At 72.5% G+C, this 42,515-nt stretch carries 39 protein-coding genes and 1 pseudogene; 25 read left to right on the forward strand and 15 right to left on the reverse strand.

What is annotated here, in order from left to right:
- Nucleotides 1–66 precede the first annotated feature (66 nt).
- Nucleotides 67–3,894: a M12 family metallo-peptidase gene (locus tag AAG827_RS11720; RefSeq protein WP_341926166.1), complete on the forward strand. Its 3,828-nt coding sequence runs from the start codon at nucleotides 67–69 to the stop codon at nucleotides 3,892–3,894.
- Here the strand turns inward: AAG827_RS11720 and AAG827_RS11725 are convergent.
- The 7 genes from AAG827_RS11725 to AAG827_RS11755 all read right to left on the reverse strand — a co-directional run bounded on the left by AAG827_RS11725 (nucleotide 3,884) and on the right by AAG827_RS11755 (nucleotide 12,866).
- Nucleotides 3,884–4,675, reverse strand: coding sequence for a DNA-formamidopyrimidine glycosylase family protein (locus AAG827_RS11725; RefSeq protein WP_341926167.1), 792 nt, complete (start codon nucleotides 4,673–4,675; stop codon nucleotides 3,884–3,886). The genes AAG827_RS11720 and AAG827_RS11725 overlap by 11 nt on opposite strands.
- On the reverse strand, nucleotides 4,668–9,284 hold the full coding sequence (locus tag AAG827_RS11730; RefSeq protein WP_341926169.1) for an ATP-dependent helicase: 4,617 nt from the start codon (nucleotides 9,282–9,284) through the stop codon (nucleotides 4,668–4,670). The genes AAG827_RS11725 and AAG827_RS11730 overlap by 8 nt, the downstream gene beginning before the upstream one ends.
- A gap of 78 nt (nucleotides 9,285–9,362) precedes the next feature.
- Nucleotides 9,363–10,049 carry an NUDIX hydrolase gene (locus tag AAG827_RS11735; protein WP_341926170.1) on the reverse strand — a complete coding sequence of 229 codons (687 nt, stop codon included), beginning with the start codon at nucleotides 10,047–10,049 and terminating at the stop codon, nucleotides 9,363–9,365.
- Nucleotides 10,046–10,648 carry an isochorismatase family protein gene (locus AAG827_RS11740; protein ID WP_341926171.1) on the reverse strand — a complete coding sequence of 201 codons (603 nt, stop codon included), beginning with the start codon at nucleotides 10,646–10,648 and terminating at the stop codon, nucleotides 10,046–10,048. The genes AAG827_RS11735 and AAG827_RS11740 overlap by 4 nt, the downstream gene beginning before the upstream one ends.
- Complete coding sequence (locus tag AAG827_RS11745) at nucleotides 10,645–11,928, reverse strand: nicotinate phosphoribosyltransferase (protein ID WP_341926173.1); 1,284 nt, start codon at nucleotides 11,926–11,928, stop codon at nucleotides 10,645–10,647. The genes AAG827_RS11740 and AAG827_RS11745 overlap by 4 nt, the downstream gene beginning before the upstream one ends.
- A 45-nt stretch (nucleotides 11,929–11,973) precedes the next feature.
- On the reverse strand, nucleotides 11,974–12,480 hold the full coding sequence (locus tag AAG827_RS11750; RefSeq protein WP_341926174.1) for a hypothetical protein: 507 nt from the start codon (nucleotides 12,478–12,480) through the stop codon (nucleotides 11,974–11,976).
- On the reverse strand, nucleotides 12,477–12,866 hold the full coding sequence (locus tag AAG827_RS11755; protein WP_341926175.1) for a RidA family protein: 390 nt from the start codon (nucleotides 12,864–12,866) through the stop codon (nucleotides 12,477–12,479). The genes AAG827_RS11750 and AAG827_RS11755 overlap by 4 nt, the downstream gene beginning before the upstream one ends.
- Before the next feature lie 70 nt (nucleotides 12,867–12,936).
- Between AAG827_RS11755 and AAG827_RS11760 the strand changes: the two genes are divergently transcribed.
- Genes AAG827_RS11760 through AAG827_RS11775 form a run of 4 tightly spaced genes read left to right on the forward strand, consistent with a single transcriptional unit; the run spans nucleotide 12,937 to nucleotide 16,062 of the window.
- Nucleotides 12,937–13,863, forward strand: a complete 927-nt coding sequence (locus tag AAG827_RS11760; protein WP_341926215.1) for an ABC transporter ATP-binding protein — start codon at nucleotides 12,937–12,939, stop codon at nucleotides 13,861–13,863.
- On the forward strand, nucleotides 13,863–14,663 hold the full coding sequence (locus AAG827_RS11765; protein WP_341926176.1) for an ABC transporter permease: 801 nt from the start codon (nucleotides 13,863–13,865) through the stop codon (nucleotides 14,661–14,663). The genes AAG827_RS11760 and AAG827_RS11765 overlap by 1 nt, the downstream gene beginning before the upstream one ends.
- Nucleotides 14,660–15,472, forward strand: a complete 813-nt coding sequence (locus AAG827_RS11770; RefSeq protein WP_341926177.1) for an ABC transporter permease — start codon at nucleotides 14,660–14,662, stop codon at nucleotides 15,470–15,472. The genes AAG827_RS11765 and AAG827_RS11770 overlap by 4 nt, the downstream gene beginning before the upstream one ends.
- A gap of 29 nt (nucleotides 15,473–15,501) precedes the next feature.
- Nucleotides 15,502–16,062, forward strand: a complete 561-nt coding sequence (locus tag AAG827_RS11775) for a DM13 domain-containing protein (protein WP_341926178.1) — start codon at nucleotides 15,502–15,504, stop codon at nucleotides 16,060–16,062.
- 9 nt (nucleotides 16,063–16,071) lie between these two features.
- Here AAG827_RS11775 and AAG827_RS11780 read toward each other — a convergent pair whose 3' ends face one another.
- Nucleotides 16,072–16,614 carry an N-acetyltransferase family protein gene (locus AAG827_RS11780; protein WP_341926180.1) on the reverse strand — a complete coding sequence of 181 codons (543 nt, stop codon included), beginning with the start codon at nucleotides 16,612–16,614 and terminating at the stop codon, nucleotides 16,072–16,074.
- Nucleotides 16,615–16,736: 122 nt separating this feature from the next.
- On the opposite strand from AAG827_RS11780, the gene AAG827_RS11785 reads away from it, so the two are divergent.
- From AAG827_RS11785 to AAG827_RS11805, 5 genes are all read left to right on the forward strand, one after another.
- Nucleotides 16,737–17,915 (forward strand): class I SAM-dependent methyltransferase, encoded by a 1,179-nt coding sequence (locus AAG827_RS11785; protein ID WP_341926181.1) that lies wholly within the window; start codon nucleotides 16,737–16,739, stop codon nucleotides 17,913–17,915.
- Nucleotides 17,912–18,103: a DUF3046 domain-containing protein gene (locus AAG827_RS11790; protein WP_341926182.1), complete on the forward strand. Its 192-nt coding sequence runs from the start codon at nucleotides 17,912–17,914 to the stop codon at nucleotides 18,101–18,103. Before AAG827_RS11785 ends, AAG827_RS11790 begins: the two co-directional genes overlap by 4 nt.
- Complete coding sequence (locus AAG827_RS11795; RefSeq protein WP_341926183.1) at nucleotides 18,100–19,374, forward strand: MFS transporter; 1,275 nt, start codon at nucleotides 18,100–18,102, stop codon at nucleotides 19,372–19,374. Before AAG827_RS11790 ends, AAG827_RS11795 begins: the two co-directional genes overlap by 4 nt.
- Nucleotides 19,375–19,645: 271 nt before the next feature.
- Nucleotides 19,646–20,449 (forward strand): S-methyl-5'-thioadenosine phosphorylase, encoded by an 804-nt coding sequence (locus AAG827_RS11800; protein ID WP_341926184.1) that lies wholly within the window; start codon nucleotides 19,646–19,648, stop codon nucleotides 20,447–20,449.
- Nucleotides 20,446–21,489, forward strand: a complete 1,044-nt coding sequence (locus AAG827_RS11805) for an NAD-dependent epimerase/dehydratase family protein (protein WP_341926185.1) — start codon at nucleotides 20,446–20,448, stop codon at nucleotides 21,487–21,489. Before AAG827_RS11800 ends, AAG827_RS11805 begins: the two co-directional genes overlap by 4 nt.
- A 6-nt stretch (nucleotides 21,490–21,495) precedes the next feature.
- Here the strand turns inward: AAG827_RS11805 and AAG827_RS11810 are convergent, their stop codons facing one another.
- Nucleotides 21,496–22,875 (reverse strand): hypothetical protein, encoded by a 1,380-nt coding sequence (locus AAG827_RS11810; RefSeq protein ID WP_341926186.1) that lies wholly within the window; start codon nucleotides 22,873–22,875, stop codon nucleotides 21,496–21,498.
- Between the two features lie 113 nt (nucleotides 22,876–22,988).
- On the opposite strand from AAG827_RS11810, the gene AAG827_RS11815 reads away from it, so the two are divergent.
- The 13 genes and pseudogenes from AAG827_RS11815 to AAG827_RS11875 all read left to right on the forward strand — a co-directional run bounded on the left by AAG827_RS11815 (nucleotide 22,989) and on the right by AAG827_RS11875 (nucleotide 32,981).
- Nucleotides 22,989–23,648 (forward strand): glycosyltransferase family 2 protein, encoded by a 660-nt coding sequence (locus AAG827_RS11815; RefSeq protein WP_341926188.1) that lies wholly within the window; start codon nucleotides 22,989–22,991, stop codon nucleotides 23,646–23,648.
- On the forward strand, nucleotides 23,645–24,289 hold the full coding sequence (locus AAG827_RS11820) for a DUF2064 domain-containing protein (protein ID WP_341926189.1): 645 nt from the start codon (nucleotides 23,645–23,647) through the stop codon (nucleotides 24,287–24,289). Before AAG827_RS11815 ends, AAG827_RS11820 begins: the two co-directional genes overlap by 4 nt.
- Before the next feature lie 77 nt (nucleotides 24,290–24,366).
- Nucleotides 24,367–24,711: pseudogene (locus AAG827_RS11825) on the forward strand (methyltransferase domain-containing protein); the annotation flags it as partial.
- On the forward strand, nucleotides 24,618–26,084 hold the full coding sequence (locus tag AAG827_RS11830; protein WP_341926190.1) for a molybdopterin-dependent oxidoreductase: 1,467 nt from the start codon (nucleotides 24,618–24,620) through the stop codon (nucleotides 26,082–26,084). The pseudogene AAG827_RS11825 and the gene AAG827_RS11830, both read left to right, overlap by 94 nt.
- Nucleotides 26,081–26,506 carry a hypothetical protein gene (locus AAG827_RS11835; protein ID WP_341926191.1) on the forward strand — a complete coding sequence of 142 codons (426 nt, stop codon included), beginning with the start codon at nucleotides 26,081–26,083 and terminating at the stop codon, nucleotides 26,504–26,506. The genes AAG827_RS11830 and AAG827_RS11835 overlap by 4 nt, the downstream gene beginning before the upstream one ends.
- On the forward strand, nucleotides 26,506–27,189 hold the full coding sequence (locus AAG827_RS11840) for a response regulator transcription factor (protein WP_341926192.1): 684 nt from the start codon (nucleotides 26,506–26,508) through the stop codon (nucleotides 27,187–27,189). Before AAG827_RS11835 ends, AAG827_RS11840 begins: the two co-directional genes overlap by 1 nt.
- Nucleotides 27,186–28,331 carry a HAMP domain-containing sensor histidine kinase gene (locus tag AAG827_RS11845; protein ID WP_341926193.1) on the forward strand — a complete coding sequence of 382 codons (1,146 nt, stop codon included), beginning with the start codon at nucleotides 27,186–27,188 and terminating at the stop codon, nucleotides 28,329–28,331. The genes AAG827_RS11840 and AAG827_RS11845 overlap by 4 nt, the downstream gene beginning before the upstream one ends.
- 228 nt (nucleotides 28,332–28,559) lie before the next feature.
- Nucleotides 28,560–29,612, forward strand: coding sequence for a recombinase RecA (recA, locus tag AAG827_RS11850; protein ID WP_341926196.1), 1,053 nt, complete (start codon nucleotides 28,560–28,562; stop codon nucleotides 29,610–29,612).
- 127 nt (nucleotides 29,613–29,739) lie between these two features.
- A complete protein-coding gene (locus AAG827_RS11855; protein ID WP_341926197.1) occupies nucleotides 29,740–30,453 on the forward strand; it encodes a regulatory protein RecX in 714 nt (237 codons plus the stop codon).
- A gap of 29 nt (nucleotides 30,454–30,482) precedes the next feature.
- Nucleotides 30,483–30,974: a phosphoribosyltransferase family protein gene (locus tag AAG827_RS11860; RefSeq protein ID WP_341926198.1), complete on the forward strand. Its 492-nt coding sequence runs from the start codon at nucleotides 30,483–30,485 to the stop codon at nucleotides 30,972–30,974.
- A 5-nt stretch (nucleotides 30,975–30,979) separates the two neighbouring features.
- Nucleotides 30,980–31,831, forward strand: a complete 852-nt coding sequence (locus AAG827_RS11865; RefSeq protein ID WP_341926199.1) for a polyphosphate kinase 2 family protein — start codon at nucleotides 30,980–30,982, stop codon at nucleotides 31,829–31,831.
- Entirely contained in the window at nucleotides 31,828–32,598 is a 771-nt protein-coding gene (locus AAG827_RS11870) for a HipA family kinase (RefSeq protein WP_341926200.1), read from the forward strand. The genes AAG827_RS11865 and AAG827_RS11870 overlap by 4 nt, the downstream gene beginning before the upstream one ends.
- The gene (locus tag AAG827_RS11875; protein ID WP_341926202.1) at nucleotides 32,598–32,981 is read left to right on the forward strand and encodes a DUF3037 domain-containing protein; all 384 of its coding nucleotides are present in this window, start codon (nucleotides 32,598–32,600) and stop codon (nucleotides 32,979–32,981) included. Before AAG827_RS11870 ends, AAG827_RS11875 begins: the two co-directional genes overlap by 1 nt.
- 368 nt (nucleotides 32,982–33,349) lie before the next feature.
- Here the strand turns inward: AAG827_RS11875 and AAG827_RS11880 are convergent, their stop codons facing one another.
- The 4 genes from AAG827_RS11880 to AAG827_RS11895 form a co-directional block, all read right to left on the reverse strand.
- Nucleotides 33,350–34,093 (reverse strand): sirohydrochlorin chelatase, encoded by a 744-nt coding sequence (locus AAG827_RS11880; protein ID WP_341926204.1) that lies wholly within the window; start codon nucleotides 34,091–34,093, stop codon nucleotides 33,350–33,352.
- A gap of 96 nt (nucleotides 34,094–34,189) precedes the next feature.
- Nucleotides 34,190–34,936, reverse strand: a complete 747-nt coding sequence (locus AAG827_RS11885) for a phosphoadenylyl-sulfate reductase (protein WP_341926205.1) — start codon at nucleotides 34,934–34,936, stop codon at nucleotides 34,190–34,192.
- Nucleotides 34,933–35,103 carry a hypothetical protein gene (locus AAG827_RS11890; RefSeq protein WP_341926207.1) on the reverse strand — a complete coding sequence of 57 codons (171 nt, stop codon included), beginning with the start codon at nucleotides 35,101–35,103 and terminating at the stop codon, nucleotides 34,933–34,935. The genes AAG827_RS11885 and AAG827_RS11890 overlap by 4 nt, the downstream gene beginning before the upstream one ends.
- On the reverse strand, nucleotides 35,100–36,815 hold the full coding sequence (locus tag AAG827_RS11895) for a nitrite/sulfite reductase (RefSeq protein ID WP_341926208.1): 1,716 nt from the start codon (nucleotides 36,813–36,815) through the stop codon (nucleotides 35,100–35,102). The genes AAG827_RS11890 and AAG827_RS11895 overlap by 4 nt, the downstream gene beginning before the upstream one ends.
- Nucleotides 36,816–37,183: 368 nt before the next feature.
- Here AAG827_RS11895 and AAG827_RS11900 point away from each other — a divergent pair, with 368 nt between their 5' ends.
- Nucleotides 37,184–38,626, forward strand: a complete 1,443-nt coding sequence (locus AAG827_RS11900) for a glycine hydroxymethyltransferase (protein ID WP_341926209.1) — start codon at nucleotides 37,184–37,186, stop codon at nucleotides 38,624–38,626.
- A gap of 24 nt (nucleotides 38,627–38,650) precedes the next feature.
- On the opposite strand, the gene AAG827_RS11905 is transcribed toward AAG827_RS11900, so the two are convergent.
- Both AAG827_RS11905 and AAG827_RS11910 read right to left on the reverse strand, forming a co-directional pair.
- Nucleotides 38,651–39,328, reverse strand: coding sequence for a response regulator (locus AAG827_RS11905; protein ID WP_341926211.1), 678 nt, complete (start codon nucleotides 39,326–39,328; stop codon nucleotides 38,651–38,653).
- Nucleotides 39,325–40,929, reverse strand: a complete 1,605-nt coding sequence (locus tag AAG827_RS11910; RefSeq protein WP_341926212.1) for a sensor histidine kinase — start codon at nucleotides 40,927–40,929, stop codon at nucleotides 39,325–39,327. The genes AAG827_RS11905 and AAG827_RS11910 overlap by 4 nt, the downstream gene beginning before the upstream one ends.
- A gap of 143 nt (nucleotides 40,930–41,072) precedes the next feature.
- On the opposite strand from AAG827_RS11910, the gene AAG827_RS11915 reads away from it, so the two are divergent.
- Nucleotides 41,073–42,488, forward strand: a complete 1,416-nt coding sequence (locus AAG827_RS11915) for a cation:dicarboxylase symporter family transporter (protein ID WP_341926214.1) — start codon at nucleotides 41,073–41,075, stop codon at nucleotides 42,486–42,488.
- Nucleotides 42,489–42,515 lie beyond the last annotated feature (27 nt).

Here is a 42,515-nt window from a genome sequence, read left to right on the forward strand (position 1 = left end):
CCCCCCCCCCACCGCTCCATCCCGCCCCGTTCCGTCCCGCTCCACCCCACGCCTAGGTGGCTCTCCGTGGTCTCACGCGCTCCTCGCCTGCTGTGCATCACCGTCGTGCTGGCTCTCGCCGCGGCACTGCTCCCGTTCCTCCTCGCCGCACCGGCGCAGGCGGCGGGCCCGGGGGCCTCGCCCTCCGCGGACCGACAGGTCGCCCGCCTCTTCGACCGGCTGGCCGGCTTCCGGCTCGATCGCTCCCGCGAGGTGACGGTCGCTCCGCGGACCTTCCGTGCGTTCCGCCTCGACGCTGCCCGGGCACGGGCCGCGCTCACCGGGGGGCGCGTCGGCGGCGACGGGACCGCCCGACGGGTGGAGGTGCCGACGCCCACCGGCGGCACGCAGGTGTTCTCCGTCGTCGAGGACTCCGTGATGGCGCCCGCGCTCGCCGCACGCCACCCCGAGATCCGCACCTATGCCGGCACCGGGGTCACCGACCCGACCCGCACCATCCGCCTCGACCTCACGCCCCTGGGCTTCCACGCCTCCGTGCGCGGTCCGCTCGGCGCCCGCTCCTGGTACGTCGACCCGGCCTACCGCGGCCGGGGGGTCACCGAGCACCTGGCCTACTTCGGCACCGCCGTCCCGCGCTCGGCCGAGGCGTTCGTGGAGCGCGACCTGGCCGACACCAGCGAGATCCTGGCGCCGGCGACCGGCCTGGCCGACGCTGCCCGGGCCGGCGAGCTGGTGCAGCGACGCACCTTCCGCCTGGCCCTGGTCACGGACCCGAGCTATGCCGCGGAGTTCGGCTCCGCCAACGTGCTTGCGGCCAAGAACACCCTGATCAACCGGGTCAACCAGGTCTACAACGATGACCTCGCGATCCGCTTCCAGCTCATCGAGCAGACCCCGCTGCTCAACCTCGACACCCTCGTCAAGGCGACCGGGCCCGACGGTCCCTGCGGTCTCAACGGCTGCTACGACGCCGCCGACCTCGACCCCGAGACCGGCGGCTGCACGGGGGCGCTCCTGACGCGCACCGAGTTCGTCCTCGGCCAGATCGTCGGCGCCGACTCCTTCGACATCGGCCACATCGGCCTGGGCATCAACGGAGGCGGCATCGCCGGCCTCGGCGTCGTCGGCGGCGCCAGCAAGGCCTCGGGCTGCACGGGACTGCCGGACCCGAAGGGCGACTTCTACGCCGTCGACTACGTCGCGCACGAGATCGGCCACCAGATGGGCGGCAACCACACCTTCGACGGCACCCAGGTCAACTGCTCGCTCACCAACCGCAACGGCGGCACCTCGGTCGAGCCCGGCTCGGGCTCCTCGGTCATGGCCTACGCCGGCATCTGCGGGCAGGACAACCTGCAGCCGCACTCCGACCCCTACTTCTCCCAGCGCAGCATCGACGAGATCACCGCGGTGGTCACCGCGGAGCCGTCGACCGTCGACGAGGTGCAGACCGTGACGTTCGGTGGCTTCGACGCCCCGACCGACTCGGTCACCTTGGGCTTCGAGGGGCGCACAGCCACGATCACCAACAACTTCTCCTACAACGCACTCCAGGTCCAGATCGCGATGAACCAGCTGACGGGCCTGGCCCCGACACTGGGTGGCTACGACGGCGACACCCTGCCCAACGACGGGGGCTTCCAGCTCTTCTTCGAGCTGCCCGGCGCCGGTTCCGGGGAGGACGTGCCGCGCCTGGAGGTGCTGGCCGTCAACGGCATGACCGCCTTCATCGGTGTCCAGCAGCAGGGTGGTCCGGGTGGCAACCAGGGCGACGTCGTGCAGACGACCACCAACCACGCCCCGACCGCCGTGGCGCCGGCCGACAAGACGATCCCGGCCCGCACGCCCTTCACCCTGACCGGCTCCGGCAGCGACCTCGACGCCGGCACCACGCTGACCTACCTCTGGGAGCAGAACGACACCGGCTCGGAGGCGCAGGGCACAGCGCTGGTCAGCAACACCAAGACCGCAGGTCCGCTCTTCCGGGTCTTCGGCCGCTATGCCGACGTCAGTAGCGAGGAGTCGCTGCAGTCGCCCTCGCCCGACCAGAACCTCGTCGACGGCAACCCCTCGCGCACCTTCCCCGACCTCGCGCAGGTGGTCGCCGGCAACACCAACGCGGCGACCGGGGCCTGCCCCGCGGCGCCGGCCGACACCACGGTGGCGGTGCCCGTGCCGGTCGTGGAGTGCTTCTCGGAGTTCCTGCCCACGGCCGACTACGGCAACCCGCTGCTCGGCTCGGAGCTCAACTTCCGCCTGACCGCCCGCGACGGCTTCCCGACCGGCGGTGGCGCGAGCTTCGACGACGTCACCCTCACCGTCGATTCCGGGGCCGGACCGTTCCTCGCGACCTCGCGTGCCACGGCCGGCACTCCGGCCGAGGCCGGCGCGATGGAGACCGTGACCTGGAGCGTCGCCGGCACTGACGCCGCCACCCTGGCGCCGATGGTGAAGATCTCGCTGTCCACCGACGGCGGCGTGACCTTCCCGCTGGTCCTCGCGGCGAGCACGCCCAACGACGGCACCCAGGCCGTGCCGCTGCCCGCGGTCTCCACGACGCGGGCCCGGATCAAGATCGAGGCGGTCGGCAACTACTTCTTCGACGTCACCGACGCCGACTTCGCCATCGAGGGCGGACTGACCGTCACCGACGCCCCCGACGGGGCCGTCGCCTACAGCGACGTCCTCACCGGGGTCACGGCCAACGCGACATCCACCAGCGTCGACGGCGACCAGCTCACCGCGACCGTGTCCGGGGTGCCCGGGCTGGTCGCGACCCGCACGGCCGCCTCGGCCGACGGCGTGCGTCCCGGCACCGCGACCTTCGACGTGACCGGTCCGGTCACCGCGCCCCTCGGCGTCGCGACCGCCTCGCTCGAGGTCCGCGAGCCTGGCACGGGTGGCGGTGTCGCCGTCCAGAGCATCCCGGTCACCGTCACCGCCGAGGACGCGACGGTGACCTACACCGGCGACACCTCCGTCACCGGCCCCGACGACACGGCCTCGGTGGTGCTGCGCAGCACGGTCACCGACGCCGTCGACGCCTCGCGCGGGGTCGTCACCAACGCCACGGTGCGCTTCGTCGACCGCGCCGACGGTGCCACGCTCTGCACCGCCTCCGTCACCGGCGGACCCCTCTCGGGGACTGCGCAGTGCACCGCGGAGCTGCCCACCTCCGCGAGCGGCACGACGTACGACGTCGGGACGGTGGTGGGCGGGCGCTATGCCCGTGACGCTGCGGCCGACGACGTGGAGGTGACCGTCACGCGCGGTGCCGCTGCCACGCCGCCGCAGACCCGGATCACCGGTGGACTGCCCCAGCACGGCTTCGTGGTGGCGGCCCGCCCAGAGGTGCGCTACGCCTCCTCCGAGCCGGGCTCGACCTTCACCTGCGCCATCGACAGCCGCATCCTCGACTGCGACGCGAGCGGGGTGGTGCTGAGCGGGCTGAAGCCCGGGATGCACACGTTCCGGGTCGCCGCCCGCGACTCCGCGGGCACCTCGGACGCCACCCCCGCCGCGCGGCGCTTCACGGTGCCGCAGAGCGCACGGGTGCTGACGAGGGCGACCTCCGGGTGGACCGGGGCGAGGACGACCGGCGCCTACCGCGGGTTCGCGCTGAGGACCAAGGCCCGCGACGCCCGTCTGACCTACCAGGTCCGCGGGGCGAGGCGGCTCGCGATCGTCGCCGGGACGGCGCCGGGCAACGGCCGGGTCAAGGTCTTCGTGGGCAACCGGCTCCTGACGACGCTGGTCCTCACCGACGACGCCGCGCGATCACAGGTGCTCTTCGTCCTCAAGGGCTTCGCGTCGCCGGTGAGCGGCACGGTGCGGCTCGTGACCGTGGACCGGAGGCCCGTGCGGATCGAGGGCCTCGGCGTCCTCACTCGTTGACGGGCTGGCACGACGGGCACCAGTAGGTCGCCCGCTCGCGACCGGGTGGCCCCACCATGGCGACCCGGATCGCGGTGCGGCAACGCCGGCAGGCCGCCTGGTCGCGGCGGTAGACCCACAGCGGCTCGCGCAGGTTGCCGGTCGTGGTCTGCTGCGCACGCTCCTTGTTGAGCTCGAGCATCTGCTTGCCCCGTCGCAGGACGCGCGGCAGCGTCGTCACCTGCCCCACCGGTGTGCGGGGGTGCAGGCCGCTGACGAAGCACAGCTCGGCCATGTACATGTTGCCGATGCCGGCGAGGTTGCGCTGGTCGAGCAGGGCCTCGCCGATCGGGCGGTCGGGATCGGTGCCCAGCCGGCGCAAGGCCTCGGCCTCGTCCCAGTCGGGGCCGAGCAGGTCGGGACCGAGGTGACCGACGACGTCGGGCTCGTCGGCGGTGTCGATCAGCTCGATGATGCCGAGCGAGAAGCCCACGGCACTCGTCGTGCCGGCCTCGAGCACGACCCGCGCCTGGTGCGCCGGTCGCTTCCAGCGCTGGCCGGCCGTGAAGACCCGCCAGGCACCCTCCATCTTGAGGTGGGTGTGCAGGGTCCAGGCCTCGTCGTCGCGGGTGATCCGGGTCAGCAGGTGCTTGCCGCGCGAGACGGTGCCGACGACCAGCCCACCGCTGAGGTCGGCGGTGGCGTGCTGAGGGACCCGGAGATCGGTGCGGGTGAGCACGGAGCCCCGGAGCGCGCGGTCGAGCAGCCGGGCGGCGCGGAAGACGGTGTCGCCCTCAGGCACCGCGCAACCTCAGCCCGCGGGGCGTCGCGACGAAGCCGGCGGCGTCCAGCGCCTCGCGCAGCGGGGTGGAGCCGCTGCCGAGCAGGGCGGTGCCGTCGGCCTTCTCGACCGTGAGCCGCCCCAGCGAACCACGCCCGACGGCCTCGGCCAGCGCCGCGGCGGCGGGGGTGAGCAGGTCGACGTCGTCGGTCCAGGTGAGCAGGGTGCGCCCGCCGCGCTCGACGTAGAGGGTCAGGGCGCCGTCGACCAGCACCACGATGGCACCGGCCTTGCGTCCGGGCCGGTGACCGGCCTTGTCGCCGTCGGCGGCCCCGGTGGACGGCGCCCAGCCGAGGGCGGCGCCGTAGGGGTTGGCCGGGTCGGTCGCGGCCAGGGCCACGGCGGTCGGCTTGACGCCGTCCTCGTGGGTGCCGGTGCTGACCGAGAAGGTGCGCAGCCGGTCGATGGCGCCGGCCGTGCCGAACTGGGCGGCGCCGAGCCCCTCGACGAAGTAGCCCCTGCGGCAGCGTCCGGAGTCCTCGAAGGCCGAGAGCACCTTGTAGACGGCCGCGAACCCACCGGGGACCCGCTCGCTCATGACTGCTCCGCGGATGACGACGCCGTGCCGGTCGAGCAGCCGCTCGGCGGCAGCGTGGGCGCGCCGGGTGGGATCGGTGTCGATCGCCGGGAGCAGCGCCCAGCGGCCGGCGGTCTCCGGCGGTCCGGTGCGGACCGGTCGGCCGGCGCGGCCCGGGCGTGGCGGCGGACGCTTGCTGCGGTGGCTGGGGGTGCCCGACCGGGTGAGCGCGCGCAGGGGGACCAGGGTGTCGTTGCTGATGCGACCGGCCCACACCAGCTCCCAGAGCGCCGCCGAGAGCTTGGCGTCGTTGACGGAGCCGACCGCGTCGGAGAGCTGGCGGAAGAACCACGCTCCTCCCGGCGCCAACGCCTCCAGCACCCGGTCGTCCAGCTCGGCGTGCTCGAAGGGGGCCGGGTCGGGCAGCGTCAGGTGGGCGGAGTCGGCGAGGTGCAGCGAGACCCAGCCGTCGGAGCCGGGCAGGGCGGAGTGTCCGGCCCAGAGGACCTCGCCGGAGGCCGTGAGCTCGTCGAGGAAGGCGGGGGAGTAGTCGCGGACCCGGGAGCCCAGGACCAGCGGCTCCAGCGCGCTCGCCGGGACCGGGCAGCCGGCCAGCTGGTCGATCGCGCTCAGGACGCCGTCGATGCCCCGCAGCCCGCGCCCGGGCTTGCCGGCGCCGCTGACGTGCTGCCAGGCGCCGAGGAACCGCGCGAGGGCCTCCGGCTCGACCGGCTCGACCTCCTTGCGCAGCCGGGCCAGCGATCGGCGCCGCAGCTTGCGCAGCACCTCGGCGTCGCACCACTCCGAGCCCGACCCGGCGGGGCGGAACTCGCCCTCGAGCACCCGGCCCTGAGCCGCCAGCCGCTGGAGCGTGTGCCGCACGACGGCGGCGCCGAGCCCCAGCCGCTCCGCGACCTGGCCGGTGGTGAACGGCCCGTGGGAGCGGGCGAAGCGGGAGACCAGGTCGGCAAGGGGGTCCTCGACGGGCTCGGCGAACGCGTCGGGGGTGCCCGGCGGCACCGGCACGCCGAGCCCGTCCCGCAGGCGGGCGACGTCCTCGACGACGGCCCAGCGGGGCTCGCCGCCGAGGCGCACCTCGACCAGACGTCGGGCGTCGACGAGGGCGGACAGCCACCCGTCGAGGTCGGCACCGTCGACGCTGCGGTCGTCGACCTCGGCGGTTGAGAGCGGGCCGATCAGGCGCACCAGGTCGACCAGGCCCTCGGCGTCACGGGCCCGGCGGTCCGGGGCCAAGCGCTGGAGCTCGGCCTCGACCTCGGCCAGCACGTCGGGGTCGAGCAGCTCGCGGAGCTCGGCGCGGCCGAGCAGCTCGGCGAGGAGCCCCTGGTCGAGGGAGAGGGCCGCGGCGCGGCGCTCGGCGATGGGGGAGTCGCCCTCGTAGACGAACTGCGCGACGTAGCCGAAGAGCAGGCTGCGCGCGTAGGGCGACGGGCTGTGCGTCGCCACGTCGACGACCTGCACCTCGCGCCGGTCGACCGAGCGCATCAGCGCGAGCAGGGCCGGGAGGTCGTAGACGTCCTGGAGGCACTCGCGCACGGCCTCGAGGACGATCGGGAACGAGGGGTACTTGACGGCGACCTCGAGCAGCGCCGCGGAGCGCTGGCGCTGCTGCCACAGCGGGGAGCGGCGCCCGGGGTCGCGGCGGGGCAGCAGGAGGGCGCGGGCAGCACACTCGCGGAAGCGGGCGGCGAAGAGCGCCGAGCCGCCGACCTCCTGGGTGACCAGGTCCTCGATCTCGTCGGCCTCGAAGACGATCACGTCACCGCCGGGCGGCTCGGCATCGGTGTCGGGGATGCGGATCACGATGCCGTCGTCGGAGGCGACGGCCTGCCCGTCCACGCCGTGGCGCTCGCGCAGCCGGGCGTTGATGGCCAGCGCCCACGGCGCGTGGACCGGCACGCCGTAGGGGGAGTGGACGACCAGGCGCCAGTCACCGAGCTCGTCGCGGAAGCGCTCGACCAGGATCGTGGTGTCGCTGGGCAGGACGTTGGTCGCCTCGAGCTGCTCGTGGAGGTAGGAGACGAGGTTGCCGGCGGCCCAGGCGTCCAGCCCGTCGGCCTCGGCCCGCGCGACGGCCGCGGGACGCGGCATCGCCCCGAGCTCGCGGGTGTAGGCGCCGATCGCGGCGCCCAGCTCGGCCGGACGGCCGAGGGTGTCGCCCTTCCAGAAGGGCAGGCGTCCCGGGATGCCTGGCGCCGGCGTCACCAGGACCCGGTCATGGGTGATGTCCTCGATGCGCCAGCTCGTCGCGCCGAGCGCGAAGATGTCGCCGACGCGCGACTCGTAGACCATCTCCTCGTCGAGCTCGCCGACCCGCTTGCCCGGTCCTTCGCCCCCGACGAGGAAGACCCCGAAGAGACCGCGGTCGGGGATGGTGCCGCCGCTGGTCACGGCCAGCCGTTGGGCTCCAGGGCGCCCGGTGATGCTGCCGGTGGTGCGGTCCCAGACGATGCGGGGTCGCAGCTCGGCGAACTCGTCGGAGGGATAGCGCCCGCTGAGCAGGTCGAGCGTGGCGTCGAAGGCCGACCGGGGCAGGTTGCCGAACGGCGCGCTGCGGCGCACGAGCGTAAAGAGCTCGTCGACGTCCCACGCGTCGAGGGCGGTCGCGGCCACGACCTGCTGCGCGAGGACGTCGAGCGGGTTGCTCGGGACCCTCAGCGACTCGATGCCGCCGGTGCGCATGCGCTGCACCGCGACCGCGGTCTGGGCGAGGTCGCCGCGGTGCTTGGGGAAAAGCACCCCGCGGCTGGTCTCGCCGACCTGGTGGCCGGCGCGACCGACCCGCTGGAGGGCGCTGGCCACCGACGGCGGCGACTCGATCTGGATGACCAGGTCGACGGCTCCCATGTCGATGCCGAGCTCGAGGCTGCTCGTCGCGACCACGGCGGGCAGGCGGCCGCGCTTGAGGTCGTCCTCGATGAGCGCGCGCTGCTCCTTGGAGACCGAGCCGTGGTGGGCCTTGGCGATGACGGTCGTGCCCGGGTCGTCGGCCGAGCTGCCGGCCATGCCGGCCTGGGCCATCACCTGGGCGGGGAGCGTGCGGCGCGCCGGTGTGCGGGCCTCGCCCGTGGTCTCGTCGTCGCCGGACCCGGGGTCGGCACGGTCGGTGGCGATCTCGTTGAGCCGGGCGGTGAGGCGCTCGGCCAAGCGCCGGGAGTTGGCGAAGACGATCGTCGAGCGGTGCTCGGCGATCAGGTCGACCACGCTCTCCTCGACATGGGGCCAGATGCTGGTGGTGCGGCCCTGGTCCTCGTCGGCATCGGCGCTGTCGTCGAAGCCGCCGGGGGCGGTCATGTCCTCGACGGGCACGACGACGCGGAGGTCCCACTCCTTGGTGGCCGGCGGCGCGACGATCTCCACCGGTGCCTGGCCGCCGAGGAAGCGGGCGACCTCCTCCAGGGGGCGCACGGTGGCGGACAGGCCGACGCGCTGGGCCGGCTTGTCGAGGAGCTCGTCGAGCCGCTCCAGGGACAGCGCGAGGTGGGCGCCGCGCTTGGTGCCGGCCACGGCGTGCACCTCGTCGATGATCACCGTCTCGACCCCGCGCAGCGCCTCGCGGGCCTGGCTGGTCAGCATCAGGAACAGCGACTCGGGGGTCGTGATCATGATGTCGGGCGGCTGGGTCACGAGCTTGCGCCGGTCACCGGCGCTGGTGTCGCCGCTGCGCAGCCCGACCCGCAGCTCGGGCACGGGGGTGCCGAGCCGGTCGGCGGTGTGGCGGATGCCGGTCAGCGGCGCCCGGAGGTTGCGCTCGACGTCGACCGCGAGCGCCTTCAGCGGGGAGACGTAGAGGACCCGGCAGCGCTTGGTCTTGTCGTCGGGCACGGGGGTCGTGAGCAAGCGGTCGATCGACCAGAGGAAGGCGCTGAGCGTCTTGCCCGAGCCCGTGGGCGCCACCACGAGCGCGTGCCGACCGGCCCCGATCGCCTCCCAGGCCCCTGCCTGCGCCGGCGTCGGCTCGGCGAACGCCGCACCGAACCAGGTGCGTGTCGGCTCGCTGAACCGCTCGAGGGCAGAGGTGGGCGTGGGCACCCCTCAATCTTGTCCTACGGCACCGACAGCGTCCCCTCGCTCGCCTGGAGGGGTGAGGTCCGACGAGGTCGACCTCCCTCAGACGGCCGGCCGCAGCATCGGTGGCTGCATCGCGGTGGCGTCACCGCGGCGGTAGAGCAGCGCCTTGCGGCCACCGGACTCGGAGGCAGGCCCGCTCTCCCCGGTCGGTACGACGAACCCGGCGGTCCCCAGCACCTTGCGGCGGAAGTTGCCGAGGTCCGGGGCACGGCCCCAGACGGCCGTGTAGACGGCTCGGAGCTCGGGGAGGGTGAACGGCTCGCGGACGAAGTCGAGCGCGAGCGTCGTGTACTCCAGCTTGGCCCGCACCCGCTCGAGGGCGTCGCCCAGGATCGTCGCGTGGTCGAACGCGAGACCGGGCAGCGCGGAGACCGCCCACCACCGGGCGACGGCCGCGTCGGATCCGGCCGTGGGCTCGGGCAGGTCGGGCGCGAACGCCACGTGGGCGACCGAGACGACGCGCGTCCGTGGGTCGCGGTCGGGGGCGGAGTAGGTGCGCAGCTGCTCGAGATGGCCGGCGAAGCGCTCGACCGCGGTCTCCTCGTGGAGCTCGCGCCACGCAGCGGTCTCGGCGTCCTCGTCGGGGTGCACGAAGCCGCCCGGCAGCGCCCAGGTGCCGGCGTACGGCTCCTCGCCGCGCTCGACGAGCAGCACGCAGAGGGCATCGTCGCGGATGGTGAAAACGGCCAGGTCGACCGCGACGGCGAAGGAGGGGTGCGAGGTCACGGCTCCACCACCTCGACCCCGGCCGCGCGCATCTCGATCAGCGCGGCCTCCGTCGACCCAGGCGCCACACCCGCGTGCAGCCCGGCGAGGAGGCGGGTCCCGAGGTCGTGCCTGCGGGCGTCGAGAGCGGTCGCGCGGACGCAGTGATCGGTGGCCAGGCCCACGACGTCGACCTCGGTCACGTCGTGGGACCGGAGCAGGTCGACGAGGTGTTGGCCGGTGTCGGTGACGCCCTCGAAGGCGGAGTAGGCCGCCTCCCCCCGGCCCTTGCGGACGTGGTGGGTGACGTGGTCCAGGGCCAGCTCGGGGGCGAAGTCGCTGCCCGCGTCGTCGTGGACGCAGTGCACGGGCCAGCTCGTGACGAAGTCGGGCTCGGCGCCAGGCTCGGCGAAGTGACCGCCGTTGGTGCTGCCCGCGTCGTGCCAGTCGCGCGACGCGACCACCGCCACGTAGTCGCCGGCCCGCGCGGCGAGGTGGGCGGTGATCCGGGACGCGACGTCGCGGCCGCCGGTCACGGCGAGCGAGCCGCCCTCGACGAAGTCGTTCTGCACGTCGACGACGAGGAGTGCTCGGCGCACGGGGGTGTCGGTGGCGGTCATGGGGCCTCCTGAGGGTGTGCGGTGAGGTAGGGCGGCGCGCCGCTCACGGCGTGCGCGGAGGGCGGCAGGCTGGACAGCGAGGCGGCCGCGTGCGCGCGCACCTCCTCGAGCGTGGGCTCGTGGACGATCCATCCCGCGCGCACGAGCGGGACCTGCACGGTGTCCTCGACGGTCGGGTCCACGGTGAACGTCTCGGCGACCAGCCGCCCGTCGTCGTAGGTGCGGTGCGCGGTCTTGCGCCCGCCCGAGGACGTCTTCTCGGCGGACTTCTTGGCGACCGGCCGCAGCGGTGCGTCGGGGGACTCGGCGACCGCGACCAGCTTGTAGACCAGGCTCGCCGTCGGGTGGCCCGACCCGGTGACGACCCGCGTCCCGACGCCGTAGCCGTCGATGGGGGCGTCGGCGAGCGCGGTGATGACGTATTCGTCGAGGTCGCTGGTCACGATGATCCGCGTCGAGGTGGCACCCAGCGAGTCGAGCAGGACGCGGGCCCGGTGGGACTCCTCGGCCAGGTCGCCGGAGTCGATCCGGATCGCGCCGAGGTCGCGCCCGGCGACGGCCACGGCCGTGCGGATGCCCTCCTCGATGTCATAGGTGTCGACCAGCAGCGTCGTGCCCACACCCTGCGCCGCCACCTGGCTCCGGAAGGCCTCGGCCTCGGTCGCGTAGGCCAGGGTGAACGCGTGGGCGGCGGTCCCCACGGTGGGCACGCCGTGCCGGAGACCGGCGGCGAGGTTGCTCGTCGAGGCGAAGCCGGCGACGTACGCCGCGCGGGCTGCGCTGATCGCAGCCTCCTCGTGCGTGCGCCGGCTGCCCATCTCCACGAGCGGGCGGCCCTGCGCGGCGGTGACCATGCGGGCGGCCGCGCTGGCGATCGCGGTGTCGTGGTTGAGCACGCTCAGCACGAGCGTCTCGAGGACGACGCACTCGCCCAAGGTGCCGGCGACGGTGAGCACGGGACTGTGCGGGAAGTAGAGGTCGCCCTCGCGGTAGCCGTCGATGTCGCCGGTGAAGCGGAAATCGCGCAGGTAGGCGGCCGTGACGTCGTTGACGACCCCCTCGGCCAGCAGCCAGTCGACCTCGTCGGCGTCGAAGCGGAAGTCGGCGACCAGCGGCAGCAGCCGGCCGAGCCCGGCCAGCAGTCCGTAGCGCCGCCCCTCGGGGAGCCGGCGTGAGAAGGCCTCGAAGACCGCCCGGTGGTGGGCGCTCCCGTCGGTGACGAAGGAGGAGAGCATGGTGAGCTCGTAGCGATCGGTGAGCAGTCCTGGCGAGACGTCCATCGCGGGTTCGTCACCTCCTGTTGTAGTCATCATGACCATAACTGGTCAGAGGGACGCGATCAAGCCACCCAGCGGGGGAGGTACCCGATCGAGGTCCAGGGCCTCCACGAGCAGCCCGGCATAGCGCAGCTTGTGCCCGGAGTGGGAGGAGAGGAAGCGGCGCAGCTGACCCGCGACCGGGCGGCCCCGGTGGGCGGCCTGCTTCTGCAGCGTGCGGAACGACGTGAGCCCGCCCTGCTCGTCGACCACCTCCAGCACGCGGTCGGTCCCGAGTGCGCGGATCAGCTCGTCCTCGAGGTCGACGTCGCAGGCGAAGAACCCGCGCGGGTCGCCGCCGGTGCGCTCGAGGACGCGGGCGACGTACGCTGACTCGCCGATGTCGTAGAGCCCCAGGGTCCGACGCCCGACGTCGACCTGCCCCAGGTGGCGCGCCAGGTTGGTGATGCCCTGCATCGAGACCACGTCGACCCCGTCGAGGTCGCGCCCCAGCCGGGCGGCCAGCGTCATGACCGCCCGGTGGTCGCTCGCACCCTCGACGAGGACGACGGTCACGTCACGACCGCGTCCAGCTCGACCTCGACCAGCCAGCGGGGGTCGAGCAGCCCGACGACGACCATCGTGCTGGCCGGCCGGACGCGGCCGAAGACCTCTCCGTGGACGGCCCCGACGGGCTCCGCGAGGGCCGCGTCGACGACGTACTGCCGGGTCCGCACGACGTCCTCGGGACGGCCGCCGAGCTCCGCGAGCGCCGTCAGGGCGATCTGCCAGCAGCGGCGGGCCTGGGCGACGGGGTCGGGGTCGACCTCGCCGTCGGGCCAGACCGGCCCGGTGCCGCTGACGCTGATCGCATCACCCAGCCGGACGGCGCGGCTGAAGCCGATCGAGCTCTCGTAGGGGGAGCCGGAGGAGGTCGAGGTGCGCGGGGAGGGGGTGTCCATGAAGAGCCAACCTAAAGCCAGGTGTGGATGTCGGCGAGGCCTTATAGGGTCCCTCCCCGTGAGCGATTCGATGATCCGGGCCGTCGGTCTGCGCAAGTCCTTCGGTGACTTCGAGGCCGTGAAGGGCATCGACGTCGACGTGCGCCGAGGCGAGTCGTTCGGCTTCCTGGGCCCCAACGGTGCCGGCAAGTCCTCCACCATGCGGATGATCGCCGCGGTCTCGCCCATCAGCGGAGGCGAGCTGCGCATCCTCGGCATGGACCCCGCCGTCGACGGGCCGGCGATCCGGGGTCGGCTCGGGGTGTGTCCTCAGGAGGACACCCTCGACAACGAGCTCAACGTGCGCGACAACCTCTACATCTACGGCCGCTACTTCGGGCTGCCCAAGGGCGAGGTGAGCTCGCGCGTCGACGAGCTGCTGGAGTTCGTGCAGCTCACCGACAAGGCGAAGGCCAAGGTCGAGGACCTCTCCGGGGGCATGAAGCGACGCCTCACGATCGCGCGCAGCCTGGTCAACCGCCCCGACCTGCTGCTCCTCGACGAGCCGACCACGGGTCTCGACCCGCAGGCCCGCCACGTGCTGTGGGACCGGCTGTTCCGGCTCAAGCAGGCCGGGGTGACCCTGGTGCTGACGACGCACTACATGGACGAGGCCGAGCAGCTCTGCGACCGGCTGGTCGTCATGGACAAGGGCCTGATCGTCGCCGAGGGCTCGCCGCTCACGCTGATCCGCGAGCACTCGACGCGCGAGGTCGCCGAGCTGCGCTTCGGGGTCGCCGAGGAGGGGGCCGGCCACGAGGCGCTGGCCGAGAAGATCGCCGACCTGGGCGAGCGGGTCGAGGTGCTGCCCGACCGGCTCCTCGTCTACAGCGACGACGGCGAGGAGGTCATCGCCAAGGTGCACGAGCGGGGTCTCCAGCCGGTCGCCGTCCTCGTGCGTCGCTCCTCGCTCGAGGACGTGTTCCTGCGCCTCACCGGCCGGACGCTGGTCGACTGATGAGCGCCACGGCCGACCTGTCGCTGGTCGAGGGGATGCGACGCCAGTCCGACTACTGGTGGACCGTCTACAAGCGCACCTGGAAGGGCTCGATCATCTCCTCGTTCGTGTCGCCGCTCTTCTACGTGCTGGCCATGGGCGTGCTGCTCGGCGGCTTCATCGAGGGCGACCCGGCCAAGCTCGAGGGCGCCACGTCCTACCTCGCGTTCATCGTGCCGGGCCTGGTGGCCGCCCACGCGATGCAGACCGCGGTGGGGGAGACGACCTACCCCGTCATGGGTGCCATCAAGTGGCACAAGTCCTACTTCGCCCAGCTCGCGACCCCGCTTGCGCCGGTCCACCTGGTCGCGGGTCACCTGATGTTCGTGCTGGCTCGGCTCGCGACGTCCTGCGCGGTGTTCATGGTGGTGCTGGTGCCCTTCGGGGTCTTCGAGTCCTGGTGGGGCCCCCTCCTCGCCTTCGCCTCGCAGCTGCTGGTCGGCATGGTCTTCGGCGCCCTCGTCTTCGGCTTCAGCGCCCGGCTGCGCTCCGAGGAGGGCTTCGGGGTGCTCTTCCGTCTCGGGGTCTTCCCGCTCTTCCTCTTCAGCGGCGCGTTCTTCCCCGTCGACAACCTCGGCACGGTCGGGTCGTTCCTGGCCAAGCTCACCCCGCTGTGGCACGGGGTCAACCTGTCGCGGATGTTCTCCATCGACGAGGTCGACTGGTCGCTGGCGGCGATCAACGTCGCGGTGCTGGTGGTGCTGCTCGTGATCGGCTGGTTCTGGGCCGTGTCCGGACTGACGAAGCGGCTGGTCACGTGAGTGGGCTCGCGGGCGGGTCGGCCTACTCCGACGTCACGCCGCTCACCTCGTGGCAGGCGCTGCGGCTGCTGGTCGAGCGCAACTACATCGTCTACCGCCAGGCGTGGAAGCTCTTCCTCACCGGCTTCCTCGAGCCGGTCTTCTACCTCCTCTCGATCGGCATCGGCGTCGGCCAGCTGATCGACACCTTCGAGTTCAACGGGCAGGCGATCCCCTACGCGGAGTTCGTCGCCCCGGCGATGCTCGCGGCCTCGGCGTTCAACGGCGCGCTGCTCGACTCGACCTACAACGTCTTCTTCAAGCTCAAGTACGACAAGCTCTACGACCAGATGCTCGCCACCCCGCTGTCGACCGCCGACATCGCGCGCGGCGAGATCGCGTGGGGCCAGCTGCGCGGCGGCAGCTACTCCGCCGCGTTCCTGCTCGTCATGGCCGCGCTCGGGCTGATCCAGTCGTGGTGGGCGCTGCTGGCCCTGCCGGCCGCGCTGCTGATCGGCTTCGCCTTCAGCGCGGTCTTCATGGCCGCCACGACCTGGATGACCTCCTGGCAGGACTTCGACAAGATCACCCTGGTCCAGCTGCCGCTCTTCCTCTTCTCCGCCACGTTCTTCCCGATCACGGCGTTCGACGGGTGGCTGCGGTGGGTCGTCGAGGTCACCCCGCTCTACCGCGGGGTCGTGCTCTGCCGCGAGCTCACGACGGGAGCCGTGTCGTGGGCGTCCGCGGTCTCGGTCGTCTACCTGCTGGTGATGGGGATCGTGGGGCTGGTCATCGTCCGTAAGAGACTCGAAAGCCTGCTGCTCACCTGAGCCGCTCCGACGGGGCTAGCGTGGTCGGCATGCTCAAGTGGATCGTCGCCGCGGTCGCGGCTGTCGTGGTCGGAGTCGGACTCTGGGCCTTCGAGCCCTGGCGGTTGTTCACCAGCAGCGAGGTCGACGAGGCACTGCCGACCGTCGCCGCTGCGAGCCCGGTGGCGGGCACGCCGACCTCTTCGCCGTCGACTGCCGACGCGTCGCCCGAGTCGTCGTCTTCCGAGCCGGAGCCGGAGCCCGAGCCCGCGATCGTCGAGCTCGTCGCGGGCCCGTTCGAGGACGCCGAGCACGGCACCACCGGACAGGCGCGCGTCCTCGAGCTCGCCGACGGGAGCCGCTTCCTGCGTCTCGAGGGCCTCGCGACCTCCGACGGCCCCGACCTGCACGTGTGGCTGAGCGACGCGCCGAGCGGTGGCGCGTGGGGGTCCTACGACGACGGCCGCTACCTGCGCCTCGGCGAGCTCAAGGCCACCAACGGCAACCAGAACTACGAGATCCCACCCGACGCCGACCTGAGCGGGTTGACCACCGCGGTCATCTGGTGCGACCGGTTCAACGTGGCGTTCGGCACCGCTCCGCTCTCCTGAGCCCGCACGTCACCGCTCACCCGCGTCACCCACCTGGAGCCGCAGGGCCCACAGCCCCGTGTCGATCCACCGGCCGAGCTTGAAACCCACCTCCGGCAGCACGCCCACCCGCTCGAAGCCGCACGCCCGGTGCAGTGCTTCGCTGGCGGGGTTGGGCAGCGCCACGACCGCCAGCACCGTGTGGACGCCGTCGTCGCGGAGGCGGTCGAGCAGGTCGTCGTACAACGCACGGCCGAGGCCCCGCCCACCCGCGCCCGCCGCCAGGTAGACCGACGTCTCGCGGGTGCGTGCATAGGCCGCCCGGGGTCGGTACGCCGAGGAGTAGGCGTAGCCGAGCACCTCGGCCCCGACCTCGGCGACGAGCAGGTGGTCGCCCACCTCCGTGCTCCCGAGCCTGGCCTCCCAGTAGTCGATCGGCGGCGGCTCGGTGTGGAAGGTCGAGGTGGCCGTCTCCACCTGGTGGTCGTAGATCTCCCGGATCACAGGAAGGTCGGCCGCCGTCGCGGGGCGGATCGCCGGCCGGGTCACCGGGTGCGCCGTGGGGTTCGCCATCGGTCCAGTCTCGCCGACCAGCGCGCGGCAACCGCGTCCGACCACCCACGATGGCCGCACCACGACGCAGATCGGCAGAAACCCGGGCGACCGCTGTCGGGACCGGTTGAGAGGATGGGGCCATGCCGATCGCGCCACCCCTCCCACCCGCCACGAGCGACACCAAGGACTGGACCTGGGTCCTGGACGAGGCGTGCCCGGAGTGCGGGTTCGACGCGGCCGCGGTCGAGCCCGGCGCCGTCGCCCGGACCGTCCGCAGCAACGCGGCGGCCTTCGCGCTGGCGCTGCGCGCACCTCACCCGGCCCGACGCCGGCACGACGGCACCTGGTCGACGCTGGAGTACGCCTGCCACGTCCGCGACGTCCACCGCACCTTCGACGAGCGGGTCCGGCTGATGCTCGACCACGACGTGCCGCTCTTCGCCAACTGGGACCAGGACGAGACCGCGCGTGCCGAGCGCTACGACCTCCAGGACCCGGCCGAGGTGGCGCTCGCGCTGGTCGAGGCGGCCGACGCCGTCGCCACGACGTACGACGGGGTCCCCGCGGAGGCCTGGGGACGTCGCGGTCTGCGGAGCAACGGCAGTGAGTTCACGGTCGACTCGATCGCGCGCTACCACCTCCACGACGTGGTCCACCACCTGCACGACGTCGCCGGGGCGGTGACCGTGGCCGCCTACGACGTGGCGGTCGCGGGCTACCGCGAGCAGACGCAGGATCTCGTCCCCGACCACGTCCGGGACGCGCTCGACGCGTTCGTCGCGGCCCTCCCGGAGCACGCGCGGGTGCTCGAGATCGGCAGCGGCTCGGGACGCGACGCGCGTCTGCTCGAGCAGCGCGGCCTGAGCGTCCGGCGCACCGACGTCACGCCGGCCTTCGTCGACGCCCTGCGCGCCGACGGTGTCGCGGCCGACCTGCTCGACCCGCTCACCGACGACCTCACCGACCGTGTCGCGCCGACCGAGCCGCAGCCCTACGACGGCGTCTGGGCCAACGCCTGCCTGCTCCACGTGGCCCGCGCCGACCTGCCCCTCGTCCTCATGCGTCTGGCGGCCGTCACCAGGCCGAGCGGCCTGTTCCGGCTCTCCCTCAAGGAGGGCGACGGCGACGGTTGGTCCACCCACGGCAGCGTGACCACGCCGCGTCGCTTCGTCTACTGGCGCGAGCAGCCGCTGCGCGACGCGCTCGCCGGCGCGGGGTGGAGCGTCGTCGATCTCGTCCACACCGAGGGCCTGCGCGGCGAGAGGTGGCTCAACGTCGTGGCCCAGCGTGGTGAGCGCGGGCAGGAGGGTGCCTCATGAGGCACACCGAGTTCTGGTCGCGACTGGAGGCCGTGCTCGGGACGGGCTACTACCGCTCCTGGGCCGACCAGTACGTCATCGGCGACCTCGACCGCACCGCCGCCGAGGCCCTCGACGCCGGCATCCCGCCCAAGCAGGTGTGGGCCTCGGTGTGGCGCGCGCTCGAGCTCCCCGAGACCTTCCAGTGACGATCCCGTCGGAGACGATCCCCACGATCGACGACCTCGCCCGCATCCAGGCCCGCACGGTGCGCACGCTGGTGCTCGCGCAGGCCGTCGGGGCGATCGGCATCACGATCGGGATCGCCACGGCGTCCCTGCTGGCGCGCGACCTGTCCGGCTCCGAGAGCCTGGCGGGGCTGGCCGGCACCTTCCAGGTGCTCGGCGCGGCCATCGCCTCCTACCTGCTCGCCCGCCTGATGTCGGCCAGGGGCCGCCGGGTCGGCATCACGACCGGCTTCCTGCTCGGCGCGACCGGTGCCCTGCTCGCCGTCGTCGCCGGTGTGATCGGCTCGATGGTGCTGCTGCTCCTCGGGGCGATCCTGATCGGCGCGACGACGGCCGCCAACAACGCCTCGCGCTACGCCGCCACCGACCTCGCGCTCCCCGAGCGTCGGGGCCGGGCCCTGTCGACGGTCGTGTGGGCGACCACCATCGGCGCCGTCGCGGGCCCCAACCTCACCGGTCCGGCCGCGTCCTTCGCCGACCTCCTCGGCATCCCGGACCTCACGGGGCCGTTCGCGCTCGGCGCCATCGGGATGCTCCTCGCCGCCCTGGTCGTCGCGACGCAGCTGCGCCCCGACCCGCTGCTGCTGGCGCGCCAGGTGGCCGACCTGCCCCCGACCGAGCCCTCCGGCACCTCCTGGGGTCGAGCCCGCCAGGCCGTGCGCGAGCGCCCGGTCCTCGGCCTGGCGATCGCCGGCCTCGCGGGCGCGCACGCCGCGATGGTCGGGGTCATGACGATGACCCCGATCCACATGGAGCACGGCGGCGCTGAGCTGCGGATCATCGGGGTCGTCATCAGCATCCACGTGCTCGGGATGTTCGCCTTCTCGCCGTTGGTCGGGCTCCTCTCCGACCGGGTCGGTCGGCCGCCGGTGCTCGGTGCCGGGGGAGTGGTGCTGCTCGTCTCGCTGGTCCTCTGCGCGGCGGCTCCGGAGGGCACGTCCTGGCAGATCTTCGGCGGGCTCTTCCTGCTCGGGCTCGGCTGGTCGCTCGCCACCGTCGCGGCCTCGACGATGGTGGCCGACCACGCGCCGCTCGAGGCCCGCACCGACGTCCAGGGCATGGCCGACCTCGTCATGGGGGTCACCGCAGCCTCCGCCGGCGGGCTGGCCGGGCTCGTCGTCGGTCTCGCCGGCTATCCCGTCCTCGCGCTGCTCACCACCGCCCTCGCCCTCGGCGTCGTCCTGGCGGCCACCCGCGCCGCCACGCTCCACCGCCGAGTCGGCGCGTCCTGACACCTGCCGCCTCGCCGCGCTGGCTCGGCCCCGGGGCGTGCCCCCGCCGAGCTGCAGTCGTGTGCCGGAGACAGCGCTCCACCGCGGTCAGCGGCACACGACCCAGGCCACCTCGGGCACCCCGTCCGACCACCCGGCGGGTCGCGGGTCCCAGACCGCGCCGGGGCGCACTCTCCGGCACACGACCCGCGCGACGCCGTGCGACGCCGCACGACTAGCCCTGCAACATTGCGCCGACTCGGCGTCCCCAGCGTGTCCCTATGCTGGCCCGATGCCTGCTGTCGCTGAGGTCGCCGTCATCGGCGGGACCGGTTTCTACTCGTTCATCGAGGACCCCACGGAGCACGTCGTGGAGACGCCGTACGGCGCGCCGAGCGCGCCGATCGCCGTCGGCACCGTCGCGGGCCGACAGGTCGCGTTCCTGCCGCGGCACGGCCAGCACCACGACTTCCCGCCCCACCTGATCAACTACCGCGCCAACCTCTGGGCGCTCCGCTCGCTCGGGGTGCGCCAGGTGCTCGCACCCTGCGCCGTCGGCGGCCTGCGCGACACCGTCGCTCCCGGGGACGTGATGGTCCCCGACCAGCTGGTCGACCGCACGCTGACGCGCACCGGCAGCTACGTCGAGTCCGGCGCGGTCCACCTGCCCTTCGCCGACCCCTACTGCGCGGGCGTCTCCGCCGCCGTGGCCGACGCCGACCCGACCATCAAGGCCGGCGGCACCATGGTCGTCATCGAGGGTCCGCGCTTCTCCACGCGCGCCGAGTCGCAGCACTACGCCGCCCAGGGCTGGGACCTGATCAACATGACCGGTGCGCCCGAGGCGGCGCTCGCCCGCGAGATGCAGCTCTGCTACGCCGCGATCGCGCTGGTCACCGACATGGACGCCGGCGCCGAGACGGGGGAGGGCGTCGGTCAGGAGGCCGTCTTCGCGCTCTTCAAGGCCAACCTCGAGCGGCTCACCGGCCTGCTGACGCGCGCGATCGACACCCTGCCGGACCCGACCGGCTGCAGCTGCGCCACCTGGGCCGACGGCATCGAGCTCACCTACGACGTCCCAGCTCCCGTGCGGTGAAGGTCCTCGTCACCGGCTCGGCCGGGTTCATCGGCGGCGCGATCGCCCAGCAGCTCGAGGACGCCGGCGACGAGGTCGTGCGCGTCGACCTGATGCTCGAGCAGGCCCACGGCAGCGCCCACGCGCCCGAGGGCACCCACCAGCTCGACGTGCGTGACGCCGAGTCGTGGGAGGGGATCCTCGACGGCGTCGACGCCGTGTGCCACCAGGCTGCGCTCGTCGGCGCCGGTGTGAAGGTGTCCGACCTGCCGGCGTACGCCTCCCACAACGACCTCGGCAACGCCGCCCTCCTCGCCGCCATGCACGAGGCCGGTGTCGGCCGGCTGGTCGTCGCGTCCTCGATGGTGGTCTACGGCGAGGGCCGCTACGCCTGCTCCGAGCACGGCGCGCAGGTGCCGCCGCCGCGCCGCCTCGAGGCACTCGACGCCGGGGACTTCGACAACCACTGCCCGACCTGCGACCGCGCGCTCGGCTGGGAGACCGTCGACGAGGACGCTCGCCTCGACCCGCGCAGCACCTACGCCGCCAGCAAGCTCGCCCAGGAGCACTACACCTCCGCGTGGGTCCGCCAGGCCGGCGCGTCGGCCGTCGCGCTGAGATATCACAACGTCTACGGCCCGGGCATGCCGCGCGACACCCCCTACAGCGGTGTCGCCGCGATGTTCCGCTCCTCGCTGGAGCGGGGCGAGGCGCCCAGGGTCTTCGAGGACGGCGGGCAGATGCGCGACTTCGTGCACGTCGCCGACGTCGCGCGCGCCAACGTGCTCGCGCTGCGCGCCGTCGTCGACGAGCCCGACGGCACCTTCGCGGCCTACAACGTCTGCAGCGGCAGCCCGATCTCGATCCGGGAGGTCGCCGAGCTGGTGGCCACCGGCACCGGCCGCGACATCGCCCCCGAGGTCACCGGCGGCTACCGCCTCGGCGACGTCCGGCACATCGTCGCCTCGCCGGAGCTGGCCCGAGCCGAGCTCGGCTTCAGCGCCGAGGTGACACCGGCCGAGGGGCTCCGGGACTTCGCCACCGCGCCCCTGCGCGCCTGAGGTCGCTCACCAGGACGTGTAGAGCAGGTGCTGCAGCAGCAGCGCCGCGACCAGCTGGAGCGCCAGCCCCCAGCGCCGCCAGCCGGCCGGCAGCAGCACCAGCGACAACGTCATCCACGGGATGAAGGGCAGCCAGATCCGCTCCACCTCCGACTTGCTCATCTGGGAGACGTCGGCGAGGAGGATCGTGAGGAAGCCCGCGCCCGCCAGGAGCAGGATCGTGCGCTCCGTGCGCCGCCACGACGTCAGGAGGACGGCCAGCCCGGCGCCCAGCAGCGGACCGGCCGAGAAGGCGAGGGCGGCGAGGTTGCCCCACATCCAGTACGACGCCGGCCGGTCGCTCGCGATGCCGTCCCAGTAGCGGTCGGTCAGCACGGGATAGGCCTCCCACCACGCGAAGCCGCCGACGGCGAAGGCCAGCACCACGGCGAGCGCGCTGACCGCGGCGATCGGCAACGGCCACCACGACCGGGCCACCAGCAGCACCGCGAGCGCCAGCACCCCGAGCAGCGGCAGGCCGTAGGACAGCATCACGCAGCAACCCAGGAGCAGCCCGGCGACCACCGACCACGCGACCATCCGTCCGCGTGACGTGGACGTCGACGTCGCGGCCAGTGCCAGCGCGGCCAGCCCCCACGCGGCGACGGCGGCGAAGAGCGCGTCGGCGGAGACCGCCATGAAGACCGCGGCGGGGGTCAGCACGAGGAAGGGCGCGGCGGTGCGGGCGTGGGCCTCGGCGCCGAGGACCCGCAGCGTCACCATCACCGCGAGGGCGGTCGACGCGGCGATCGCGGTCACCACGAGACCGGCCGCGAGGTCGCCGCCGAGCCCGACGCGGACCAGACCGATGAAGAAGAGCAGCGCGCCGGGCGGGTGACCGGCCACGTGGGTCACCCAGTTGTCGGGGGAGTCCATCGGGATGCGGTCGACGTACTCACCGAGCATCTGGCCGACGTCGTTCGTCGCTCGCGCGGTCTCGAGGTATTCGTAGGGGTTGCCCAGCACCCGCGAGACTCCGGACTCGCCGTCGACCAGCGCGAGGGCGAGCAGCCACCCCAGCCCCACGGCGTACGACGCCAGCAGCAGCCGGCGCCACGGCAGCCGCTGGGCGAGGTCGGGTCCGAACCGCCAGCCCAGCAAGGCGATCAGGAGGGCCGGGATCGTGCCGGGGCCGAGGAGCTGCGGCATCCAGTAGCCGTGCAGGGGAGGGAGGTCCAGGTCGTCACGGCGGGAGGCGACGTCCCAGCCACCGAGCAGGGGGACCAGGACAGCGGCGGCCATCAGCAGCAGGGTGACGACGAGGCCGACCCAGGCCACCCGGGAGCGTGCCGGCGCCGATCCAGTCGACGCGGTCGACGCGGTCGACGTGGGGGAGGTGGTCGACATGGGGCAGAGCCTACGGACGCCACCCGGCCGAGACCGCACGGTGTGACCCGGCGTCACACCTTCGTAAGCCCTGGTGTCCCCGGTCGTCAGGCTCGGCCCCCTACCGTTGGAGAGTGCCCACCTGCGACCTCATCCTCCCCTGCCGTGACGAGGCGTTGGCCCTCATCGGGCTTCTCCCGCAGGTGCCGCAGGACTTCGCCGTCATCGTCGTCGACAACGGCTCGAGCGACGACACGGCGGCCGTGGCCGAGCGCCTCGGCGCCACCGTGATCCGCGAGGAGCGGCCCGGCTACGGCTCGGCGGTCCACGCCGGGGTGCTGGCCGCGACCCACGACTACGTCGCCTTCATGGACGGCGACGGCTCCTTCGACCCCGCCGAGCTGCTGCCCATGCTCGCCGACGTCACCGACGGGCGCGCCGACATCGCCGTCGGTCGTCGTCGTCCGGTCTCGCGCGGCGTCTGGCCCTGGCACGCGCGCGCCGGCAACGCGGTCATCGCCGCCTGGCTGCGCCGCCGGATCGGCATGGACGCCCACGACATCGCGCCCATGCGGGTCTGCCGCCGCCAGGCGCTGCTGGACCTGGGTGTGGAGGACCGCCGTTTCGGGTACCCGGTCGAGCTGTTGCAGAAGGCGACCCGCGCCGGTTGGCGGTTCGTCGAGCGTGACGTGACCTACCACCCCCGGGCGGAGGGCACACGGTCGAAGGTCTCCGGATCCCTCGTCGGCACCGTCCGTGCGGCCCGGGACTTCTGGAAGGTGCTCGACCGGTGAAGGTCCTCGTCCTCGCCAAGGCTCCCGTCGCGGGCCGCGTCAAGACCCGCCTCGGGGCCGACGTCGGCCTCGAGCGCGCGGCAGACCTGGCCGCCGCCGCCCTGCTCGACACGCTCGCCGCGAGCTCCGCGGCGACCGAGCACTGCCACCTCGCGCTCGACGGCGACCTCGCGGACGCCGTCCGCTCCGACGAGCTGCGCGCCGCCCTCACCGGCTGGACCGTCACCCCGCAGCGCGGCGACGGCTTCGCCGAGCGACTCGTCAACGCCCACCTCGACGCCGGCCCCGGGGTCGTCGTGCAGATCGGGATGGACACCCCCCACGCGACCGCCGACGACCTGCGTGCCGCCGCCGACGCCCTCGGCGACGACGACGCGGTCCTGGGCCCGGCGCTCGACGGCGGCTGGTGGGTGCTGGTCCGCCGCGCCCCCGACGCCGCGGCGTCGCTCGCCGGGGTGGAGATGTCCACCCCGACGACGTACGACGACACGCTGGCCGCGCTGCGCGCCTCCGGGCTGACGGTGGGCACCACCGTCGCCCTGCAGGACGTCGACACCGTCGCCGATGCCGACACGGTGGCGGCGCTGGCCCCGGACACCCGTTTCGCCCGTGCCTGGGTCTCGGCCGGGGTGACCTCGTGACGCAGCTGGAGTCCTTCTCGACCGTCTTCGCCCAGGCCCTGCGCGGAGCCCCGTGCCACGTGGTCGGGCTGCACGCGATGCCGGCCCCCCTGCCGGTGGGCGACTGGGTCCGCGGTGCCGATGCAGCCGACCACGCCCTCCTCGCGCTGTGCGACGGCGCCACCATCGACATCGGCTGCGGCCCCGGTCGGCTGGCCGCCGCGCTCGCCGACCTCGGCCACGTCGTGCTCGGCATCGACGTCGTGCAGGAAGCCGTCGAGCAGACCCTCGCGAGGGGCGTCTCGGCGCTGCAGCGCGACGTCTACGACGCCATCCCGGGCGAGGGGCGGTGGCGCACCGCGCTGCTGGCCGACGGCAACGTCGGGATCGGCGGAGACCCGCTCCGGCTGATCAGCCGTGCCCGTCAGCTCCTCGACCCCCGCGGTCGCATCGTGGTCGAGCTGGCGCCCCCCGGGGTGCCGACGACGACCAGCTGGGCCTCGCTCGAGTGCGGCGACGCCCGGAGCCGCCCCTTCCGGTGGTCGGTCGTCGGCGTCGACGGCATCCACGCCCTGGCCGCCGACGCCGGGATGTCCGTCCGTGCTCTCGGGAGCCATGCCGACCGCTGGTTCGGCACACTCCAGGAGGCCCTGTGACCACCGCCCTCAAGGCGCCCACCCCCGAGAGCTTCACGTCGCGGCTGCACAGCCCGGCCGTGGCGGCACGCGTGGGGGTCTGGCTCGGCGTGTGCTTCGGCGTCGCCTTCCTGACCGGACTGATCAGCCACTACGCGCAGAACGTCTCGCAGCCCATCCCGTTCCCGACCTCGCCGTCGTGGGGCTACCGCGTCACGCAGGGCCTGCACGTCATCACCGGCACCGCCGCGATCCCGCTGCTGCTGGTCAAGCTCTGGACGGTCTACCCGAAGTTCTTCGAGCGCCCGCCGCGCAACGTGCGCCGTGTCGTCGTCGAGGTCCTCGAGCGCATCAACACCGGGCTCCTGGTCTCCGCCGGCATCTTCCTGCTCGTCAGCGGCACCCTCAACGTCGCCCAGTGGTATCCCTGGGAGTTCTCCTACCGGCGCACTCACTACGCCGTCGCGTGGGTCGCGATCGGCGCGCTGGTCGTGCACATCGCGGTCAAGCTGCCGATCATCCGCGACGCGCTGCGAGGCCACGTCGACGACACCACGCACGACAACCCCTCAGCCACGCGTGACAGCGGGGTCTCCCGCCGCGGCCTCCTCACCACCACGTGGGTGGCCGGGGGAATGGCCGTCCTCACCACGGCCGGCAGCACCGTCCCCGCGCTCCGGGACCTGTCGATCTTCGGCGTGCGCTCCGGCGACGGCCCCGGTGGCATCCCGATCAACAAGTCGGCAGCCGCCGCGGACGTCACAGCGACCGCGACGAGCTCGTCGTACTCCCTGAGCGTGGTGCACGGCGACAACGCCGTCACCCTCACCCGCGACGACCTGATGGCCATGACGCAGCGCACCGAGACCCTGCCGATCGCCTGCGTCGAGGGGTGGAGCGCCAACGGCACCTGGACCGGGGTGCGCCTGCGCGACCTGCTCGACCTGGTCGACGCCCCGCGTGACAGCGACGTCGGCATCGGCTCGCTCCAGCGGGAGGGTGCCTTCCGCGACTCGCTGCTCCAGGGCAACTTCGCCGACGACGACCGCACCCTGCTCGCGCTCCAGCTCGACGGGGAGCCGCTGTCCATCGACCACGGCTACCCCTGCCGCCTGATCGCGCCCAACCGTCCCGGCGTGCTCCAGACCAAGTGGGTCTCCACCATCGAGGTGCCCGCATGACGCGCGTGCTGCTGGTCGTCGTGGGCGTGCTCCTCGGGGCGTACGGCGCCTGGCTGCTGCTCAGCCGGCAGGACACCGACGGCAACGTGGCGACCCTGGTGTGGCTCGGCGCCGGCGTCGTGCTCCACGACTTCGTGCTCGTGCCGGTCGTGCTCGTGGTGATGGGCCTCGGCTCGCGCCTGCTGCCGGCGGCGTGGCGCGCGCCGGTCGCGCTCGGGGTCGTGGTGCTCGGCAGCCTCACGCTCCTGGCGGTCCCGGTCCTGGGTCGGTTCGGTGCGCGCCCGGACAACCCGACGCTGGTCGACCGCCCCTACGTCACCGGCTGGCTGGTGCTCGCCGCGCTGGTCGCGGTGGTGGTCGTGGCGGCATCCCTCCTACGCTCACGGCGGGCCGTCCCGGTCGCGGGACCCGAGGAGGAGTGATGGCGCAGGTGCTGGTGGTCGACGACGACGAGACCGTGCGCGAGGTCGTCGTGTCCTACCTGCGCGCCGCCGAGCACGACGTCCGCGAGGCCGGTGACGGCGAGAGCGCGCTGGCCGCGATGCGCGAGCAGCCCGCCGACCTGGTCGTGCTCGACCTGATGATGCCGGGCATGGACGGGATCGAGGTCTGTCGCCGGCTGCGTCTCTCCAGCGCCGTGCCGGTCATCATGCTCACCGCGCTCGGCAGCGAGCAGGACCGCGTGGTCGGTCTCGAGCACGGCGCCGACGACTACGTCACCAAGCCCTTCAGCCCCCGTGAGCTGGTGCTGCGCGTCGACTCGGTCCTCCGTCGCACCGGCGGGGGAGCCACCGAGCTGCCCGCCGTCGTCAGCGACGGCGACCTCGTGGTCGACCACACCCGCCGAGAGGCCACCCGCGACGGCGTACCCCTGTCGTTGACCGGGCGCGAGCTGGACCTGCTGCGCTTCCTGGTCGCCCACCCCGGCACCGCGTTCTCCCGCGACGACCTCCTGCAGCGGGTGTGGGGCTGGTCGATCGGGGACCAGTCGACCGTCACCGTCCACGTCCGTCGCCTGCGGGAGAAGGTCGAGGTCGACCCGACGCACCCCACGCGGCTCGTGACCGTCTGGGGCGTGGGCTACCGCTGGGAGGCCGCCTCGTGAACGACCAGGCCCAGATCGTCCTCACCGCCGCCACCTGGGCGGTCGCCGTCGGTGCGTTCGGGCTCGCGGTGGGGTGGCTGCTGCGGCACCGCTCCTTGCGCCTGCAGTTCGCCCTGGTGGCCGTCACCGCCGTGCTGGCCGTCCTCGCCGGTGTGCTGGCCGTCGCCCGCAAGATGTTCATCTCCGACCACGACTTCGAGGTCATCACGATCGTCACCGCCACGGCCGGCGTCGTGTCGCTGCTGGTGGCGGTGACGCTGAGCATGGCGATCGTGACGTGGTCGCAGGGCTTCCGCGAGGACGTACGACGGGTGGGTGCCCGAGTGCCCGCCTCCGACGTTCCCGACCCCAGGCGCCGCGGGCCGCGCGAGCTCCAGGCCCTCTCGGTCGAGCTCGCCTCCGCGACCCGGCGGCTGGCGGAGTCCCGTGCCCGCGAGACGCGGCTGGAGGAGGCCCGCCGCGAGCTGGTCTCCTGGGTCTCCCACGACCTGCGCACGCCGCTGGCCGGGATGCGCGCCATGACCGAGGCGCTCGAGGACGGGATGGCTCCGGACCCGCAGCGCTACCACCGTCAGATCCGCGCCGAGGTCGACCGGATGGTGCGCATGGTCGACGACCTCTTCGAGCTCTCCCGCATCCACGCCGGCGTGCTCCCCCTCTCGCCCGAGCGGGTGCCGGTCGGTGACCTGATCAGCGAGGCGATCGCCGGCGCCGATCCGGTCGCGCGTGCCCGGGGGGTCCGCCTCGGCGGCAGCGTCGAGGACGGTCTCGAGATCACCGCCGACCCCGGTGGCCTCTCCCGGGTCCTGGCCAACCTGATCATGAACGGCATCCGCCACACGCCCGCCGACGGGCTCGTCGAGATCAGCGCCCGCGCGATCGAGGGCGGCGTCGAGCTCAGCGTCACCGACGGCTGCGGCGGCATCGCCGAGGACGACCGGGCCCGGGTCTTCGACGTCGCCTGGCAGGGCGGCGCGGCGCGCACCCCCGACCTGACCGATGTGCACACCTCCCGGGCCGGCCTCGGGCTGGCGATCGTCAAGGGGATCGTCGAGGCCCACCGCGGCAACGTCTCGGTCGAGAACGTCGCCGACCCGGAGCCCGGCTCGGGCTGTCGCTTCCTCGTGGTGCTGCCGGCCTGAGCCCCGCTCCTGGACCTCCTCGGCGACACGCCGCCCCAGGTCCTGGGTCGAACAGGTGTTCGGGGTAGATTCTGCCGTGCAAGCAGGCGCAGGTCACCATCGGCCGGGGCGTTCTCCACAGGTCAGCAGCCAGGGCCGGAGCACTGTCGGTGGTCGGGTCTAGCGTCCTTCCCAGACGACACGGACCCACACCCCACGCACTCCACAGACACGAAGGACGGACACACCATGGCTGGAGATCCCCGCGACAAGGCCCTCGACGCCGCGCTGCTCAACATCGAGAAGCAGTTCGGCAAGGGCTCGGTCATGCGCCTGGGCGACGAGACCCGCGCCCCCCTCGAGGTCATCCCGACCGGCTCGATCTCCCTCGACATCGCGCTCGGCCTCGGCGGCCTCCCGCGCGGTCGCGTGGTCGAGATCTACGGTCCGGAGTCCTCCGGCAAGACGACCGTCGCCCTGCACGCCGTGGCCAACGCCCAGCGCGCCGGCGGCATCGTGGCGTTCATCGACGCCGAGCACGCGCTCGACCCCGACTACGCCAAGGCGCTCGGCGTCGACACCGACGCCCTGCTGGTCTCGCAGCCCGACTCCGGTGAGCAGGCCCTCGAGATCGCCGACATGCTGATCCGCTCCGGCGCGCTCGACCTGATCGTCATCGACTCCGTGGCCGCGCTCGTGCCCCGCGCCGAGATCGAGGGCGAGATGGGCGACAGCCACGTCGGCCTCCAGGCCCGTCTGATGAGCCAGGCGCTGCGCAAGATGACCGGTGCGCTCAACAACTCCAACACCACGATGATCTTCATCAACCAGCTCCGCGAGAAGATCGGCGTCATGTTCGGCTCGCCCGAGACCACCACCGGTGGCAAGGCGCTGAAGTTCTACGCCTCGGTCCGCCTCGACGTGCGCCGCATCGAGACGCTCAAGGACGGCACCGACATGGTCGGCAACCGCACCCGCGTCAAGGTCGTCAAGAACAAGGTGGCCCCGCCGTTCAAGCAGGCCGAGTTCGACATCATGTACGGCAAGGGCATCAGCCGCGAGGGTGGCCTGATCGACGTCGGTGTCGAGGCGGGCCTGGTCCGCAAGGCCGGCGCTTGGTACACCTACGAGGGCGACCAGCTCGGCCAGGGCAAGGAGAACGCGCGCACCTTCCTGCACGACAACCCCGACCTCGCCAACGAGCTCGAGAAGCGCATCCTCGAGAAGCTCGGCATCGGCCCCACCGTCGACGCTCCCGCAGACGCGCTCAGCGACGAGCCGATCGGCGTCGACTCCTTCTGAGTCACCGAGGCGAGCGTGGTCTCGAGGCTCGCTTCGCTCGCACCTCAACCACCGGCTCACGGTGGTTGAGGTGCGAAGGCCGCCAGGCCTGAGCCTCGAAACCACTCGGCACCCACCAGGAGGATCGATGTCGCTGCACGAGGACCGCCCGGCCCCCGCGTGGGCGGGCGACGTCTCACTCGGGGTCGACGCCTGGACTCGGCGCTCGACGGCGTCGGAGCCGGAGGCGGGCGACGAGACCCGGCGGGGGACCTCCCGGCGCTCGTCCGGCGGTCGCCGCACGGGTCGCCGCCCGTCGAGCCGGGCCACCCCGCCCCCCGAGGACGAGGCGACGCAGGTCCCGCACGCCGACCCCGAGTCGGTCGCCCGCAAGATCCTGCTCGACCAGCTGACCGGCCAGCCCCGCACCCGCGGCGAGCTCCAGGCCAAGCTCGCCAAGAAGTTGGTCCCCGACGACGTCGCGACCCGCCTCCTCGACCGCTTCGAGGAGGTCGGGCTGATCGACGACGAGGCGTTCGCCCGCCTCTGGATCGGCAGCCGCCAGCCCGGCAAGGGCCTGGCCCGCCGCGCCCTGGCGCAGGAGCTGCGCCGCAAGGGCATCGACGACGAGGTCGCTCGGGAGGCGCTCGACGAGATCGACCCCGCCGACGAGGAGCACGCCGCGCGCCTGCTGGTCCGCAAGAAGCTGCGCACCCTGTCCCGGGTCGACGACCAGACGGCGACGCGTCGCCTCGTCGGGATGCTCGCGCGCAAGGGCTACGGCTCCGGCATGGCCTTCTCCGTGGTCCGCGACGAGCTGCGCTCGGCCGACCGCGAGGGGCCCGAGGCTCCCGGCGCCTGACCCCGACTCCGAGATGCCACAATCGCCTCGTGGCTGACGAGCGCGAGATCCTGACCTACGAGCTGTTCGGCACCGCGGTGCGTGAGCTGGCCCAGCAGGTCGCCGACGACGGCTTCGAGCCGGACCTGATCCTCTCCATCGCCCGTGGTGGTCTCGGGCTCGGCATGGGCCTGGGCTACGCGTTGGGCGTCAAGAACCTCTCGGCGGTCAACGTCGAGTTCTACACCGGCGTCGACACCCGCCTCGACGTGCCGATCATGCTGCCCCCGACCCCGGCCGCCGTCGACCTGTCCGGACTCAAGGTGTTGATCGCCGACGACGTCGCCGACACCGGCAAGACCCTCGAGATCGTCCGCGACTTCTGCGCCGACCACGTCGCCGAGGCGCGGGAGGCCGTGATCTACGAGAAGCCGTGGACCGTCGTCCACCCGGCCTACGTCTGGCGGCGCACCGAGCGCTGGATCGACTTCCCCTGGTCGAGCCAGCCTCCGGTCACCCCGGCGAGCGGTGCGGCACGATGACGTCCGTGAGCGCGCACCCCCTCCTCCTGGCGACCGGTCCGTCCGGACCGGTCGACCTCACCGCGATCGAGACCGATGCGGCCCCCGGCTTCGACGGCTCCAAGACCGACGGCCAGCAGGCTCTCATCGATCTCGGGCCCGAGCTGGCCGAGCTGCAGGAGCGGCTCTACGCCGAGGGCAAGAGCGGTGGCACGCGACGGGTGCTGCTGGTCCTCCAGGGCATGGACACCTCCGGCAAGGGCGGTGTGGTGCGCTCGGCCGTCGGGCTCTTCGACCCGCAGGGCGTGCGGATCACCTCGTTCAAGGCACCCACCGAGGAGGAGCGTGCCCACGACTTCCTCTGGCGCATCCGCAACGCCGTGCCCGGCGCCGGCTACGTCGGGGTCTTCGACCGCTCCCACTACGAGGACGTGCTGATCGCCCGCGTGCGCTCGCTGGCCCCGCCCGAGGAGATCGAGCGTCGCTACGGCGCCATCAACGACTTCGAGCGGGAGCTCACCGAGGCGGGCGTGACGATCCTCAAGTGCATGCTGCACATCTCCGCCGACGAGCAGCAGAAGCGCCTCCTCGCGCGCCTCGACGACCCGAGCAAGCACTGGAAGTTCAACCCGGGCGACATCGACGAGCGTGCCGAGTGGCCGGCCTACCAGGAGGCCTACGAGGTCGCGCTCGAGCGCACCCACACCGACCACGCCCCGTGGCACGTCGTGCCGTCGGACAAGAAGTGGTTCCGCAACCTGGCTGTGGGTCAGCTGCTGCGCGACACCCTGCACGGGCTCGACCCGCAGTGGCCGGTCGCCGACTTCGACGTGGCCGAGCAGCGCCGACGGCTGGACGACCAGGGTCCGGTCGCGTGATCGAGACCGTCTCCGTCACCCGCTACATCACCCCGCTGCGCGAGGGCGGCAGCCTGCCCGGCGTCGTCGAGGCCGACGACCTCGGCACCTACGTCTGCAAGTTTCGTGGCGCGGGCCAGGGCGTCCGGGTGCTGGTGGCCGAGGTGATCGTGGGCGAGCTGGCGCGTCGGATCGGCCTGGACACCCCGCGACTCGTGGCGCTCGAGCTCGACCCCGACATCGCGCGCTACGAGGCGGACGAGGAGGTGCAGGACCTCCTCAACGCCAGCCCCGGCCTCAACCTGGGCGTCGACTTCCTGCCCGGGTCCTTCGGCTGGGACGGCGACGTGCCGACCGGGGGAGAGGTGGCCGCGACGGTGCTGTGGCTGGACGCCTTCTGCGCCAACGTCGACCGCAGCTGGCGCAACCCCAACCTGCTGCGCTGGCACGGTGACCTGTGGGTCATCGACCACGGAGCCGCGCTCTACTTCCACCACGCCTGGGCCGGCGGCGTCACCGACCCGGCCCGCTTCGCCGTCCAGCCGTGGGACTCCTCCGACCACGTGCTGCTCGACCGCGTCCAGGGCCTCGGAGTCGTCGACGAGCGGCTCTCCGCGCTGGTCACGCCCGCGCTGCTGACCGAGGTCGTGGCCCAGGTGCCCGACGCCTGGCTCGATCCCGCCGCCACACCGGGCGTCGCCGACAGCGCGGCGCTACGGGCGTCGTACGTCGAGTTCCTCACCGCGCGCCTCCAGACGCGCCAGTGGCTGCCGAAGCTGGCCGGCTGATGACCGAGCGCCTGGCCTACCAGTACGTCGTGCTGCGTTGCGTCCCGCGCGTCGAGCGCGAGGAGTTCGTCAACGTCGGCGTGGTGCTCTACTGCCACGCCACCGACTTCCTGGCCGCCGCGTGGCACGTGGACGCCGACCGGCTGCGCGCCTTCGACCCGCAGGTCGACGTCGCCCAGGTCTGCGAGGCCCTCGACTTCGTCGACGCGGTCTGCGCCGGCCGGGTGCGCGCCGGCGTCGTCGCCGGCAAGCCGACGACCCAGCGCTTCGGCTTCGTCAAGGCGCCCCGCAGCACCGTGCTCCAGCCCGGTCCGGTGCACGGCGGTGTCACCACCGACCCGTCCCGCCAGCTCGAGCGCCTGCTCCACCAGCTCGTCGGTTAGCCGAGTCGGCGCAATGGTGCGCCGGAGGGCGCGAGTCGGCGCAATGTGGCAGCTACGACGCCGAGTCGGCGCAGTGTTGCTGCCCGCACGCTGCACCATCACGCCGACTCGACGATCGATCAGACCCGGGAGACGGGTGGCCCGGGTCGTGTGCCTGAGGCGGCGTCAGGGCGCCGCCTGGGACCCACGACTCGGCAGACGTCTCCACGACCCGGGCACCATGGTGGAGTCGTGTGCCGCCGAGCGTGCTCGAGCGCTGTCTCCGGCACACGACCGCAAGCCGAGCCGAGTCGACGGTGCAGGGACGACGCCGAGTCGGCGCAACAGTGCAGCGGATCGATGCAACATCGCGCCGACTCGGCGATCGATCAGACGGGCACGAGCTCCACGGCGCCGACGGCGTAGCGCGCCAGGATCGTGCGGGCCACCTCCGGGTGAGCGCCGAGCGGTGCTGAGACAGCCACGGCGCCGGCCTCGACGGCGAGCTCGGCGGCCCGGTCGGCGAGGAAGCCGGGGGAGAGGAAGAGCGAGGCGACCGCGATGTGGCGGCGGCCCTCGGCGCGGAAGGCCCGCACTGCCTCGCCGGTGGCCGGGGGCGCGCTGGAGGCGTAGGCCGCGGTGACCGGGAGCTTGTGGTGAGTGCCCCAGAGCCGGGCGAGGCGCGCGACGGCCTGGTTGGCCAGCGGGTCGGTCGACCCGGCGGCAGCGAGCACCAGGGCATCGAGCTCTCGCACGCGGGAGGCGCGCAGGGCCTCGCGCAGACGCTCGTCGAGGACCTCGAGGAAGCAGGCCTCCAGGCCGAGGATCGCGGTGACCCGCACCTGGAGCCCCGGGTGCCGCTCGGTCGCGGTGGACACGGCGGCGGCCACGTCGGCGCCGGTCTGGAAGACGTCGGTGAGGTGCAGGGGCACGACGACGACCTCGTCGTAGCCCGCCTTCACCAGACGGTCGATGACCGTCTGGAAGTCCGGCTTGGACACATCCAGGTAGGCCTTCTCGACGCGCAGGTCGGGCCGCATGGCCTTGACCTCCTGGACGAGGGCGGTGATGGTCTTGGCCGACCGCGGGTCACGACTTCCGTGAGCCAGAGCCACCAGTGCAGGAGCAGCCATCAGCGCGGCCTCCTCTCGTGAACGACAAATGCGTGGAGCCGACGACGCTGTCGGAAAGGGGTCGTACGGTGGAACAGACGTGGGACCGGGGAGTGATCATGAGTGGATCCCGCACTCGGTCTTGGTGGTGCCGGCCCAGCGCCCGCTGCGCGGGTCCTCACCGGGGGCGACGCGTCGGGTGCACGGCGCGCAGCCGATCGACGGGTAGCCGTCGTAGACCAGCGGGTTGACCAGTACGCCGTTCTCGGCGATGTAGTGATCGACCTGCTCGTCGCTCCAGCGCGCCAGGGGAGAGACCTTGACCTTGCCCTTCTTGGCGTCCCAGCCGATGACCGGGGCGATGACCCGGTTGTGGGTCTCCGCGCGGCGCAGACCGGTCGCCCAGGCGTCGTAGTGGGACAGCGACTCGGCCAGCGGCTGCACCTTGCGCAGCTTGCAGCACAGGTCGGGGTCGGTCTTGTAGAGGTCCTTGCCGTGGGCCGCGTCCTGCTCGGCGACCGACTGGACCGGCGTGATGGTCAGGAGGTTGACGTCGAGCGTCGCCTCGACGGCGTCACGGGTGCCGATGGTCTCGACGAAGTGGTAGCCGGTGTCGAGGAAGACGACGTCCACGCCCGGCACGACCTTGGCGGCGAGGTGCGCGAGCACCGCGTCCCCCATCGAGGAGGTGATGCAGAAGCGGTCGCCGAAGGTCGCGGCCGCCCACTCGATGATGTCCTCGGCCGGTGCGAGCTCGAGCTCGGCGCCCCAGTGGGACACGAGCTCGCGCAGCTCCTCGGGGGAGCGGCCGGCGGTCTCGATCCCGCGGTGCGCGCGAGCGGCGGCGGTGGTCGCGGTCGTCATGCCTGGACCTCCCGTCGCAGCATCCCGAGCATCGTCACGGTGAAGGCGCGCTGGCACGACCGGCACTCCCACGCGCCCTTGACCGACGCGTCCGTGGCCTCGTGGGGCCACAGGTTGTCGTCTGCGCAGTAGGGGCAGTGGAAGGGCACAGCGCGCTCGTTGCTCATGTCGTGCTCAACGCCTTGTCGCCGCGCAGCAATTCCTCGTCGGCGCGGGCGACCCACGTCGCGAAGCGCTCGCCCTCGGTGCGCTCGGCGAGGTAGTGGGTGACGACGGTCGTGACGTAGTCGTCCAGCCCGGCGCTGGTCACCTTGTGGGCGCGCAGCTTGCGGCCGAAGTTGGCATCGAGACCGGTGGCGCCGCCGAGGTGCACCTGGAAGCCCTCGACCTGTTCGCCGTCGTGCAGCACGAGCTGACCCTTGAGGCCGATGTCGGCGACCTGGGTGCGCGCGCAGGAGTTGGGGCAGCCGTTGACGTTGATGGTGATCGGGGTGTCGAGGTCGGGAAAGCGCTTCTCGAGCTCGCCCACCAGCGCGCGGGCGCGCTCCTTGGTGTCGACGATCGCCAGCTTGCAGAACTCGATGCCGGTGCAGGCCATGGTGTTGCGACGCCACTGCGACGGACGGGCCGACAGGCCGATCTCGTCCAGGCGGGCCACGAGCGGCTCGACCTTGTCCTGGTCCACGCCGATCAGCACGATCTTCTGGTACGGCGTCAGGCGGGCGCCCGCGACGCCGTACTCCTCGATCAGGTCGGCGAGCTGGACCAGCAGGGTGCCCGAGACGCGGCCCGCGGTCGGGGCGATGCCGATGTAGGACTTGCCGTCCTTCTGGGGGTGCACGCCGATGTGGTCGCGGTGACCGACCGGCGAGGGCGGGGAGTCGCAGGAGACGAGCTTGCGGCCGAGGTACTCCTTCTCCACGACCTCGCGGAACTTCTCGACGCCCCAGTCGGCCACGAGGAACTTCAGGCGCGCCCGGGAGCGCAGCCGGCGGTAGCCGTAGTCGCGGAACACCGAGGCGACGGCCGCCCAGACGTCGGCGACCTCGTCGAGGGGGATCCAGACGCCCATCTTCTTGGCGAACATCGGGTTCGTCGACAGCCCGCCGCCGACCCAGCAGTCGAAGCCGGGACCGTGCTCGGGGTGCACGGTGGCGACGAAGGCGATGTCGTTGCACTCCGGCGCGACGTCGTGGCTGGGGTGTCCGGTCAGCGCGGTCTTGAACTTGCGGGGGAAGTTGGAGAAGGCCGGATCGCCGATGTAGCGCTGGAAGATCTCGTCGAGCGCCGAGGAGCCGTCGATGATCTCGTCCTCGGCCACGCCGGCGACGGGTGAGCCGAGGAACGGGCGCGGGGAGTCGCCGCAGGCCTCGAGGCTGCTCAGCCCGGCGGCGTCGAGCCGGTCCCAGATCTCGGGGACGTCCTCGACGCGGATCCAGTGGTACTGGATGTTCTCGCGGTCGGTGACGTCGGCGGTGTCGCGCGCGAAGTCGACGCCGATCCGACCCAGCGCGCGCACGGCGTCGTGCGAGAGCAGCCGGCCGTCGGAGCGGACGCGCAGCATGAAGAACTCGGCGTCGAGTTCCTCCTCGGGGACCGTCGCGGTCTTGCCGCCGTCGAAGCCCGGGGCGCGCTGCGTGTAGAGGCCCATCCAACGGAAGCGGCCGCGCAGGTCAGCGGGGTCGATCGAGGCGAAGCCGCGCTTGGAGTAGATGTTGATGATGCGCGCGCGGACGTTGAGCGGGTCGTCGTCCTTCTTGGACTGCTCGTTCTTGTTCAGCGGCTCGGTGTAGCCCAGGGACCACTGACCCTCGGCGCGCTTGGGGCGCGGGATCTCGGTGTGGGCGGGAGGCTGGGACTGGAAGCGCAGATCGGGCATGAGGGGGACGTGTCCTTCGCTGGGGCTTCGCGCGGCGTACGGCGCGGGCAGCTGGTCGGGGGGCGACGTGGTTCAGCGAGGCCAACACATCGCGCTGCGCGTACGCCCGAAGTCCACGTGGCGACGTACCACGAGGTAGGCATGCGTCTCGGCGCTGATCATGTCAAGGAGTCTCACGGTTCGGACGTGCTGCCCACAAGGTGAAATCCCATGATGTGGATGGTCTGTCCAAAATGCGAGACACCTGGCGGCGCTATCCCGCCTGGCTCCGCGGCCGGTGCGTCGCACGTCACATCTCGGGCGGCCCGCTGGTCCAACGTCCGAGGACGATCGTCGGGTCCCGCCCCCGCAGCAGTAGTCTTGCCGCCATGGCCGACCTCACCGCCCTCACCAGCAGCGCCTACTCCCAAGCCCTCGAGGTCATCGCCTCGGTGGAGCCCCGCATCGCCGAGGCGACGCGACAGGAGCTGGCCGACCAGCGCAGCTCGCTCAAGCTGATCGCCAGCGAGAACTACGCCTCGCCCGCGGTCCTGCTGACGATGGGCACCTGGTTCAGCGACAAATACGCCGAGGGCACGGTCGGTCACCGCTTCTACGCCGGCTGCCAGAACGTCGACACCGTCGAGTCGCTCGCCGCCGAGCACGCCCGCGAGCTCTTCGGCGCGGAGTACGCCTACGTCCAGCCGCACTCGGGCATCGACGCCAACCTGGTCGCCTTCTGGTCGATCCTGGCGCACCGCGTCGAGAGCCCGGCGCTGGAGAAGCTCGGTGCCAAGAACGTCAACGAGCTGACCGACGTCGACTGGGAGACGCTGCGCCACGAGCTCGGCAACCAGCGTCTGCTCGGCATGAGCCTCGACGCCGGCGGTCACCTGACGCACGGCTTCCGCCCCAACATCAGCGGCAAGATGTTCCACCAGCAGCAATACGGCACGGACCCGGTCACCGGACTGCTCGACTACGACAAGGTCGCCGCCAAGGCCCGTGAGTTCAAGCCGCTGATCCTGGTCGCCGGCTACTCCGCCTACCCGCGCCGAGTCGACTTCGCCAAGATGCGCGAGATCGCCGACGAGGTCGGCGCCACCTTGATGGTCGACATGGCCCACTTCGCGGGCCTGGTGGCCGGCAAGGTCTTCACCGGCGATGAGGACCCCGTCCCGCACGCCCACATCGTAACCTCCACCACGCACAAGAGCCTGCGTGGTCCGCGCGGCGGCATCGTGCTGGCGACCGAGGAGTACGCCTCCTCGGTCGACCGCGGGTGCCCGATGGTGCTCGGCGGCCCGCTCTCGCACGTCATGGCCGCCAAGGCCGTGGCCTTCGCCGAGGCGCGCCAGGACTCCTTCAAGACCTACGCGCAGCAGGTTGCCGACAACGCCAAGTCGCTCGCCGAGGGCTTCATGCAGCGCGGCGCCAAGCTCGTCACCGACGGCACCGACAACCACCTCGTGCTCGTCGACGTCTCCGGCTTCGGCCTCACCGGTCGCCAGGCGGAGTCGGCCCTGCTCGACGCCGGCATCGTCACCAACCGCAACTCCGTGCCGGCCGACGCCAACGGCGCCTGGTACACCTCCGGCATCCGCCTCGGCACCCCCGCGCTCACCACCCGCGGCTTCGGCCACGACGAGTTCGACAACGTCGCCGAGCTGATCGTGCACGTCCTGCAGAACGCCGAGGCAGGCACCACCAAGGCCGGTGGCCCCTCCAAGGCGTCCTACACGCTGCCCGAGGGCCTGGCCGACAAGGTCAAGGACGCCTCGGCCGAGATGCTCGACAAGCACCCGCTCTACCCCGGTCTCGACCTCGCCTGAGCCGGGGCCGGCCGAACGGGCCGCCTAGCCCCAGCGGTACTCCATCTCAGGTCGCCCGGAGGAGCCGTAGCGCGGTCGCCGCTCGGCGGAGCCGGTGTCGGCGAGGTGCTCGAGGTAGCGCCGCACGGTGACGCGGGACGCCCCGACCACACCGGCGACCTCGCTCGCCGACAGGGGGGCGTCCCCGTCACGCAGCGCTGCCGTCACCTGGCGCATCGTCTCGGCGCTCATCCCCTTGGGCAGCGCCCCGCCGGCGACGGGTCGCAGCGAGCCGAACATCCGGTCGACCTCGTCCTGGACGATCTCGGCGTCGGCGGAGGCGAGGTGGTCGCGATAGGCGGCGTACTGCTCGAGCTTGGCCTTGAACGTCGCGAACGTGAAGGGCTTGAGCAGGTAGAGGACGACGCCCTGCGCGACGGCGTGCCGGACGACGTCGGTGTCGCGCGCCGAGGTCACCGCGATCACGTCGCACAGGTGCCCGGCCGCGCGGAGGCGCTGGAGCAGGCCGAGGCCGTGCCCGTCGGGCAGGTGCATGTCGAGCAGGACCAGGTCGACCGAGCGGTCGGCGGACAGGAAGCGCGCCGCCTCGCCGGCCGAGCGGGCGGTGCCGGCGACCTCGAAGCCGTCGATCCGTCCCACGTAGACCGCGTGCGCCTCAGCAGCGAGCGCCTCGTCCTCGACGATCAGCACCCGGGTCGTCACGACGACACCACTCGAGCGGCCCGCAGGGTCACGGCGAACTCCGCGCCACCGAGGTCGGAGCGTCCCACGCTGACCGCGCCACCGTGGCTCTTGGCCACCTGGCCGACCAGCGCCAGCCCGACCCCGCGACCGGCGCCGAGGCCACCGGGGTCACCGGCGGACGCCTTGGTCGACCACCCGCGCTCGAGCGCACGCGCCGCGTCCTCCTCCGAGAGTCCCGGACCGCTGTCACCGACCACGATGCGTACGGCGTCCCCGGCCACCTCGAGCCGCACCCCGACCCGCCGCACGGGCTGCTCGACGACCGCGTCGAAGGCGTTGTCGACCAGGTTGCCGAGCACGGTGACGAGGTCACGCGCGGGCACCTCGACGCCCTCGGGCAGCTCGCCGGTGATGGTCAGGTCGATGCCGCGCTCGACCGCCTCGGAGGTCTTGCCGAGGAGCAGCGCAGCCACGACCGGGTCGCCGACCGCCCCGACCACCCGGTCGGTCAGCAGCTGGGCGATCTGGAGCTCCTCGGTCGCGAAGTCGACCGCCTCCTCGGCCCGGCCCATCTCGATCAGGGACACGATCGTGTGCAGCCGGTTGGCGGCCTCGTGGGTCTGCGAGCGCAGCGACTCGGTGAGCCCGCGCACGACGTCGAGCTCACCGGTGACCGCGCGCAGCTCGGTGTGGTCGCGCAGCGTCACGACGGCACCGACGGCACGACCCTCCCAGGCAGCGGGCGCCGACGACACGAGGAGCAGCCGGTCCCCGGCGAGGTAGAGGTCGTCGGACTGGGTCGTCAGGCCCTGTGCCGCCAACACCAGGCCGGGTGCGAGACCGAGGTCGTCGAAGCGGCGACCGATCACGTCGTCGGGCAGGTCGAGCAGTCGTCGTGCCTCGTCGTTGACGAGCTGCACGCGCCCGTCGTGGTCGAGCAGCAGCAGTCCCTCGCGCACGGCGTGGAGAACGGCCGAGTAGTACTCGTACATCCGGGTCATCTCGCGCTCGCCCATCCCGTGCGTCTGTCGCTTCAGCCGCCGACTGACCAACCAGGCGCCGAGCAGGCCGGCCAGCAGCACCAGGAGGGCGGACACCGCGATCAGCGCCAGGTCGTCGCGCAGCGACCGGTCGATCGACGCGACCGTGATGCCGACCGAGACGAGCGCGACCACGGTGCCCCCGGCGTCGCGCACCGGCACGACCGCGCGCATGGAGGGGCCGAGCGTCCCGTCGTACTCCTGGGTGAAGACCTCGCCCTCGCGTGCGTTGCCCACCTCGCCGACGAAGCGCTTGCCGATCTGCTCGGGGTCGGGGTGGCTGTAGCGGATCAGCTCCAGCGACATCACGGTGATGAAGTCGACCTCGGCGTCGGCGCGCACCCGCTCGGCGTAGGGCTGGATGGTCGCGCTCGGGGTGTCCGTGGCCAGTGCGGCCACGAGCGTGGGGGAGTCGGCGAGGGTGCTCGCGACCCCGACGGCCCGCTCCGTGGCGTTGCTGCGCGCGTCGCGGCGGGCGTCGAGGGTGGCCAGTGCGAGAGAGGTGACGACGAGCACCAGCACGACCAGCACCTGCAGCAGCAGCACCTGGCGCGCGACCGAGGGCTCGCGTCGTTCCACGTCGCGCATTGTGCCGCACTGCCCCCCACGGGCCGCCGCGCACGGACCTGTGAACACAACGACCACAACGGTGACCGGGGTCACAAGTCGCGTGACAGTGGTCACGCGCCGGGCGCTTGGTCCCGGGAGACCTTGGAGGACACATGAGCAGCACACCCGACATCGCGCAGGCCGACACCGCTCAGCCCAAGCGCGACAAGAGCCACTACCTCTACGTCGGCGTCATCGTCGCCGTCGTCGCCGGCATCACGACCGGCCTGGTGTTCCCCGACGTCGGGGTGTCCCTCAAGCCGCTCGGCACCGGCTTCGTCAGCCTGATCACGATGATGATCCAGCCGATCATCTTCTGCACGATCGTCCTGGGCGTCGGCTCCGTCGCCTCCGCGGCCAAGATCGGCAAGCTCGGCGGGCTCGCCCTGGGCTACTTCATCACCCTCTCGACCTTCGCCCTCGCGATCGGCATGGTCGTCGGCAACTTCCTGCACCCCGGTGAGGGCCTCGCGCTCACCGACGACATCGCCGCCGCCGGCCAGGCCAAGGCAGCCGAGGGCGCAGAGGGCAAGGAGAGCACGGTCGACTTCCTCCTCGGCATCGTGCCCGACTCGCTGCTCTCCGGCCTCACGTCGGGCGAGGTGCTCCAGACGCTCTTCATCGCGCTGCTCATCGGCTTCGCCCTCCAGCGCATGGGCAAGGCCGGCCAGCCCGTCCTCACCGGCATCGGCCACGTCCAGCGACTGGTCTTCCGGGTCCTCGCGATGATCATGTGGGCAGCCCCCGTCGGCGCCTTCGGTGCGATGGCGTTCGTCGCCGGCGCCGGTGGCCTCGAGGCGCTCAAGAGCCTCGCGGTGCTGATGATCGGCTTCTACGTCACCTGCGCCGTCTTCGTCTTCGTCATCCTCGGCACGATCCTCAAGGTGACGACCGGCATCAACGTCTTCTCGCTCCTGCGCTACCTCGGCCGCGAGTTCCTCCTGATCCTCGCCACCTCCTCCTCCGAGTCGGCCCTGCCCCGCCTGATCGCCAAGATGGAGCACGCCGGCGTCGACAAGACCACGGTCGGCGTCGTCGTCCCGACGGGCTACTCCTTCAACCTCGACGGCACCGCGATCTACCTCACGATGGCCTCGCTCTTCGTCGCCCAGGCCCTGGGTGACCCGCTGTCGATCGGCGAGCAGATCTCGCTGCTGATCTTCATGATGATCGCCTCCAAGGGTGCGGCCGGCGTGACCGGCGCCGGCATCGCGGTCCTCGCCGGTGGCCTCAGCTCGCACCGCCCCGACCTGGTCGACGGCGTCGGCTTCATCGTCGGTATCGATCGCTTCATGTCCGAGGCCCGCGCGCTGACCAACTTCGCCGGCAACTCCGTCGCCACGGTCGTCATCGGCCAGTGGACCGGTGGCCTGGACAAGGCCCAGATGGACCGGGTGCTCAGCGGCGCCGACCCGTTCGACGAGGCCACGATGGTCGACGACCACGCCGGCGACCCGGCCGAGGCCGCACCGGCCCAGGACGCCGACCACGTCCCCGCCATGCAGGCGCGCGAGACCACGCGCGTCTGACACCCTCGGGAAAGTGTGGGACGTTTT

It is taken from the genome of Nocardioides psychrotolerans, from assembly GCF_943371775.1.
Classification (GTDB): domain Bacteria; phylum Actinomycetota; class Actinomycetes; order Propionibacteriales; family Nocardioidaceae; genus Nocardioides; species Nocardioides psychrotolerans_A.

Bases quoted from the DNA above. Each gene is read 5' to 3' on its own strand.
- AAG827_RS11740 (WP_341926171.1), bottom strand. From the start codon at position 10,648: ATGACCGCCACCGACACCCCCGTGCGCCGAGCACTCCTCGTCGTCGAC.
- AAG827_RS11745 (WP_341926173.1), bottom strand. From the start codon at position 11,928: ATGGACGTCTCGCCAGGACTGCTCACCGATCGCTACGAGCTCACCATG.
- AAG827_RS11755 (WP_341926175.1), bottom strand. From the start codon at position 12,866: ATGGACACCCCCTCCCCGCGCACCTCGACCTCCTCCGGCTCCCCCTAC.
- AAG827_RS11760 (WP_341926215.1), top strand. From the start codon at position 12,937: ATGATCCGGGCCGTCGGTCTGCGCAAGTCCTTCGGTGACTTCGAGGCC.
- AAG827_RS11765 (WP_341926176.1), top strand. From the start codon at position 13,863: ATGAGCGCCACGGCCGACCTGTCGCTGGTCGAGGGGATGCGACGCCAG.
- AAG827_RS11775 (WP_341926178.1), top strand. From the start codon at position 15,502: ATGCTCAAGTGGATCGTCGCCGCGGTCGCGGCTGTCGTGGTCGGAGTC.
- AAG827_RS11780 (WP_341926180.1), bottom strand. From the start codon at position 16,614: ATGGCGAACCCCACGGCGCACCCGGTGACCCGGCCGGCGATCCGCCCC.
- AAG827_RS11785 (WP_341926181.1), top strand. From the start codon at position 16,737: ATGCCGATCGCGCCACCCCTCCCACCCGCCACGAGCGACACCAAGGAC.
- AAG827_RS11790 (WP_341926182.1), top strand. From the start codon at position 17,912: ATGAGGCACACCGAGTTCTGGTCGCGACTGGAGGCCGTGCTCGGGACG.
- AAG827_RS11800 (WP_341926184.1), top strand. From the start codon at position 19,646: ATGCCTGCTGTCGCTGAGGTCGCCGTCATCGGCGGGACCGGTTTCTAC.
- AAG827_RS11810 (WP_341926186.1), bottom strand. From the start codon at position 22,875: ATGTCGACCACCTCCCCCACGTCGACCGCGTCGACCGCGTCGACTGGA.
- AAG827_RS11835 (WP_341926191.1), top strand. From the start codon at position 26,081: ATGACGCGCGTGCTGCTGGTCGTCGTGGGCGTGCTCCTCGGGGCGTAC.
- AAG827_RS11840 (WP_341926192.1), top strand. From the start codon at position 26,506: ATGGCGCAGGTGCTGGTGGTCGACGACGACGAGACCGTGCGCGAGGTC.
- recA (WP_341926196.1), top strand. From the start codon at position 28,560: ATGGCTGGAGATCCCCGCGACAAGGCCCTCGACGCCGCGCTGCTCAAC.
- AAG827_RS11855 (WP_341926197.1), top strand. From the start codon at position 29,740: ATGTCGCTGCACGAGGACCGCCCGGCCCCCGCGTGGGCGGGCGACGTC.
- AAG827_RS11875 (WP_341926202.1), top strand. From the start codon at position 32,598: ATGACCGAGCGCCTGGCCTACCAGTACGTCGTGCTGCGTTGCGTCCCG.
- AAG827_RS11880 (WP_341926204.1), bottom strand. From the start codon at position 34,093: ATGGCTGCTCCTGCACTGGTGGCTCTGGCTCACGGAAGTCGTGACCCG.
- AAG827_RS11885 (WP_341926205.1), bottom strand. From the start codon at position 34,936: ATGACGACCGCGACCACCGCCGCCGCTCGCGCGCACCGCGGGATCGAG.
- AAG827_RS11890 (WP_341926207.1), bottom strand. From the start codon at position 35,103: ATGAGCAACGAGCGCGCTGTGCCCTTCCACTGCCCCTACTGCGCAGAC.
- AAG827_RS11895 (WP_341926208.1), bottom strand. From the start codon at position 36,815: ATGCCCGATCTGCGCTTCCAGTCCCAGCCTCCCGCCCACACCGAGATC.
- AAG827_RS11900 (WP_341926209.1), top strand. From the start codon at position 37,184: ATGGCCGACCTCACCGCCCTCACCAGCAGCGCCTACTCCCAAGCCCTC.
- AAG827_RS11915 (WP_341926214.1), top strand. From the start codon at position 41,073: ATGAGCAGCACACCCGACATCGCGCAGGCCGACACCGCTCAGCCCAAG.